This is a genomic window from Streptococcus sp. OMI750 (assembly GCF_047463895.1).
GTDB lineage: Bacteria > Bacillota > Bacilli > Lactobacillales > Streptococcaceae > Streptococcus.
In genome coordinates this window covers 1-42,088 of sequence record NZ_JASHCZ010000008.1, presented here as the reverse complement: position 1 = coordinate 42,088, position 42,088 = coordinate 1, and the positions used below count along the sequence as shown (strand labels likewise).

The window sequence follows — 42,088 nt, the reverse complement described above, 5'->3', positions numbered from 1 at the left end:
TTGAGACACTCTGTGATTTCACAGCACTCAAGGACTCACTCGCTGAAGCAGATTGACTTTGTGAGACACTAGTCTTCAAGGACTCACTCAAGGAATTTGAGACACTCTGTGATTTCACAGCACTCAAAGACACACTTGTTGAAGTAGATTGACTTTGTGATACGCTAGTCTTCAAGGATTCACTCAAGGAGCTTGAAACACTTTTTGAAGCAAGTGTACTCAATGAAAGGCTCATCGAAGTAGACTGCTTAGTGGACTCGCTTCGACTTTGTGAAATGGATTCTTGCTTAGACTGACTAACACTTTGCGAAACTGACTGACTATGATCACTATCTGACAATTTCACAGCTACGACATTGGTCGTACTATCTTTATAAGTAATGGTGACTGTACCATCACTATTAACCGTATAGGCCTTAATACGGTTGGCTACCTCTGGATTGACAGCTGACACAGCTGCAATCACCTTGCTCTTATCTGCATCTGTCAATGCAGTTAGGCTCGTCACCTGAATAGTACCCGTTGGGGCTACACCTGGCGTACGATCAGCTAAGCGTCCTTGGGTCATCCGAATCTCTCCCAAACCATTTGGTCGATTCATATTGGACGCCTTGTCAATAGCCGCGACGTTGCGTTGCCATGTATTCCGGTAGGTATGGTAAAGATCATCCTTCAAATGAATGGTCGTTGTGATGGTTGCAGGGTTGGCACTAGTAGCCGTAATCTCTCCCGTGATAGGTGCAATATTACCTGTTCCATACTGGCTACCACCAAAGAAATTCCCGTTCAAGGCATTGTCGTTCAAATCTGCCCGTGCCACAACTTTCATTTCTTTCAACTTGCCACTGTCATCCGTAGCTGTAAAAGTCACAACTGCATCATCACCAGCGTAAATAGTATAATTCTTCCCACCACCTTCAAGAGGAGTTGATTTCGGTTCTACACCATTAACAGTCAACTTAGCCGTCACTTCAGGACGTGTGGCATCCGTTACAGCTACAGAATTACTGGCATCTGAATAAACCGCATGTTCACCATAGAGGATTCGAGCTTTGGCTGTTACTCCACCTGTTTGTAACTTAACTGTCGGCGTCACAATCGCTTGACCCGAAGCATCTGCCACTGCTGTTCCCACTTCGTCGTCATTATTGTATAGAACGACTGTAGAACCTGGCTCAGCACCGGTCACTGTTACAGGTGTTTGAGTATAGGCTTTCTCTAGTAAGCGAGTCTCAACCGTCGGTGCTGCTAGGCGCTTAACAGGAGCGGTTACATCATTTGTGGTGTTATCTTTATAAGTAATAGTCACCACACCAGATGATGAAACCGAATAAGATTTAAAATCCTTTGAAGTGGCAATATTTGGGTTAGCAGTCTTAAAGGCCTCCCAAACCTTATCTTTTTCGGCTTGAGCGAGATTACTTGTGTCATTAACAAAAGTACTCGTTGTCACAGCCGTAATCGGGTTTCGAATGCCATCATTTTGTGGCAAAACCTGAATACGAAGCGTACGTGTCACTGACTGCCTAGCCGTATTAGTCACTACAAAAGAAACATTATAAATTTTCCCAGGCGTTACGACCTCTGTCTGCCCAACAGTCCCCACAATATTAAAGGCGACTGCACTATTTTTTAGTGCCGACGTCTGAGGCACGTTGATCCCATTCACACGATCACTACCAGAAGCGTAGCCAATACTTTTAATACTATTTCGTGTAGGAATGGTTTCAACAACATTATAAGCATGATTGATGTAATCTGAATTATAGACAGAAATCAAAGCATTATTGGCTGGCCCTAGATTATATTGAGGAGCACGAAGGCTCGTATCCGAGTCGATACGATTCCCATTGCGCGGATCTCGTTGACCAGATGTCGCGCGCAGCACCGCATTGGCCAACCGATTCCGAGCGGTTTTTGCTTGACTTTCTACTGCATCGATTTGGATCGCTGGATTAGATAACCCTGAACGAATAGCTTCTAAAGCCAGATCTCCATACTCAATAGCAGATTCTGTCCCAGGGATTTCCATGGCTTGAGCGCGATAAGTATATAAATCTAATGCCAAGACTTGCAGACGCTTCACCTGCTCTTCAGAGCGAGTGGTCTGAGCATTCCCGGCCATTTCACCCTTTTCACTAACCGTTTCGCTATGAGAGATTTCCTCCGAATGACTACTGCTAGCTACTTCAACCGAAGACTGACTCTCCACATGATGAGCTGAACTGCTTGTAAGATGTGATTCACTGATAGAAATCGACTGAGAGAGGGAGGTGCTGACAGAAGAAGACTGACTTCTGAACTCTGAGAGAGATTCCGATTCACTAATAGACTGACTCGCTGAGACAGAATCCACAGCAGACTTCGTACCCAAAACAAAACTATCCTGATCAACAATGCCGGTTGATGGACTGATCTCAGACTCAAGAGTAGAATTCACCCCATTTTCCTCTGCAAATACTGGATTAGCAACTGTTGTTGCTCCAGCAAGAGCCCCTAGTACAACCATACCTTTTACTAGGTCTGCAGGCATTTGACGTGAAGAATCACCATATCTAACCATGATTTTTTCATCCACACCAGCTCGCATGACACGAAAAAGCCCTAGTCGAGAGACCGATGCTCGTACCCAATTCTTTCCTGATTTGATTAATTTATAGCGGGTAACTCGGTCCGTTTCACGAAATTCACCCTTCGAACGTTTAAAAAACATTTCCGCTCCTTAAATTTTAGATATCAAGTAATTATACATCATTTTTCCCCCAATGTAACTAATTAAGACCATTTTCTAACACTTTATAAAGGACGCAAAAAGAGAACCCGAAGGTTCTCTTTTCAGATCCATATTCATTTTTCATAGGGTGAAAAGAATCGAATCCATTCATGATGGAAGATTATTTTTCTTCTTTTTTACGACGGCCAAGTACAGCTGCTCCAGCAAGCCCTGCGACTGCTCCAAGAAGAGCTGACGATACAGATGCTGTTTCACCAGTATTGGGAAGTGCTGCAGATTGACTGTGTTTTTGTGAACCACTTGCTGATTCAGATTGTGACAACGACTCAGAACCAGAAGTTGATTGGCTCATAGAAGCTGATTGTGAACCACTACCAGATGTTGAGCCGGATTGTGATTGACTGACTGATGTTGAAGTCGATGCAGATGCTGACACTGATTGACTTGCTGATGTTGAAGCCGATTCTGATGCAGAGACTGATTGACTTGCTGACGTTGAAGCCGATTCTGATGCAGAAACTGATTGACTTGATGACGTTGAAGCTGATTCAGACGCTGATACTGATTGACTTACGGACGTTGAAGTGGATTCAGAAGCCGACGCTGATTGACTTGCTGATGTTGAAGCCGACTCAGATGCAGAGACTGATTGACTTGATGACGTTGAAGTGGATTCAGAAGCTGACGCTGATTGACTTGATGACGTTGAAGCCGATTCAGACGCTGACACTGATTGACTGACTGAGGTTGAAGCTGATGCAGACGCTGACGCTGATTGACTGACTGATGTTGAAGTCGACTCAGATGCTGAGACTGATTGACTGACTGACGTCGAAGTGGACTCAGAAGCACTTACTGATTGACTTGCTGACGTTGAAGTTGACTCAGATGCACTTGCTGATTCTGAGGCAGATGTTGATGCTGACTCAGATGCAGATGCAGATTCAGACGCAGATACTGATTGACTTACTGAAACTGAAGTCGATGCAGACGCTGATTGACTTACTGAGGTTGAAGTGGATGCAGACGCTGACTCTGATTGACTTACTGACGTTGAAGTCGATGCTGACGCTGATTGACTTACTGAAACTGAAGCTGATGCAGAGGCTGACACTGATTGGCTTACTGAAACTGAAGTGGACTCAGATGCAGAGACTGATTGACTGACTGAGGTTGAAGCTGATTCAGACGCTGACTCTGATTGACTTACTGATGTTGAAGTCGACTCAGATGCTGAGACTGATTGACTTACTGACGTCGAAGTGGACTCAGAAGCACTTACTGATTGACTTGCTGACGTTGAAGCCGATGCAGACACTGATTGGCTTACTGACGTTGAAGTTGACTCAGATGCTGAAACTGATTGACTTACTGACGTTGAAGCTGATTCAGACGCAGAGGCTGATTCTGAAGTACTTACTGATGTTGAAGTGGACTCAGACGCTGAGGTTGATTGACTTACTGAAACTGAAGTGGATGCAGACGCTGACGCTGATTGACTGACTGACGTTGATGTCGACTCAGAGGCAGATACTGATTGACTTGCTGATGTTGAAGCCGATTCTGATGCTGACACTGATTGACTGACTGATGTTGAAGTCGACTCAGATGCACTTGCTGATTCTGAGGCAGATGTTGATGCTGACTCAGAGGCAGATTCAGACGCAGATACTGATTGACTTACTGAAACTGAAGTCGATGCTGACGCTGATTGACTTACGGATGTTGAAGTCGACTCAGATGCTGAGACTGATTGACTTACTGAGGTTGAAGCTGATTCAGACGCTGACTCTGATTGACTTACTGATGTTGAAGTCGACTCAGATGCTGAGACTGATTGACTTACTGATGTTGAAGTTGATTCAGACGCTGATACTGATTGGCTTACTGAGGTTGAAGCTGACTCAGATGCTGATTCTGATTGACTTACTGACGTTGAAGTGGACTCAGACGCTGAAACTGATTGACTTACTGACGTTGAAGCTGATTCAGACGCAGAGGCTGATTCTGATTGACTTACTGATGTTGAAGTGGACTCAGACGCTGAGGTTGATTGACTTACTGAAACTGAAGTGGATGCAGACGCTGACGCTGATTGACTTACTGACGTTGATGTCGACTCAGAGGCAGATACTGATTGACTTGCTGATGTTGAAGTGGACTCAGATGCAGAAACTGATTGACTTACTGACGTTGATGTCGACTCAGAGGCAGATACTGATTGACTTGCTGATGTTGAAGTGGACTCAGATGCAGAAACTGATTGACTTACTGACGTTGAAGTTGATTCAGACGCTGACACTGATTGACTTGCTGATGTTGAAGCTGATTCAGATGCTGATTCTGATTGACTGACTGACGTTGAAGTTGACTCAGACTCTGAAACTGATTGACTTACTGACGTTGAAGCTGATTCAGACGCAGATACTGATTCAGACGCTGAAACTGATTGGCTTGCTGATGTTGAAGCCGATTCTGATGCAGAGACTGACTCAGATGCACTCACTGACGCAGATGACGATACTGACTCACTCAATGAAGCAGAAGCTTCTTCTGAAGCTGACTCGCTTAATGAAGCGGAGGTCTCTTCTGACTCAGATACACTAATTGATTCGGAAAGTGATGCGGATGCTTCTTCTGAAGCTGACTCACTCAATGAAGCGGAGGTCTCTTCTGATTCAGATGCGCTCATTGATAGTGATTCGGAAAGTGATGCAGACGCTTCTTCTGAGATTGACTCACTTAATGAAGCAGAGGTCTCTTCTGATTCAGATGCACTCATTGATTGTGATTCTGAAAGCGATGCGGAAGCTTCTTCAGAAAGAGAAACGGATTCTGATACCACTTCTGATGTGCTCTCCGAAAGGCTACTTGAGAGGCTCATCGATTGACTGGTCGTATCCACCTCAGACTCAATAACCTTACTTCCATTAAAGAAATTGGTGTAAATGTTATCTGTTTTACCTGCATAAGGAGAGAAGGTGAAGGAAGTATCAGCTCCAGTAACTGGAACCGTCCAAGTCGATGTGAGGCCGTACCCTTGCTTAGCCTGATAACCGTTCATTTGGTATCCATTTGCCCAAGTAAAGCCATCTCCTTGCTTCACAATCGGTGTCGTATTAGACTTCGGATTTGTAATTTGATTCCCTTGCGAATCCGAAATATAGTTTGTTACATTTGAAGGAGTTCCAAAGCCCTTGCCTAAGGTAAACATCTCTTGGGTTGAGGTCCCAGTATTATAGATCGAATAGCCGGAGGATAAAGCTGCTGGTTTCTCAACAGTAGATGTTTCAGGGTTATCGTAAGTGACCGTATAAGTAAAAGTCACTGTTGTCCCATCGTTAAAGGCTTTTAGCTTATAGTAAATCGGAATCTTATAGTTGGTATCTACTCCAGATCCTACATGAAGCTTGGTTTCACCAGTTGCAACGTTCAAAGTCGCCTGGATAGTCGTTTCACCATTGACAGTTGCATTGCCAGTAAAACCTGCAGCATTCAAGGTAACCATCAATTCATCGATCGATTTTCCTAAACGCTCACGTTGCTCCGTATAAGCTTGTGCAGAAACATTGGCATGGATCAAGCTATTGCTAGCTGTCAATTCTGTTTGGACTTTGGCAATCGCTGATTCAATAGCTTCTTTACGCTCTGAAACCGTCACGTTTGACGAATAATTCCCAGCCAACTTGTTTAAGATTTCTGCCTCTGAAACGTTTTGTTCTAAGACAGCTTTTTCATCTCTTATAGCAGGTGACTGCTTGCCTTCTTCCGTAACTTGTGACTCAGTTACAGCTACAGTTGACTCGCTAAGAGCTGCTGACAACTCATTAGAACCCTGTTCGCTCAATGAAAGTGAGATCGAGCTTGACACAGAGATAGAAGCAGACTCTGAAACAGATACAGATGCGCTCTCAGAAATTGATGTGGATGCAACATTCTCTTCAGAAACCGATTCCGATACAGAAGTCGTCCCTAGAACGACACTATCTGCTTCAGCAATAGTTTCATTGTCTAATTCAGATGCTGTTGCCTTTTCAGCACCTGTTTCATCAGCCTGTGCCGCTGTCGATACGACCGCTCCACCAAGAATAGCACCAGCTGCTATGATCCCCTTCAATACGGTCCTGCTTGAAGCCTCTGTCATTTTCAGGCTTTCTTCAGCTACTTCTGCTACCACCAATTCTTCAACTTGACCACGAACCACCTTAAATAGGCCCAGGTTGGAAGTCGCTGCACGAAGCCAATTTTTACCCGATTTAATTAATTTAAAGCGGGTAACACGATCCGTTTCACGAAATGATCCATTTGAACGTTTAAAAAACATCAACACTATACTCCTTTGATCTTTCTAACCAATAATTATACACCTTTTTAATAAAATTGTAACTTAAATGTACAATTCTCTTTATATTTGTTAAATTTCTGACAGATGCTTCCTTTATGCTTACATCTATAAACTTGTAAACAAAACAAAAAAAGAGAACCCGAAGGTTCTCTTTCTTGATCCTTTTTCATTTCCCACATACTTGAAATGACCGAATCAAATTAGGATAGAAGATTATTTTTCTTCTTCTTTGCGACGTCCAAGTGCTGCAACCCCTGCAACCCCTGCAACTGCTCCAAGAAGAGCTGAAGCTACAGATCCTGTTTCACCAGTATTTGGAAGTTGTTCAAGAGCTGGAGCTGGTTGAGCTGGTTGCTCAGGAACTGGGTTCACTGGTGTATTAGGTGTTGGATCTACCGGTGTGTTTGGTGTTGGATCCATTGGTTTATTAGGTGTTGGATCTACCGGTGTATTTGGTGTTGGAGTTGGTGGCACTGGAGTGTTTGGTGTTGGAGTTGGTGGCACTGGAGTGTTTGGTGTTGGAACGTTTGGAGTCTTCACAAGTTTGTAAACATAAGTAACGTTCTTATCACCTTCGATGACTTTACCAGTTGTTGGGTCAGTTGTTGTCAAGTGACCTTCACCGTCAACTTTACCTACTGGGTAGTTACCTTGTGGTACCAATTCATAGACTTTACCATCTGCAGTTGTGATTGTCTTAGGACGATTATCCACAACTGTATCGTAGTCTTTACCTACTGGTTGGTCTTTTTCATCCACTACTGAAGTCTTGATAGTGTTACCATTTTCATCTACATAGTGAACGTATACATTACCCTTAGGTTGTACAGGTTCTTCGACAAGTTTGTAGATGTAAGTAACGTCTTTACGTCCTTCAACCACTTTACCAGTTGTTGGGTCTGTTGATTCAAGGTGACCTTGAGTATCTACTTTACCAACTGTGTAGTTTCCGACTGGTACGATTTCGTAAGTTTTACCTTCGAATTTAATGTACTGTGGACGGTTGTCTTCAACAGTGTTGTAGTCTTTACCTACTGGTTGGTCTAACTCATCTGTTACTGATTGTTTAATAGTGTTACCTTCAGTATCTTTGTAGTGTACGTATACGCTACCCTTAGGTTGAGTTGGTTGTTCTTTAAGTTTGTAGATATAAGTAACGTCTTTACGTCCTTCGATCACTTTACCAGTTGTAGCATCTGATGACTCAAGGTGACCTTGTCCATCAACTTTACCTACAGTGTAGTTACCGGCTGGTACCAATTCATATGTCTTACCATTGTATTGGATTTCTTTTGGACGGTTGTCTACTACTGTATCGTAGTCTTTATCAACTGGTTGATCTTTTTCGTCAGTGACATCATCTTTAATTGTGTTACCTTCAGTGTCTTTATAGTGAACGTAAACGTCACCCTTCACTTCTTTGTAAACGTAAGTGATGATTGAACGTGGTTTATCAACTTTACCTTTAATTGGATCAGATGATTCCAAGTGTCCATCGCCATCAACTTTACCTACTGGGTAGTCACCTTTCGGTACGATCTTGTAAGTCTTACCATCTGGAGTCTTGATAGTGTTAGGTTTTTCACCTTCCTCAGTTGTGTTATATGGTGTGTCATATGGTGAGTTTGGTGTGTCTTGACGAGGTTTTTGAATTTCTTTACCTTTTTCGTCTACGTAAGTGATGATAACGTCACCTTCTTTAGGTTTCGTTGGATCTTCTTTCAGTTTGTAAACGTAAGTGACATTCTTATCACCTTCGATGACTTTACCAGTTGTAGCGTCATCACCTGTCCAGTGACCTTGGTCATCGACTTGACCTACTTTGTAGTTACCTGCTGGTACCAATTCGTATGTCTTACCTTGGAACTCGATTGTTTGTGGACGGTTGTCTACGACTGTATCGTAGTCTTTACCTACTGGTTGATCTTTTTCATCAGTTACAGATTCTTTGATCGTGTTACCATTAACGTCAACATAGTGTACGTAGACATTACCCTTAGGTTGTTTCAATTGGTAGACATATGTTACGTTCTTATCTTTTTCAGCAACTTTACCAGTTGTAGCATCATCACCTGTCCAGTGACCTTGTTCGTCAACTTTACCTACTTTGTAGTTACCTGCTGGTACCAATTCGTATGTCTTACCTTGGAACTCGATTGTGCTTGGACGGTTGTCTACTACTGTGTCGTAGTCTTTATCAATTGGTTGTTCATCTTCATCTTTCACAGATGCTTTAATCGTGTTACCTTCAGTATCTACATAGTGAACGTATACGTTACCTACTTCTTGGTAAACATACGTAATAGTTGACTTAGGTTTATCAACTTTACCTTTAATTGGATCAGATGATTCCAAGTGTCCGTCGCCATCAACTTTACCTACTGGGTAGTCACCTTTTGGTACGATCTTGTAAGTCTTACCGTCTGGAGTCTTGATAGTGTTAGGTTTTTCACCTTCCTCAGTTGTGTTATATGGTGTGTCATATGGTGAGTTTGGTGTGTCTTGACGAGGATCTTTAATCACTTTACCTTTTGTATTTACATAAGTGATGATTACTTCACCTTGTTTAGGTGTTTCACTTTCAGAATTTGATGAAGAGTTAGATGCTGATTGTGATACAGATGTAGAAAGTGATGTTGAAGCCGATGTGCTCAATGATGCTGATTGGCTTGCTGATACTGATTCAGACGCTGATGCTGATTGGCTTGATGATACTGATTCAGATGCTGAAGCTGATTGGCTTGCTGATACTGATACTGATTCTGACGCTGATGCTGATTGGCTTGCTGATACTGATTCTGATGCTGAAGCTGATTGGCTTGCTGATACTGATGCAGATGCTGAAGCTGATTGGCTTGCTGATACTGATTCTGATGCTGATTCTTGAGCCGATGTAGAAGCTGATTCTGATGCTGAAGCTGATTGGCTTGCTGATACTGATTCTGACGCTGAAGCTGATTGGCTTGATGATACTGATTCTGATGCTGAAGCTGATTGGCTTGATGATACTGATTCAGACGCTGAAGCTGATTGGCTTGCTGATACTGATGCAGATGCTGAAGCTGATTGGCTTGCTGATTCAGATGCAGACGCTGATGCTGATTCTTGTGCTGATGTAGAAGCTGACTCAGATGCTGATGCACTTGCAGATTCTTGTGCTGATGTAGAAGCTGATTCAGATGCAGACGCTGATGCAGATTCTTGTGCTGATGTAGAAGCTGACTCAGATGTAGACGCTGATGCTGATTCTTGAGCCGATGTAGAAGCTGATTCAGATGCAGACGCTGATGCAGATTCTTGAGCTGATGTAGAAGCTGACTCAGATGCTGATGCACTTGCAGATTCTTGTGCTGATGTTGATGCTGATTCAGAAAGTGACTCTGAAATAGATTGTGAAGCTGATTCAGTATTCGATTGAGATTGTGACTTAGATGGTGCTTCTGACTCTGATTGTGATACAGATTGTGACTTAGAAACAGCCTCTGACTGTGACACAGATTGTGACTTAGACACAGCCTGTGATTGTGATACAGATTGTGATTTAGATACCACTTCAGACTCTGATTGTGACTTAGACACAGCCTGTGATTGTGATACAGATTGTGACTTAGACACTACTTCAGACTGCGATACTGATTGTGATTTAGACACTACTTCTGAAAGTGATTGCGAGTTTGAAGCAGAGTTTGAGAATGATTGTGATTGAGAAGCTGATTCAGAATCACCCATTTTCTCAAAGTAATAGTTCACATCAGTTGATGGTTTAACTGCTGACGGAATTGAGTAGTTGTTTGAGAATGAAGTAAAACCTTTTAGATTAGTGTAAGTAATGCTACCGTCTGGTTGCGTTACTTTAGAATCGGCAACGATATCAGCATTACGTCCGGCAATCAAGTTCCATTTATTATTTCCTTGACCAGCTGGTGTCAATGATGCGTCTGGCGCACCAGTAAACGGTTTATCAAAAGCTTCAGTCAGTTTTGTTTCATCGTGCGTAAGGTTAACTTTTTCTGTATTAGACGACCAACCAGTAATAACGAGCGATTTGCTTCCAGCAGTTTCAGTGACATCAATATGGTAGTCACCGTTTTTACTGTTTACTTTTGTAACTTTAGACTCATCAGCCTTCCACTCTTCACCAGCTTTATTTACTTTACTTGTGTAAATGAGTGTGTATTTCGATACATCTTCTGTACCAACATCACTTGAAGCAAAGTTGCTTACTTGTGATGGGTCAAGAGCATAGAATTTTGTAACAGTTGAACCTTCCGTATCAACGATTTCAGAGATACGTTTCACATAATAGTGGTTGGCTCCACCTTGTAGTTCGACCAATTTTTGACCAACAACACCCTTACCAAGGATACCAGATGTTTTTTGAGTTGAGTCAGTTGTTGCTGCTACATGTTTGTAACCTGGGATGTCACGGTTGTTTGAAGCTGTAAATTGTTGACCAGCAAGGCCTTTTTGCGTATAGCTTGCCAGATCTGTTTCATTTCCAGTAGGTTTATATAGTTGACCTGGAGTAGAACTTCCTTCGATAAGCTTATAGTGAGTTGTTTGATCAACTGTAGCATAAGGAACCGAAGTTTGAACGTTTGGTTTGTCTTCATTTTCGTTACCTGGGTAGTTGGTATCGCGGATTTGAAGCGTTTCATACTCAAGGTTAGCGTTGACCAATGAGAAGGTAACGTTACCTGGATCAGTTCCGTTAGCACCTGTGTAAGTCAAAGTGTTGGTTACATCAGAGTTGTTGTTTGTGATGTAGCTTGGAAGGGAGATATTGCTTTCTCCAGCTTTGAGGGTACGTGTATAAGCTTCAGTACCATCAGATTTCTTCACAATACGCAAATGTACATCTGGGTTAGCTGAAAGGCTACCAGTGATGGCTGAACGGTCTACTGAAAGAGTAGCGTAGTAATCAAAATAAGTCTTATTGCCAGAAGCATGATCTGTCTTAAGGAATTGCCATACACCAAAGGTATAACGATCTGCGTTTGGATCTAATGCATAACCTGCTTTGTTGAAGGCTGCATCCTCAATCGTTGCACCGTTAGGATCTGCAATAGCTGGCACAGTAGTTTCAGGACCTTTAGTATCTGTAGAAATTGGTGCCAATTGTGCTGAAATTGCTGGAGCACCATTGACTGTTGTATTACCAGTAAAGCCTGCTGCAGTCAAGGTTGCCATCATGTCATCTACTGACTTGCTCAAACGTTCGCGTTGGTCTGCGTATGATTGAGCTGAAGCATTAGCGTTGATCAAGCTGTTGCTTGCTGTCAATTCTGTTTGAACTTTAGCGATAGCAGCATCAAGTGCTGCTTTCTTTTCTGGAGCTGAAACAGTTGCTGAGTAGTCTCCTGCAATCTTGTTCAACAATGCTGCTTCTGAAGTGTTTTGTTCCAAAACAACTTTATCTTCAGCTTTCGCTACTGTTGTAGTGCTTTCTACACTTGCTTCAGAGCCAGCTGCTACAGTTGATTCGCTTGAAGCTGCTGAAAGTTCTGCTGAACCTTGTTCGCTCAATGAAGCTGAGTGAGATACAGATACGCTTGTAGAGGTTGAAGCACTTGCAGATGCAGAAGCGCTAGCTGATTCTGTTGTTGACTCAGTTGTTGATTCTGTTGTTGATTCAGACTGAGATTCTGTTGTTGAAGTTGTACCAAGTACTGTACTTCCTTGTTCTACAAGAGCTTCACTTGAAAGCTCAGATGCAGTCGCAACGTCTGATCCTGTTTCATCTGCTTTTGCAGTATTCGCTACTGTAGCTGCACCAAAAACAGCCCCAGCTGCTACGATCCCTTTGAGCAAGCCACGGCTTGTCATTTCTTTCACTGATACTGCGTCTTCACGCACTTCAGCTACAACAGTCTCTTCGACTTGACCACGAATGACTTTCAAAAGACCAAAGTTAGAAGTCGCAGCACGCAACCAGTTTTTACCTGATTTGATCAATTTGAAACGAGTCACACGATCTGTTTCACGGAATTCACCGTTCGAACGTTTAAAAAACATTTCTGTCTCCTTATTACATTTTTTATTTCCCTAACATTATAGACTAATCTGTCGATTTTTGAAAGTAATTATTCTTAATTATTGCTATTTTTTTATAATTTTTGTTTTAGATAGTGATAAAATCGTTTTCAGTAGGATCAATTTGTCAAGTCGGGGCAATTTTTTGAAAAAATCCTATAATACTTTGACTTTAGAAGTAAAACAAAAAGCCCCTTTTAACGGGGGCTTTTCTGATAACTATCTGATTTTTTCCAACATATTTTCAATGTGCTGGATGGATTTTTCGCGTCCAAGCAAGTAAATGGTATCTGGCAATTCAGGACCATGCATCTCCCCTGAAACAGCGATACGGATTGGCATAAAGAGATTTTTCCCTTTGATACCAGTTTCCTTTTGGACTGCTTTGATTTGTGGGAAGATATTTTCTACCACAAACTCATCGTCTGACATGGCTTCCAGTTTTGCTTTGAAGGCTTCAAGTACAGTCGGAACCGTTTCACCAGCCATGACTTCTCGCTCAGCTTCAGTCAATTCTGGGAAGTCAGAGAAGAAGAGGTCTGTCAATGGAACGATTTCATCCACTGACTTCATTTGTGGTTTGTAGAGCTCCACTAATTTTTCAGCCTTGTCTGTCAAACGACCTGCTTCTTCAAGGAATGGTTTAGCCATTTCAAAGATGGTCGCAAGGTCTGCATTCTTGATGTAGTCATTGCTCATCCAGTCTAGTTTCTTTTGGTCGAAGGCTGCTGGAGACTTGCTAAGGCGGTTTTCATCAAAAAGTTTGATGAGCTCTTCACGAGAGAAGATCTCGTCTTCCCCACCAGGGTTCCAACCAAGAAGAGCGATAAAGTTAAAGACCGCTTCTGGAAGGTAGCCCTTCTTACGGTAATCTTCGATAAATTGAAGGGTGTTAGTGTCCCGTTTAGACAACTTCTTACCAGTTTCAGAATTGATGATAAGTGTCATGTGACCAAACTCAGGTGCTTCCCATCCAAGCGCTTCATAAACCATGAGCTGTTTTGGTGTGTTAGCAATGTGGTCATCTCCACGGATAACGTGAGAAATTTGCATATCGTGGTCATCGATGACAACGGCAAAGTTGTAAGTTGGGTAGCCATCTTTCTTCTGGATGACCCAGTCACCGCCGATATTGCCACCTTCAAATTCGATATCGCCCTTGACCATATCATGCCACTTGTAGATACCAGACTCATTCACTGCCAAACGAACCGTCGGGATAATCCCCGCTGCTTCACGTTCTGCAACGTAAGCTGCTTTTTCTTCTTCGCTCATACCAAGGTATTCATTGATGTAGCGAGGTGTTTCACCTGCTGCTTCTTGGCGTTCACGTTCTGCCGCCAACTCTTCTTCTGTCACATAAGACTTGTAGGCTTTTCCTTCAGCTAAGAGTTGGTCGATGTATGTTTGATAGAGTTCCAAACGTTCAGACTGGCGGTAGTTTTCATGCGTCTCAGGACTTTCATCCCAGTCCATGCCCAACCAACGCAGGTTTTCAAGCTGGGAACGTTCTCCGTCTTCGACGTGACGTTTGCGGTCCGTATCCTCGATACGGATGATAAAGGTCCCACCATGGTGACGCGCGTACAAGTAGTTAAACAATGCAGTACGAGCATTTCCGATGTGTAGTAGTCCGGTTGGACTTGGTGCATAACGCACACGAATATCTTTTGCCATGTTTCTCTCCTCTTGTCTTGTTCGCTATTTCTAGCTCATTTTTCAATCGTTCCTATTATACCACAAAGAAAGCGGGACTGAAATGAATAAGTGACAATTCCAACTTTTCTTCCTATATATAAGAAAAGAGAGTGGGACAGAAATCGGTCATTCGTTAGAATTCGATTTCGTCGTCCCACCTCCGAACAGTTGAGTAGGGCTGTAAAAGCTGATGAAATTAGCGTAGTAGAGCCCACTCAACCACTGCGTCTTGCTCGACAATCCAAAAACAATTAAGAGGCTAGGACTTTTGTCCCAGCCTCCATATGATGATTGTTTCAATCTTAATAAATAAACACACCCTAAATGCTATGTGAAAAAGATAAATTCTCTTGTGAGCATCGCTCCCTGCGACAATTTCCTTTTTTCACTTTACATTTTACGGGCTCTGTATCTTATTTTAGCCGTTCTTCTAATTCAAAGTCGATTGGCAGGGTTTGTAAAAAGTTTTCCAACTCCCGTTCCCAATAAAACCATTCGTGCTTGCCTGGACTGTGGCTATAAGTGACATCCATGCCTAATTTTTTTAATTCTTTGACTTCATAATTATTAGCTTCATAGAGGAAATCCTGCTCCCCACACCAGATCCAGAGCTTGGTCTTTTTATCTGAAAACTTCTTCGCAGCAGTCTCAAGTGAGTAGGGACTCGTAGTCCAATCTTTTAGATCCCCAAAGATTCCCTTCCAAAAGGCCGGTTTCTCCAAGTCATTGTTTTCAAAGTCTCTATCGTGAAAACTAAGTGCTTCAGAGAAACTCGCGGCACGAGAGAAACGATTTGTCTTGAGGGCCAAGAGCATAGAGCCGTAGCCTCCCATGGACAGACCTGCAATAAAAGTTTTCTCTCGTTTTTTGGTCATATTCGGGAAGAAGCGAGAAAGAGTCTCTGGCAACTCTTCCGCGATGGCCGTGTAATAGTTGTAGCCATACTGGGTATCTGTGTAGAAGCCATTATTGGTATTGGGGAGGACCACGATCAGATTGGTATTTCGCAAAATGCGTTCTACATTGGTCCTCTTCAACCAAGAATGATGATTGCCATTCATTCCATGCAAAAGATAAAGGACAGGAATGTCCGTATCCGCTGGATCCTCCACGCGCGACGCGTCAGGATAAAGGACGGACACGCCCCACTCCATCTTCAAGGCTTCTGAATAATACTCAATCTGCATAACTGCCATTTGATTTCCTCTTTCTACTGTTAAAAACACTCGGCAAGCCTACGGCCGCCAAGCGTTCCATTTTCTTCTATTTTATTTCACTTCCATCACGACTGGTAGGATTGCTGGACGGCGTTTGGTTTGTTCAAATAAGAACTTAGACAAGTTGTCACGAACCAGCCCTTTCAACTCACCCCAGTCAAAGCTATCTTGTGTCAAATAGTCTTCAACGCTTTGGTTAACCAAGTCGCAACTTTCACGAAGAATATCCCGACTCTTCTTGACGTAGATAAATCCACGGGTATGCACGCGCGCTTTGGAAATAATCTTCTTGTCCTTGCGATTCACCGTAATAGCGACGATGAAGATTCCATCTTCTGACAAGACTTTACGGTCACGAAGGACGATATTGCCTACATCGCCAATGGCATTCCCATCAATCATGACATCTCCAGATGAGACACTTCCCGCAGGAACGAAGTCACCCTTTTCATATTCCATCACGGATCCACGTTTTGGAATAAAGATATTTTCAGGTAGGATACCGACTTCCATCGCCACCCGCGCATGGGCATCCAACTCACGATACTCACCTTGGATTGGGAAGAGATATTTAGGTCGAAGGAGGTTGATCATCAACTGCAAGTCTCGTGCGTTACCGTGACCAGACACGCGCAAGCTTGACGTGATCAATTTAACAATTCCACCAGCTTGGTAAATCATATTTTCCACACGCGCTACCACCGCTTCTTTTGCAATAGACGGTGTAGTGACGATGTAGACCAAGTCCCCATCTTTAATTTCCACATAACGGTGACGGCCGATAGACATCTTACGTAAACCATTGATCGGTTCACCCATCCGGCCTGTTTCTAAAATAATCAATTCATGATCCTCAAACCGGCTCATTTCTTTCGGTTTGATCAAGAGTTTTTCATTGGCAAGAGACAATTTATTCAAGCGAATGGCTGTGCGGACGATGTTTTCAACATCGAACCCTGTCAAGACCACCCGGCGACCAGTCTCAGCTGCAGCATCAAAGACCTGCTGGATCCGAGAAAGGTTGCTGGCTACCGCCGCCACGATCACACGACCATCCCAGTCTGCAATCGTATCTAAGATGGCATCGCCCACTTCTTGCTCACTGGCAACTTGAATCTTGCTATCCGCATTGGCTGAATCACTCAAGAGGGCAAGCACACCTTCGCGTCCAATCTCAGCTAGGCGAGCAAAGTCTGTCGCGTACGACTCGCTGGCAGTTTGGTCAAATTTAAAGTCTCCTGTGTAGACGATATTGCCCTCAGGAGTGCCAATCACAATCCCGATACTTTCAGGGATGGAGTGGGTTGTTTGAAAGAAAGAGATGACGGCATCACCAAAATCAATCTCAGAATTCTGATCGATGATATGGAAGTCGTTGAATTTCTTGACACTGTCATTACTTTTTACAAAGAGTTTAGCCAACTCAATGGTCAACTCTGTCCCGAATACAGGGACTTTCGCTTCAGCTAGAAGATAAGGCAAGGCTCCAATAGCATCCGCATGACCGTGGGTCAAGAAAACACCCGCAATGCGCTCCTTATTTTCAAAAAGATAGTCCATATTTGGGATGACGACATCCACCCCAAGTTGCTCATTTTCTGGATACTTCAATCCCGCATCCAAGACAAAAATCGATTCGTTCACTTCAGCGACGTAGAGATTTTTCCCATTTTCTCGAACACCGCCAAGAGTGACTAATTTAATACTACTCACTGTTGTCTCCTTTAGTGTAATTTTTTTAATACTTACGGTCCTTGGTTCCCCAAGTCGAATTACAGCTTTGCAAATACTTGCATATCCACTCTATTATACAATTTTTTTCTATTTTTTTCAAAAAGCTTTCCCACAGCAAAAAAGCCTCCCCATCTAAAGTGGATGAGAAGGATTCTAGGCGCCCATTTTTAGGGGGAAAAGACCCCTAAAAATGGTAATCTCCCCGTTTATTTTCAATAATCCGCATAGCCGCCTTGATCACATGGAACTTAGCCAACAATTCCTCTAGGCGCTTGCTATTTCGAACGCTCAATTGACCGTTCTTGACTGCTTGGGACAGACGATAAAAGTCATCCAAGTCCTCTCCAATATTTTCAAACAGTTCTTTGGCTTCCTTGAGCCGGTAGCGGTTGACCAAGTGGTGCAAGTCCTTTTTGAAAGAAGTGACATTGTTTTCATGAATGTCCGTATAGACTTCCTCTTCTTCCTTTGGTTCTTGGTAATTAACCGCCTTGAAACAAGTGATGAACTCACGACTTTTGATGTTGCAGACAAAGATGACTCCATCACTAGCTACATAGGCTTCCGTGTTAGCTGGTTGAACCACATCACCATCATAAGGAGAGAGGGAAGGGAGGTGTTGGTTGATCCAGCGGTTCAGGTGCTGATCATCTATGCCAAAACGCTCAAAAGCCCTTTGCCGAAAATGGTCACGACAACTGTACTCTTGCCCATACGACAATCCCATACTCTCACCCCCTCCTTTGTATCTTTATAAAAATGGCCTCCAGTCTTACGGGACTAGAGGCCTGGTCTGCTTCGCTGACTTGGTGCAATTAACCTATTGGCTAACAAAACAATGTTTATGATGTTGATTTCATTTAATAGTATTTTTGTAAAATACCAGAGGTTTTCTTTGCTTTCCCAAATCTAAATTTATGAGCTTTCGACTGGACGCATTGAAGTTTGAAAACCTTTATAAAAAGCTTCTACCTACTATTTCCACGTTTTCTTATGTCTTCGGACAAGCTAAGCAGGCTTGCCCGACCGTCCAACCGATCCGACACACACGACATAACTGCTCTTTTACGTTAAGAGCATGAACAGCTATCAGCAAAACAGGCCTAAAACGAAGTAACCTAAAAACTATTTCGATAAGGCATTGGAATCAATCCCTTCTTCATCTTTCTATCTATATTATACTCAACCCCCTTAGCGATTGCAAGCGATTCCATCTGAAACTAGTTTCTATTTTTATGCAGTTTTCTTCTGACCTCTTTCTAAGCTTTTTTGTTGTATAAGGCAGTCATTGAAAGGACGACGTATATTTATAAACAGTAGCTTGTGTTTTAGAAAGAGAAAAAGCTAGAGAACAAGCTCTCTAGCTTAGCATGTAGACAAGGCACAGTAGCTGATTGAACTCTTCTCTCGCTTGATCAGTTCGGAAGAATCCTAATCAGACTTGTGGAGGGAAGCGCCATAAACGATATCGCTTTTGTCCTACTCCCTATTTTCACTTTGCATTTTACGGGCTTTGTATCTTATTCTTTCTCAAACAATTCATAGTAGTCTGCGATGGTCATTTGGGCTTTTTCTTCTTGATTGAGATCTTGGACGATATGTCCATCTTTCATAACAATCAAGCGATTGCCATATTTCAAAGCATCTTCCATATGGTGAGTAATCATAAGGGCAGTGAGAGCATCTTGTTTCACAAACTCATCGGTCAAGGTCATCAGAGCCTGACTCGTTTTTGGATCCAAGGCTGCGGTGTGTTCGTCTAAAAGCAAGAGTTCTGGACGTTTCAGTGTCGCCATCAACAGACTCAAAGCCTGGCGTTGTCCCCCTGAAAGAAATTCAACCGCTGTGTCGATATGATTTTCTAAGCCATTGCCAATCTTAGAAAGAACTGCTTGAAACTCTTCTTTATAGCTTGCCAAGTGGCGCGGAATCAAGCTACGTTTTTCTCCACGAAACTTCGCTACCAAGAGGTTCTCTGCTACTGTCATCCGGGGTGCAGTTCCCATTTTAGGATCTTGAAAAACCCGCGATAGGTATTTGGCTCTCTTTTCTGGAGAGTATGTGGTCACATCTTCCCCAAGAATATAGATCTTTCCACTGCTAACTGGAAGGGTTCCTGCAATCGTATTAAAGAGGGTTGATTTTCCAGCTCCATTGCCCCCCAAAATCGTGATAAAATCATGTTCTCGAATTTCCAAGGAGACATCATCCAGAATGACTTTTTCTTCATTCATCCCATTGCTCACAGACTTGGTTACATTTTTTAATTCTACAATCGCTGTCATTTACTGAGTTTCGCTCCTTTCATGATTTTTTCTTTAAAGGTCGGAATCATCAAACAAATAGCTAGGATCAAGGCACTGAAGATTCGAATATAGCTGGTATTGATGCCAAGGGCAATCACGGCCCAAATCAAAAATTGGTAGGCGATTGAACCTATTGCAATACTGAGCAAGCGCTCTGTCAAGGTGACATTTGAAAAGAGAACCTCTCCAATAATGAGGCTGGCAAGCCCAATAACAATGACACCGATTCCACGCGAAGCATCCGCATAGCCTTCTTGCTGGGCCATCAGTGCACCAGAAAGAGCAATAATACCGTTTGAAATGACCAAGCCCATCAGTTCCATCCGGTCGGTATTGATCCCAAAACTTCTAGCCATATCTGGATTGTCTCCTGTTGCGATATAAGCCTGACCCAAACGCGTATCCAAGAAGAAAATTAAACCAAGCACCACAAGAGTTACAAAAATCAAGCCAATGAGGATCTCATTGAACCCACTGGCAAAAGGAAGAAATTCCTGAATTTTTTTATAGCCCAAAAGTCCCAGATTAGCCCGCTGCATCACAAAAAGAATAACCGAGTTACAAGATGTCATCACAAGGATCCCTGACAAGAGTGTGGGGATTTTCCCTTTTGTATAAAGAAGCCCCGTCGCAAGGCCCGCCAAGCATCCTGCTCCAATAGCAGCCAGGGTCGCTATAAGCGGATTGACCCCTTTGGTGATCAAGGTCACCGCCACCGCTCCTCCAAGCGGGAAGGAACCTTCTGTCGTCATATCTGGAAAATCTAGAATTCGGAAGGTCATAAAGATTCCCAATCCTAAAATAGCCCAAATCAAACCTTGTGAAACAATTGAATTAATCATAGTCTCTCCCTTCGATAGTAGTAGTTTAATTGTAACATAAATATGGAAGAGAACCTATAGGAAATTCACAATATTTCTTGGATCACCAGCTTTTTAAAAATAAAACGGAACCCTCCTGATTATATGGAGCAGGAGGGTTCTATAAACTTTTATAAATATGCAAAAAGAAACCTGTGTTTGTTTCACAAGTCTGGTCTTAATAGGGTAACCGACGACAATAAGGGTGTGAAGTTCTTCCACTCCAAACCCTACTGTAATTCCAATTCAAAGTGGCTTCATTCCCCTTGTTGCCGGCAGTTTGAAAGATCAAACTACTTTACTAGTATACTGTTTTCTCTACTTCAAGTCAATGGAATTTTACTGAAACTAGCAACCGAATGAAATGAATATATAGAATTTTACTGAAACTTTTTCATCACATTTATGCATGTTTTTCTAAGTTCCCAATACCAAACAAAGAGGCCTTGCTCTTTCGAGCAAAGCCTCTTCCTGTTGAATCTAAAATTGTCACCTCATCAACTAGTTTGTCGATGTCACCTCAATTTTAGTCTTCGCTTTTTTTGCGTTTTGCAAGTCCCGCAAGTCCAACCATACCAAGTGCAGCACCTAACAATGCAGCAGAAGCTGATTGATCTTCACCAGTTTCAGGAAGTGCTGGAGCTGGTGGAGTTGTTGGTGTTGGCGGTGTTGGTGGTGTATTTGGCGGTGTTGTTGGTGGTGTTGGTGGTGTATTAGGTGGTGTTGTTGGCGGTGTTGGTGGTGTATTAGGTGGTGTTGTTGGTGGTGTATTTGGCGGTGTTGTTGGTGGTGTTGGCGGAATAACAGTGTTGTTAAACTCTGTATCTTCTGGCAACTGAGTAACAGCCGTCAATACTTTACCGTCTTTATTAATCATAATACCCACAGTAGCAACCATCTTATCGTATTCAACGCTAGAATCTGTGCCACGGATTTCTTCTACATGGTAGAGATGAGTTCCTTCTTCACCACGCTTGAATTCAAGTGCTGAGAATTGGATCTTACCAGCCGCATCATTAGTTACGGTTTCGATCACATTTCCTTTTTCGTCCTTAAGAACGAAGCTGAATTCACCAGCCTTCAACTCACGACCTTCCAATTTCTTAGTGAATTGGAATTGAACCTTAACTGGAATGTTGACTACACGTTTTTCCGTTGGTTTTTCTGGTTTTTCTACAGACTTCTTAGTTGGATCGTATTGGTGTACGATTTGTGAAGCTGTATTTTCAATGTCCACACCCTCTTGAGCAGATTGTTTAATTTCTGCAGGGATTTCAAACTTGTAGTAACGTCCGAAGGCCAACTTAGTTGTGTCGATCACTTGTGTATTTTCTGCGTCTCCAAGTGACTTAGTCAAGTCTGCTTTAGAAGTTGCAGTAATCACACCGTTTTCAACCTTGATATCAAACTTAGCTGTTACATCTTCTCCTGTTACAGAGTCGTATGCCTTAATATCAGCTCCGTTGACATTCAAGTTTGCACTGTCATATTTATCTGTAACACCAACAGATTGAATATTGTGTGCTTCAGTGAATTTAGTTGTATCCAACCATACTTGGTAGTATACTTTATCACCCTTCTTGAGTGTCTTCGTATTGATATTTTGAGCTTCGTTGTTATCAGTCTTATCAACGTAAGGATTTGCGTTTGTATCCGCAACCTTATCCTTCAACTCACTATCATCGTCGAGAAGTTTAGTTCCTGTAAGATCGAATTTAGATTCGTTCAGGATGTATTTCTCTGGGTTGAATTCTGGAGTTTCTGGTGGGCGAACTGTATTGTTGAATTCTTTATCTGCTGGATCCGTTACCTTAGTAAGGAGAGCTTTCGCTGTTCCATCATGAGATACCTCAACTGTTACAACTGCTTTCATCGTGTCATAAGTAACTGTTGCATCAGTTCCTTTAACTTCTTCTACAGTATAGTTGTAAGTACCTTCTTGACCCTTCTTGAATTCAAGAGCTGAGAACTTAACGTTACCAGATGCATCGTTCTTCACAGTTTCAAGAGTCTTACCATCTTTATCCTTAAGAACAAAGCTGAATTCGTTAGCTTTAAGCTCACGGCCTTCCATACGTTTAGTGAAGTTGAATTCAACTGAAACAGGGATGTTCACAACACGTTTTTCAGTTGGTTTGTTTGGTTTCTTCACTGACTTGCTTGTTGGATCGTATTGGTGTACGATTTGAGCTGCAGTGTTTTCAATATCCGCACCACCTTTAACAGTTTCTTTCACTGTTGCTGGGATGTCGAACTTGTAGTAACGTCCAAAGGCAAACTTAGTTGTGTCGATGACTGGGGTATTTTCTGCGTCTCCAAGTGACTTAGTCAAGTCCGCTTTAGAAGTTGCAGAGATCACACCATTTTCAACCTTGATATCAAACTTAGCTGTTACATCTTCGCCTGTTACAGAGTCGTAAGCTTTGATGTTTGCAACATTAATGTCAAGTTTGTCTTCTTCGTAGTCATCAGTAACACCAACAGATTGGATGTTGTGCGCTTCAGTGAATTTCGTTGTATCCAACCATACTTGGTAAACAACCTTATCGCCACGGTTCACTGTCTTGGTGTTGATGTTCGCTGCTTCATTATTATCAGCTTTATCAGCGTAAGGATTTGTATTTGTTTCTGCAATCTTGTCTGCCAATTCTTTATCATCATCAAGAAGTGATTTACCAGTAAGGTCGAATTTCTCAGCGTTCAAGATGTATTTCTCTGGGTTGAACTCTGGAGTTTCTGGAGGAGTCACCTTGTTGTTAAATTCTTTATCCGCAATGTCGCCTACAGTCGCGATCAGAACTTTAGCCGTTCCGTCGTGTTTCACTGTAACTGTTACATTCGCTTTCATTGTGTCGTATGTAACGGTTGCGTCGCTTCCTTTAACTTCTTCTACTGTGTAGTTGTGAACGCCTTCTTGACCTTTCTTGAATTCAAGTTTAGAGAACTTAACGTTACCTGAGGCATCGTTCTTAACTGTTTCAAGAGTTGTACCTTCTGAATCTTTAAGCACGAAGCTGAATTCATTGGCTTTAAGATCACGACCTTCCATACGTTTAGTAAAGTTGAATTCTACTTCAACTGGCACGCTGTTTACACGTTTTTCAGTTGGTTTGCTTGGTTTTTCAACCTTCTTAGTCGTTGGGTTGTAGTAGTTGACTACTTGAGCCGCAGTATTTTCGATATCTACTCCGCCAGGAACATCAGCTTTCACTGTTGTTGGGATGTCGAACTTGTAGTAACGTCCGAAGGCGAATTTAGTTGTGTCAATGATTTGTGTGTTTTCCGCGTCGCCAAGTGACTTCGTGAAGCCATCTTTAAGGGTTGCAGTAATCACACCATTGTTCACAGCGATATCGAATTTAGCTGTTACATCATCACCTGTTACTGAATCGTAAGCTTTGATCTTAGTAGAATCAAGTTCCAACTTCGTTTCATCGTAGTCATCTGAGATTCCTACTGATTGGATGTTATCCTTGTTAGCTGCGTCGAATTTAGTTGTATCCAACCATACTTGGTAAACCAACTTGTCACCACGTTTAACAGTCTTGGTATTGATGTTTTGTTTTTCGTTGTTTGATGCATCGTCCGCATATGGGTTCGCATTGGTATCTGCGACCTTGTCTGCCAACTCTTTATCGTCATCAACGAGCTTGTCGCCTGTGATATCGAATTTCTCTTCAGAAACAACGTATTTCTCTGGTTGGAACTTAGGTTCTTCTGGAGGAGTTACACGGTTGTTAAATTCTTTATCAGCGATTTCGCCTACAGTAGCGATCAGAACTTTAGCCGTTCCATCGTGTTTCACTGTAACTGTTACATTCGCTTTCATTGTGTCGTATGTAACGGTTGCGTCGCTTCCTTTAACTTCTTCTACTGTGTAGTTGTGAACGCCTTCTTGGCCTTTCTTGAACTCAAGTTTAGAGAACTTAACATTACCAGAAGCATCATTGCTTACAGTTTCAAGAGTTGTACCTTCTGAATCTTTAAGTACGAAGCTGAATTCGTTAGCTTTCAACTCACGGCCTTCCAAGCGTTTAGTGAAGTTGAATTCCACTTCAACTGGAACGTTGTTTACACGTTTTTCAGTTGGTTTGCTTGGTTTTTCAACTTTCTTAGTCGTTGGGTTGTAGTAGTTGACTACTTGAGCCGCAGTATTTTCAATATCCACACCACCAGGTACATCAGCTTTCACTGTTGTTGGGATGTCGAACTTGTAGTAACGTCCGAAGGCGAATTTAGTTGTGTCAATGATTTGTGTGTTTTCCGCATCGCCAAGTGACTTAGTGAAGCCATCTTTAAGGGTTGCAGTAATCACACCATTGTTCACAGCGATATCGAATTTAGCTGTTACATCATCACCTGTTACTGAATCGTAAGCTTTGATCTTAGTAGAATCAAGTTCCAACTTCGTTTCATCGTAGTCATCTGAGATTCCTACTGATTGGATGTTGTCCTTGTTAGCTGCGTCAAATTTAGTTGTATCCAACCATACTTGGTAAACCAATTTATCGCCACGTTTCACAGTCTTGGTATTGATGTTTTGTTTTTCGTTGTTTGATGCATCGTCCGCATATGGGTTCGCATTGGTATCTGCGACCTTGTCTGCCAACTCTTTATCGTCATCAACGAGCTTGTCGCCTGTGATATCGAATTTCTCTTCAGAAACAACGTATTTCTCTGGTTGGAACTTAGGTTCTTCTGGAGGAGTTACACGGTTGTTAAATTCTTTATCAGCGATTTCGCCTACAGTAGCGATCAGAACTTTAGCCGTTCCATCGTGTTTCACTGTAACTGTTACATTCGCTTTCATGGTGTCGTATGTAACGGTTGCGTCGCTTCCTTTAACTTCTTCTACAGTGTAGTTGTGTACGCCTTCTTGGCCTTTCTTGAACTCAAGTTTAGAGAACTTAACGTTACCTGATGCATCGTTCTTCACAGTTTCAAGAGTTGTACCTTCTGAATCTTTAAGTACGAAGCTGAATTCGTTGGCTTTCAACTCACGGCCTTCCAAACGTTTAGTGAAGTTGAATTCCACTTCAACTGGAACGTTGTTTACACGTTTTTCAGTTGGTTTGTTTGGTTTTTCAACCTTCTTAGTCGTTGGGTTGTAGTAGTTGACTACTTGAGCCGCAGTATTTTCGATATCTACTCCGCCAGGAACATCAGCTTTCACTGTTGTTGGGATGTCGAACTTGTAGTAACGTCCGAAGGCGAATTTAGTTGTGTCGATCACTTGAGTGTTTTCTGCGTCGCCAAGTGACTTAGTGAAGCCATCTTTAAGAGTTGCAGTAATCACACCGTTGTTCACAGCGATATCGAATTTAGCTGTTACATCATCACCTGTTACTGAATCGTAAGCTTTGATCTTAGTAGAATCAAGATCCAACTTAGTTTCATCGTAGTCATCTGAGATTCCTACTGATTGAATGTTGTCCTTGTTAGCTGCGTCGAATTTAGTTGTATCCAACCATACTTGGTAAACCAACTTGTCGCCACGTTTAACAGTCTTAGTATTCAAGTTTTGAGCTTCGTTGTTTGATGCATTGTCCGCATATGGGTTCGCATTTGTATCTGCGACCTTGTCTGCCAACTCTTTATCATCATCAACGAGCTTGTCGCCTGTGATATCGAATTTCTCTTCAGAAACAACGTATTTCTCTGGTTGGAACTTAGGTTCTTCTGGTGGAGTTACACGGTTGTTAAATTCTTTATCCGCAATGTCGCCTACAGTCGCGATCAGAACTTTAGCAGTACCATCGTGTTTCACTGTGACTGTTACATTCGCTTTCATTGTGTCGTATGTAACGGTTGCGTCGCTTCCTTTAACTTCTTCTACAGTGTAGTTGTGTACGCCTTCTTGGCCTTTCTTGAACTCAAGTTTAGAGAACTTAACGTTACCTGATGCATCGTTCTTCACAGTTTCAAGAGTTGTACCTTCTGAATCTTTAAGAACGAAGCTGAATTCGCTCGCTTTCAACTCACGGCCTTCCAAACGTTTAGTGAAGTTGAATTCCACTTCAACTGGAACGTTGTTTACACGTTTTTCAGTTGGTTTGCTTGGTTTTTCAACTTTCTTAGTTGTTGGGTTGTAGTAGTTGACTACTTGAGCCGCAGTATTTTCGATGTCTACTCCGCCAGGAACATCAGCTTTCACTGTTGTTGGGATGTCGAACTTGTAGTAACGTCCGAAGGCGAATTTAGTTGTGTCGATCACTTGAGTGTTTTCTGCGTCGCCAAGTGACTTAGTGAAGCCATCTTTAAGAGTTGCAGTAATCACACCGTTGTTCACAGCGATATCGAATTTAGCTGTTACATCATCACCTGTTACTGAATCGTAAGCTTTGATCTTAGTAGAATCAAGATCCAACTTAGTTTCATCGTAGTCATCTGAGATTCCTACTGATTGAATGTTGTCCTTGTTAGCTGCGTCGAATTTAGTTGTATCCAACCATACTTGGTAAACCAACTTGTCGCCACGTTTAACAGTCTTAGTATTCAAGTTTTGAGCTTCGTTATTAGATGCATCGTCCGCATATGGGTTCGCATTTGTATCTGCGTACTTGTCTGCCAACTCTTTATCATCATCAACGAGCTTGTCACCTGTGATATCGAATTTCTCTTCAGAAACAACGTATTTCTCTGGTTGGAACTTAGGTTCTTCTGGAGGACGAACAGTATTGTTGAACTCTTTATCAGCAGGATCTGTCACGTTTGTGATCAAGGCTTTCGCTGTACCATCATGACGAACTTCAACTGTAACGACAGCTTTCATTGTATCGTATGTAACGGTTGCGTCTGAGCCTTTAACTTCTTCTACTGTGTACTTGTAGGTACCTTCTTGACCCTTCTGGTATTTAAGGGCAGTGACAGTTTTACCAGCTTTATTGGTGTACTCTACTGGAGCAAACTTGATCTTACCAGCTTTGTCGTTGGTTGTAGTTGCGATCACAACATTGTCGCTGTCTTTCAACTCGAATGTAAATTCGCCAGCTTTAAGGTCGCGACCTTCCAATTTCTTAGTGAAGTTGAATTCAACTGAGATTGGAACACTGTTGACACGTTTTTCAGTTGGTTTGTTTGGTTTTTCAACAGTCTTACTTACTGGATTGTAGTAGTTAACAACTTGAGCTGCTTTGTTTTCAATATCGGCACCAGCTACAACATCGTCTTTCACTGTTGCTGGGATATCAAATTTATAGTAGCGTCCAAATTCGAACTTAGTAGTATCAATGATTTGAGTGTTTTCAGCGTCGCCAAGTGACTTAGTGAAGCCTGCTTTCAGGTTAGCTGTCAGAACACCATTGTTATCAGAGATATCAAATTTAGTTGTTACATCTGCACCAGTAACTGAATCGTAAACCTTGATATCTGAAGCATTAACAGTCAATTTATCCTTGTCGTAGTTATCTGTGATTCCTACTGTTTGGATGTTGTCTTTGTTGTTTGCGTCAAATTTAGTTGTATCCAACCATACTTGGTAGTAAAGTTTTTGACCACGTTCAACTGTCTTAGTATTCAAGTTTTCATCTTCGTTGTTGGCAGTTGTATCGACATATGGATTGGTGTTTGTTTCACCATATTTATCTGTCAATTCAGAATCGTCATCAACGAGCTTCGTACCTGTGATATCGAATTTCGCTTTAGAAACAACGTATTTCTCTGGTTGGAACTTAGGTTCTGTTGGTGGAGTGACACGGTTGTTGAATTCTTTATCGGCAGGTTCTGTCACGTTTGTGATCAATGCTTTCGCAGTACCATCATGACTTACTTTAACAGTTACAACTGCAGCCATTGTATCGTAAGTGACAGTTGAGTCTGTACCCTTAACCTCTGTTACAGTGTAAGTGTACGTACCTTCTTGACCCTTCTGGTATTTAAGGGCAGTGACAGTTTTACCAGCTTTGTTTGTGTAGTCAACTGGAGTGAACTTGAAGTTACCGTCTGCGTCGTTGGTTGCCGTTGCGATCACAACATTGTCGCTGTCTTTCAACTCGAATGTGAATTCGTTAGCTTTAAGCGCACGGCCTTCCAATTTCTTAGTGAAGTTGAATTCTACTGAGATTGGAACATTGTTTACACGTTTTTCAGTTGGTTTTTCAGGTTTTTCAACTTTCTTAGTCGTTGGGTTGTAGTAGTTTACAACTTGAGCCGCAGTATTTTCGATATCTGCACCAGCTACCACATCGTCTTTCACTGTTGTTGGAATATCGAACTTGTAGTAACGTCCAAATGCGAATTTAGTTGTGTCGATGACTTGTGTGTTTTCTGCATCGCCAAGTGACTTCGTGAAGCCAGCTTTCAAGTTAGCAGTGATCACACCGTTGTTCACAGTAATATCGAATTTATCTGTTACTTCTGCGCCTGTTACAGAGTCATAGGCTTTGATGTCAGCTTTATTAAGATTTAATTTAGCTTCATCATAGTTATCTGAGATACCAACTGTTTGGATGTTGTCCTTGTTAGCTGTATCAAATTTAGTTGTATCCAACCATACTTGGTAAACCAATTTAGAACCACGTTCAACAGTCTTGGTATTCAAGTTTTCTGCTTCGTTGTTTGATGCATCGTCCGCATATGGGTTCGCATTTGTATCTGCGTACTTGTCTGCCAACTCTTTATCATCGTCAACGAGCTTGTCACCTGTGATATCGTATTTCTCTTTAGAAACAACGTATTTCTCTGGTTGGAACTTAGGTTCTTCTGGAGGTGTTACACGGTTGTTGAATTCTTTATCAGCAGCATCTGTTACGTTGGCAACGATTGCTTTAGCTGTACCATCGTGTGAAACAACCACTTTAACAGTAGCAACCATTGTGTCGTATGTGACAGTTGCATCTGTACCAGGAGTTTCTTCAACTGTGTAGTTGTAAGTCTTACCAAGATCATCGCGACCAAATTTAAGAGTCTTGAAGACGATCTTACCAGCAGCGTCGTTCTTCACGCGTTCAACTTCAACGCCGTCTTTCTTCAATACGAATTCGAATTCCTTGGCTTGAAGTTCACGACCTTCCAAACGTTTCGTGAAGTTCATTTCCACTGGAACTGGAACACTGTTGACACGTTTTTGTGTTGGTTTTTCAGGTTTTTCAACTGTCTTGCTTACTGGGTTGTAAACGTGAACTGTTTGGTTGGCTGTATTTTCAATATCAGCACCAGCTTTAACAGATTCTTTCACAGTTGCTGGAATATCAAATTTATAGTAACGTCCAAATTCGAACTTAGTTGTATCGATAACAGGAGCGTTTACTTTGTCTTTGATAAATGCTTCCTTAGAAGTTGCAGTGATGGTGCCGTTTTCAACTTTGATATCGAATTTATTGGTTACTTCTGCACCAGTTACTGAATCGTAAGCTTTGATATCCGCTGCATTAACGTCCAATTTTTCTGCATCGTATGTATCAGATACACCGACGTATTGGATGTTGTTAGCTTCTGTGAATTTAGTAGTATCAAGCCATACTTGGTATACCAATTTAGAACCGCGTTCAACAGTCTTAGTATTCAAGTTTTCTGGTTCGTTGTTGGTAACACCATCAACATATGGATTGGCGTTTGTTGCTGTGTACTCGTTACCAGGAACATCATCGTCATCATCAGTCAATTTATGACCAGTGATATCATATTTTTCTTTGCTTACAACGAATTTTTCTGGTTGGAATTCTGGAGTTTCTGGAGGAGTAACTTTGTTGTTGAATTCTTTATCTGCAGTACCATCAGTAGCGTTACCACTGGCATCTTTACCACCAGTTGATGTCACGTTTGTAACAGTTGTCAATGAATGACCGTTCTTCGCAACTTCAACAGTCACTGTAGCCTTCATTTGGTCGTAAGTCATTCCAAATTCTTTATCTGCCGGAATCACTTCTTCTACAGTATATGTGTGGGTACCAACTTTTGTATTGTCGAATGACAATTCTGAGAAGGTAACATTACCGTCAGCATCATTCTGCACAGTTTCAACTTCTCTACCAGTTGAATCTTTCAATACGAAGCTGAATTCGCCTGCAGCCAATTTACGACCAGCCAATTTCTTAGTGAAGTCAAACTTGGTCACAACTGGTGAAACCACATAGTTGTTGAATTCTGTATCTTCAGGCATTGTAACAGCTGCGCTCAAGATACCTGTAGCTGCATTTTTGGTTACATTAACAGTTACGACTGCATTCATTGAATCGTAGTCGATGTTTGTATCTGTGCCAGCTACTTCACGTACAGTGTAAGTGTGTTCACCTACAGCGTTGTATTCAATCGCATCAAATGTGATAGATCCATCTGCTGCATTTTTCTTGGTTTGGATCACATTGCCATTTTCAAGCAATTCAAATGTGAAGGCATCCTTCGTAAGCTCTTTCCCTTCAAGACGTTTAGTGAACTTGAATTGAGCTTGCGTAGCAGCAGGTGTGAAGGTATTGTTGAACTCTGTATCTGCAGGAAGTGATTTGGTTGCTTTAAGAACATGACCTTCCTTCGTAACAGTAATGGTAACTTCCGCTTTCATTGTGTCGTAAGTCATACCAGTTTCTTTATTTTCTGGGATAACTTCTTCTACAGTGTATTTATGTGTACCAACTTGTGTGTTGTCAAAGGTCAAATCATCAAAGGCTACAACACCTTGTTTAGTATTGGTCTTTGTTTGAAGAGTCTTACCATTTGCATCTTTCAATACAAATGTAAATTCGCCTTCTTTCAACTCACGACCTGCAAGGGCTTTGCTGAAGTCGAAACGAGTCTTAACTGGAGCTACTGCAAAGTTGTTAAACTCTGTATCTTCAGGCATAGTCACCTTAGCAGTCAAGACACCAGATGCAGCATCTTTCGTAACGTTAACTGTTACGACTGCATTCATATTATCGTAGTCGATGTTTGTATCTGTTCCAGCTACTTCACGTACAGTATAAGTATGAGGACCTTCTTTATCGTAAGAAATCGCGTCGAATTGGATGGTTCCATCAGCCGCATTTTTCTTCGTTTGGATGACATTGCCTTTTTCAAGCAATTCAAATGTGAAGGCATCCTTAGTAAGCTCTTTCCCTTCCAATTTCTTAGTGAACTTGAATTGAGCCTGTGTAGCAACAGGGGTGAATGTATTGTTGAACTCTGTATCTGAAGGAAGTGTGTTAGTTGCTTTAAGAACATGACCTTCCTTAGTAACAGTGATTGTTACTTCAGCTTTCATTGTATCGTAAGTCATACCAGTTTCTTTATTTTCTGGGATAACTTCTTCTACAGTGTATTTGTGTGTACCAACTTGGGTGTTATCAAATGTCAAATCATCAAAGGCTACAACACCTTGTTTAGTATTGGTCTTGGTTTGAAGAGCCTTACCATTTGAATCTTTCAATACGAAGCTAAATTCACCGGCTTTCAACTCACGACCTGCAAGAGCCTTCGTAAAGTCAAACTTGGTCTTAACTGGAGCGACAACGTAGTTGTTGAAGATTTTATCATCCGCACTTGCGGCAAATCCACCAGTACCACTGTATTTAACGGAAGCTTGCAAATCACCTTTAGAGTTCTCAGTGACAGTAACCTTCATCGTAACGGTCATTGCATCGTAATCAACGTTTGTATCTGAACCTGCTCTTTCAGTGATGGTGTAGAGGTAAGTACCAACTTTATTGAAAGTTAAGTTACTAAATGTCGCTTTACCGTTTTTGTTTGTAACAGTTTCTTCATATGAAGGAAGTGATTTGTTTTCATTGACTTCTTTAATCTTGAAGCTGAATTCACCATCAACAAGCACACGTCCTTCCAATTGTTTTTCAACTTCTGGAGTGACTGTTACTGGTTCTTGCTTCACGTAGTAGTAAACAGGTTGTTTATACGGTGTCAAAGAGTTAAGCAAGTCAACGTTTGTACCGATACCATTTACTCCACGAACCAATTGTTCATTAGGAGAAAGGTGACCAATGTTATCTCCCAAGAATGGAACAAAGACAGTCTTGTACGGTGTATATCCTGCAGCTTTTTGGAAGTCAAATGGAACTTCCTTACCATTTGCATAATTTACACCTTTACTATCTGTGAAAGGAATGGTGTTAAGAGGTGATTTCTTAACATTTAATTCTTGTTTGTTATAATCACCAGGTTTAATAGGCTTCGTTTCTGCTAGCAACATGTAGCCATCAGTGCTCAATGTACCATCAGAACGTTTGTTTTGTTGTTTTGGATCTAGAAGATAAACACGAACGACTACAGTTCCATCTTCACCTACGATTTCTTTAATCCGTTTAATCCCTGCACGCTCAGCGTCCATGAATCTCGTACCAACAGTGTAAGGACGGCTTACATAACCTGATTGATCATTTGCGTCAGCAGTTTGGTAAAGTTTGTATCCATCAAATTGGCGCTCTCCAGATGCTGTGAAGTTTTGACCTTCCATAGCTTTAAGAGTGTATGAAGCTAAGTCTACTTCATTACCATTTGCTTTATAATCTTGAACAGTTACATCAGTTTTATTCGCATTAAATGTTGGATTGTTTTTATCAACTACTTTATAGTAAGTTGTTTTATTAACTGATACTGGAATCTTGGCATTAGTATCTGTAATCGTACGACCGTTATAAGCTGGTTCTACAACATTGATAATATCTGTTGAGGTACGAGCAGCATAAACATCATCGTATAATTTTTTCTCATCCGGAGTAAGGTTATGTCCTGGAGCTACTAAAGCTTGGATACTTGCCCCAACTTCATACCCTAATTGGATGAATGGTTGGTCCGTTTTACCAGGGCCAGCTCCTGTACCTGGATCGTAATCAACTTGCCAAGTTAATTCTCCTCTAGATGCAGTAGCAGTAGTAGTGAATTTTTGAATACCACTAGAGGCAGTAATCTTTCTGGTTTCTACTACATTGCCAGTGTTTTTATCAATTAATTCAACTGTCGTATCTGTTGAGGCATCAAATCTCTTATAGGCACGTGTGTAGTAGTTTGTATTATAACGTTCATTGAAACGAGTAAGATCTACAATACTATAGGTGTAGACATCGCCTTCTTTAGCAGCGTAACCAGATGGTACTGTTTGTGAACGAACACTTGCACCGTTAGGATCCGTCATCTCAGGTGTAGCAACTTCACCGTCTTTTAGGAAAGTTGCTACAGCAACCGGCTCACTATTGTGGTCTGCAGTAGCACGACGGTTACGGCGACGGTTACTTACTGCTAAAGCCCCTGCATTTGTACGCTCTGTAGCAGCGTTTGCTACGGCCGCAGCAGCATCTGTACTTGTTGCTTTATCTGTTTGAGCAGCTGGTTCGGTACCAGTGATTGAAGCTGCTGGATTTACAGTAGCTGAAAAAGTAGTTGTTCCTGCTGGTGTAGCTGCTTCTTCTCTTGCAGCTGCTCTTTCTGAGCTTTCACCCGCTGCAGCACGAGTTGAAGTTGTTGGCGCTGTTGTAGAAGTTGCAGTAGTTGGTGCTGTTGTAGAGGCTGGTTTAGAGCTTAACTCTGCCTTATTTGTAACTGGTAGAGCGATTTCTGGCAATGAACCAACGTTTAGTGGTTTTGAAGCTTCTTCAGATTTTTTAGTTTCAGCTGTAGCTACCTGTTTTTCTGTAGCAGCTGGTGTTGCAGCCACTTCAGCTTTTTCGGTTGCTGGAGCTGGTGTTTCTGAAGTTGCAGCAACAGTCCCAGAAAGGTCAATTTTTGGAACTGATCCCCCTTCCCCGTATGCCTTAGAAGCAGCTGGTGCTTCTGCTTGACTTGACTCTGTTGTAGCAGGTTGTGCTGCTTCTGAAGCCGCAGTTCCTGCAGATTCAGATGCTACTGTTGCTTCATCCGCTGACGCAGATTGAGCCCCTGCAGCAAATAGTGCTGTTCCTAAAAGAACTGAACAAACCCCAACGCTATACTTTCGCAATGAAAAGCGCTGGCGCTTATTAAATACATCCTTCATTTATAGGATCTCCTTTTTCATATTTCATGATTCCATGATACAAATAAAATTGTAACATGATCGACACAGAGAATCAATGTGTCGAAATAAATATGTCATAATTCTGTAAAATTGTCATATTTTACACCGATTTTTTAATCGTTTTGTCACATTTTTTCCTAGCCGGTTCAATTTTTTTACACCAATTAAAAAAGCCCGAGAAAACAAAGTTCTGTTGTTTTCTTGGACTCTTCTATTTTATTTCACTTCGGAGATCAATCCGGTATCCACATCATACACAGCTCCTGAGATAATGACATCCTCTGGAATCAAAGGGGAAGCCTTGAGAAGCTTCATATCCTCGCGGACACTTTCTTCAATATCTTGAAAGGGGAGGAAATCGCGATCTCCCACATCTACTCCCAGCTCTTTCTTGAGATGCTGCCGGAAACCTTCGTTTTCAAAGGTTTGTGCCCCACAGTCTGTATGGTGCAAGACGACAATTTCACGGGTTCCCATTTGCTGCTGGGAGATAACCAAGGAGCGAATCATATCATCAGTCACGCGCCCTCCAGCATTCCGCAAAATATGGGCATCTCCAAGGGCCAGACCTAGTGCAGGCGCCACGTGAAGGCGGGAATCCATACAGGTCACGATGGCGACTTGTGTTTTTGGCTTAATCGGCAGACGGAGGTCTCCATGCAACGCCACATAAGCTTGGTTGGCTGTTAAAAAATTATCAAAATAAGACATGGCCTCTCCTTTATTCCTTTGAAATTCAAACCATCTATTATTTTACCATATCCACTCTTTTCTGTCAGGTGCTATCTGCATGTATTTGTCACATCGGAAAAGGCTCTAAACTTTTCCATTTAGAACCTTTTCTTCTATTGAAATACTTTTTTTAGGACTTCACTTAGTGTCGTCACACCGATCACCTGAATCCCCGATGGCGTCGTGATCCCAGTCAGAGAATTTTTTGGAACATAAATCTTGGTAAAACCGAGCTTAGCCGCTTCATTGATCCGTTGCTCGATCCGATTGACTCGGCGGACTTCTCCTGTCAAGCCCAGCTCCCCTACAAAACACTCCTGCGGGTTGGTTGGCTTGTCCTTATAGCTCGAGGCAATGGCTACTGCAACGGCTAGGTCGATAGCTGGCTCATCCAATTTGACACCACCAGCAGACTTGAGATAGGCATCCTGATTTTGAAGGAGCAAACCCGCTCGTTTTTCTAAAACCGCCATAATGAGGCTAGCCCGGTTAAAATCAAGTCCTGTTGTCGTCCGCTTAGCATTCCCAAACATGGTCGGTGTCACCAAGGCCTGCACTTCAGCAAGAATTGGCCGCGTCCCCTCCATGGTGACCACGATAGAAGAACCCGTCGCCCCATCTAAGCGTTCCTCTAGAAAGACCTGACTCGGATTAAGAACTTCGACCAACCCACCTGATTGCATCTCGAAGATTCCAATCTCATTGGTGGAGCCAAAGCGGTTCTTGACCGCTCTCAGAATCCGGAAGGTATGGTGGCGTTCCCCCTCAAAGTAGAGCACCGTATCCACCATGTGCTCCAACATACGCGGGCCCGCCAAGGTTCCTTCCTTGGTCACATGGCCGACGATGAAGATAGCAATGTTATTGGTCTTAGCCAGCTGCATGAGCTCAGCCGTCACCTCGCGCACCTGAGAAACCGATCCTTGGACCCCTGAAATCTCCGGAGACATAATGGTCTGGATCGAGTCGATGATAAGAAAGTCAGGTTGGATCCGCTCAACCTCTGCTCGTACGCTTTGCATATTGGTCTCAGCATAGAGATAAAACTCGCTATCGATATCTCCCAATCGCTCTGCTCGTAACTTAATCTGCTGGGCCGACTCCTCGCCACTAACGTAGAGGACCGTTCCCACTTGAGATAACTGAGTTGATACTTGTAAGAGTAGGGTTGATTTCCCAATCCCTGGATCCCCCCCGATAAGGACCAGACTTCCTGGGACCACTCCGCCCCCAAGGACGCGGTTGAATTCCTCCATCTCCGTCTTGGTCCGATGGACATTGATGGAAGTCACCTCAGCTAGTTTCATGGGTTTGGTCTTTTCACCTGTCAAGGACACCCGGGCATTCTTAACTTCTGCAACTTCGACTTCCTCCACAAAAGAAGACCAAGAACCACAGTTAGGACAGCGCCCTAAATACTTAGGTGAATTGTAGGCACAATTTTGACACACAAACGTCGTTTTTTTCTTTGCGATGATAAACCTCTTTCTAAATCTCTATCTCACACTCAATCACTTGGCAAAAATCAATGGTTTCATTCGGTACAAATTGACGCATGAGCATGCGATGGGCTACAACTACCACAGTTTGATGTTCCCGATACTTAGCCATGCATTCTAGAAAACGAGACTTCATCTCTATAGCTGTCTCATATTGAACAGGAGAATTTGGGAGCAACTCCCCCTTGTTTTCTAAAAACAGACATCTAGCTGTTTCAAAGTTCTCTATACCTGTTTCATAAACCTGCCATTCATGCAATAATGCCTCTACCCTCAAAGGTAGGCCCGTAGCACAAGCTAGATAAGAAGCTGTTTCTAAAGCTCGCGTCACTGCTGAAGCTACTAGCAGATCAGCTGATTGGAACAAGGGGTTTTGGCAAAGGTCCTTAGCCTGTTTCCTTCCCTTCTCAGATAAGGGAGCCAAATCTATCCCGAATCCAGTATAGGAATGCTCCTCTAACTCACGGTAATCTGGCTCCCCATGACGGATAAAAATAATTTTCATATTAAGATCCCCATAAAACTATTAATTCTCCTTGGTAGCTGACAAAACGGAAGCCTTAACACAACCTTTGCCATCTACCCCTATAAACTCTATGCTTTTAGCACCGTTTTCCTCTAAAAAATCTTTTAAATCTGGATTAGTAAAGCAAGAAGCCCGACGCTTCTCAAAGATACGAGAAGATACAAGCAGCAAGCCGGTCGCAAATTTCTTCTTCCTGTCTTTTCTCCCCCGTCAAGGACACACGCGCATTCTTGACCTCTGCAACCTCAACTTCCTCCACAAAAGAAGACCAAGCTCCACAGTTTGGACAGCGTCCTAGGTATTTGGGTGAATTGTAGGCACAATTTTGACAAATAAATGTCGTTTTTTTCTTTGCGATGATAAACCTCTTTCTATATCTCTATCTCACATTCAATCACTTGGCAAAAATCAATCTTCTCATTTGGCACAAACTGGCGCATGAGCATTCCGTGAGTTACAATGATAATAGTTTTATAATTTTTATATTTTTCCAAAGCTCTTAAAAAACGATGACGCATCTCTAGATCAGTTTCATAGCGATAAGGAGAATCTTCAGATAAACCTCCTTGATGTTTTAGATAATATTCATGAGCTACCAATACACTAGTTAAATCAGAGTTAGTGCCATCTAAGTCTGGACGCCACTCATGAAAAAACGGCTCCACAAATAAGTCCAATCCTGTTTCAACTGCTATATAATGTGCTGTTTCTAAAGCCCTCGTCACAGACGATGAAATAATAATCTCTGCCTTTCCAAAACATGCGGTTTTAGCAACTTCTTTTGCCAGACTGCGACCTTTTCCTGTCAATGGTGCTAAATCACGACCAAAACCACTATAGAGTTGCGGATTTTCGAGTTTATCAAGCATACTATAATCTGGCTCCCCATGACGGACAAAGATAATCTTCATCTTAGTGCCCTGTGCTTCCAAATCCACCAGTACGAACTCCGTCTGCTTCATCTCCATCTGCGATTAAAAATGGTGCAAAGACAGCCTGAACCACACGTTCCCCAACTTCAAGAACAACTTCTTGATCGGTGATGTTTTTCATCTGAGCAAAGATATGGCCTTCATTTCCTGGGTTGCCATAATAGTCTCCATCAATGACACCAACTGAGTTAATCAAGACCAGGCCTTTTTTGCGAGGGTTAGAGGAACGGTCATAGAGATAGAGCACCTCACCCGCTTGCATATAGGCCTTGACCCCAGTTGGAACGAGGACGATTTCCCCGGGAGCAATCACTGTACGTTCTGCCACTTTTAAGTCATAGCCGGCCGCATGAGCCGTCTCCCGTTTTGGCAGCAAGTCCTGATTGGTATAGCTTGATACAAGTTCAAATCCACGAATTTTTGTCATCATAATTCCTCTTTCATTCTAAAATGTTTCTATCTCTTCTATTATACCATCACTTTGCCCTAGCGTCTCCTCAATTCTACTATTCGTATTCTTTCAATAAAAACTTACTTTTCCGTCCTTCTTTTTTTGTAAATCGGTTGGTATTTTCGTGGTTATTTTCTGAAAGAGAACAAAAGTTGATGAAATCTCTTAAAAGTTCGTAATTCCTGCCTCATTTCATCAATTTTAGCTTGAAGCTACTCATTATTTTTGCTATAATTCCCTTTGTAGGGAATAATTTTAAAAGTAAAATATTTTACCCTATAAAATAATTTTATGGAGGTCGTGTCTCAGCACTCAATTCTTATTACCAACAGATAGGATTTGGACGTTCCTATCTTTAAGAGTACTCAGGCATTGATAACTAGGCACTAATTTTTTATGAAAAGGGAAGATAAGATGAAGAATAGAAATATTAAAATTTTCTCATTTGTCCTTTGTTTAGTCGCCATGCTTTTCGCTTTAGGTCTAAATCGCACTTCAGCAGAAACTCCTGGAGTGACCGTTAGCGGAAAATTGGTCGATACGATCAAAAATATCAAAGTTACCAATAATGAAGGTGGCAACCTTGATTGGGAATTACAACAATGGGCAACATTCCGAATTAACGCTGATTACGATTTGTCTGGAAAGAATGTTAAAGCAGGAGATTCAACTGTAGTTACAGTTCCAGATGCTTTAATGATTACTTCAGCTTCCTTTAAAATTCGTGATATCAATACAAATGAAATCATAGCGAATGCTGATGTAAACCCAGACAATAAATCCATTACAATTACCTATACAGATTATGTTGAAAAACACTCAGATACAAGTGGAAATTTCTTCTTCTATGCTCGTATAGATTTCAAAAAACACCCACAAAAAGGTGAAATTCCGATAGAAATCACCATTAACAAAGAAACAAAAGTTGGTGGTAAAGTATCATTTACTGGTATTGGCGATGGTAATCCTTATCTTTTAACAAAGACTAGTTGGGTTAATGAAGGTGATAAAAGAGAGGTCCAATACACTATTTCAGTCAATCGTACAAAACAAAACATCAAAGGTGTAACGATTGAGGACCACTTGCAATTTACAAATGCTTCTTACGTAAAAGATAGCATTAAGATTATTAAAGGTAAATTCTCATATGATACTGGTGAATGGGTATTCTCTGATAGAGTTGATGTAACAGACCAGCATAAGATTACAATTAGCGAAGATGGTCAATCATTTGTTATTGATTTAGGTGACATTACAGATCAAGATCAGTATCGTATTAATTATAAAGTTCGTTTAAATTATGATCCTGCCGACGGAGAAGTCTTGAAAAATGAAGCAACTCTTAAAGGTCTAGGTATTGAAAGCAAAAATGTAACTAATGCTGCTGCTGTTCAAATTGCTGGTGGTGCTGGTGTTGGTTATGTTTACTCAATCAATATCCATAAAGTAGATGATGCGAATCAACCACTTAAAGGTGCTAAGTTTAGAGTTGTTCGTCAAGCGAATAATCAAGTTATCGGTGAGTTTGAATCAGACGAAAATGGTAATATTGCTGTTGGAAAACTCTTAAAAGATAAATATATCTTAACTGAAATCGAAGCCCCTTCAGGTCATATCATTAAAGAAGCTGATACTGTAGTTAATGTTGAAGATTTTGGTGCTGATCATTCAGTAACGAAAACAATTATTAATCCGAAAGATAAGCCAAAAGAAACAAAAGCTACCATCGAACTTGATAAAACTCTTACCGGTCGTGATCTAAAAGACGGTGAGTTTAGCTTTGAATTGTACGAGGGTGCTAACAAGCTTCAAACTGTTACAAACAAAAACGGAAAAGTAACATTTGCACCAATTGAGTACACCGAAGAAGGTGAACACACTTACACTGTTAAGGAAGTAGCTGGAAATACCCCAGGTATTACCTATGACAAGACTGATAAACAAGTAACTGTTAAGGTGAAAAAAGATGGCGACAACCTGAAAGCAGATGTGGCTTATCCAGATAATAAAACCTTCTCAAATACTTATACGGCTCCTCAACCAGCAAAAGCTAAAATTTCAGCTAGCAAGATTTTAGAAGGTGCTGAATTGAAGAATGGTGAATTCAATTTCCAATTGTTGGATGAAACCGGAAAAGTTCTTCAAACAAAACAAAATGCTGCAGATGGTACAGTAACCTTTGATGACATTTCATATTCATCAGAGGACGCAGGAAAAACCTTCCACTACACGATTAAAGAAGTCATTCCTGAAAGCAAAGCAAAAGGAATGACCTACGATGAAGGAAGTATTGATGCGACTGTAACTGTCACAAAAGATGATGCAAGCAATACACTCAAAGCTTCTGTGGCATATGGTGATAAGACATCCTTCACTAACAAATTGGTAACCACTTCAATTCCACCAACTCCTCCAACTGTTGACAAACCTGAATTGAAACTTTACAACATTCTATTGCACAAAGCTAACGCAGATGGAAATGCTCTTGCAGGCGCCGTCTTTGGACTCTTTGAAGCAGATGGTACAACTCCAGTTGCCAACCCATACGGCGAAGGTCAAGCGACTGCAACTTCAGATGCCAATGGTCTCGTGACCTTTACAGGATTTGCAGCTAAAGATTATGTAGTGAAAGAATTGACCCCACCAGATGGCTACCAACCATCAACTGATGTCATTAAAGTATCAGCTAGCGAATTGAAAGCAGCTGACAACCTTGTAGTAGACAAGGGAACCGTTGTGAATAAACCATTTACCTCAATCCCACCAACACCACCGACTGTTGACAAACCTGAATTGAAACTTTATAGCATTCAATTACATAAAGTCAACAATGAAGGAAAACCACTTGTTGGAGCTATCTTTGGACTCTTTGAGGCAGATGGTACAACTCCAGTTGCCAACCCATATGGAGAAGGTCAAGCGACAGCGACCTCAGATGCCAATGGCCTCGTTACCTTTACAGGACTTGTAGCCAAGGATTATGTGGTGAAAGAAATCACTGCTCCAGAAGGCTACCAACTTTCTGAAGAAGTGATTACTGTTTCAGCTAGTCAATTGATTGCCTCAACTGACCAGGTGCTTGATCAAGGAAAAGTAGTCAATA

General features: G+C 41.8%; 16 protein-coding genes and 2 pseudogenes. 1 reads left to right on the top strand and 17 read right to left on the bottom strand.

All coding sequences use genetic code 11. The annotated features are described in order from the left end of the window. From QM830_RS10615 to QM830_RS10535, 17 genes and pseudogenes are all read right to left on the bottom strand, one after another. A partial coding sequence (locus tag QM830_RS10615) for a KxYKxGKxW signal peptide domain-containing protein (protein WP_414326962.1) occupies window positions 1–2,713 on the bottom strand: 2,713 nt, incomplete at its 3' end. Window positions 2,714–2,894: 181 nt separating this feature from the next. Continuing rightward, window positions 2,895–7,058 (bottom strand): accessory Sec-dependent serine-rich glycoprotein adhesin, encoded by a 4,164-nt coding sequence (locus QM830_RS10610; protein ID WP_414326960.1) that lies wholly within the window; start codon window positions 7,056–7,058, stop codon window positions 2,895–2,897. A 234-nt stretch (window positions 7,059–7,292) separates the two neighbouring features. Continuing rightward, window positions 7,293–13,094: an accessory Sec-dependent serine-rich glycoprotein adhesin gene (locus QM830_RS10605; RefSeq protein WP_414326958.1), complete on the bottom strand. Its 5,802-nt coding sequence runs from the start codon at window positions 13,092–13,094 to the stop codon at window positions 7,293–7,295. A 237-nt stretch (window positions 13,095–13,331) separates the two neighbouring features. Next, the gene (gene gltX, locus QM830_RS10600; protein ID WP_155172668.1) at window positions 13,332–14,789 is read right to left on the bottom strand and encodes a glutamate--tRNA ligase; all 1,458 of its coding nucleotides are present in this window, start codon (window positions 14,787–14,789) and stop codon (window positions 13,332–13,334) included. A gap of 434 nt (window positions 14,790–15,223) precedes the next feature. Further along, the gene (locus tag QM830_RS10595) at window positions 15,224–16,006 is read right to left on the bottom strand and encodes an alpha/beta hydrolase (RefSeq protein ID WP_414326957.1); all 783 of its coding nucleotides are present in this window, start codon (window positions 16,004–16,006) and stop codon (window positions 15,224–15,226) included. 72 nt (window positions 16,007–16,078) lie between these two features. Beyond that, window positions 16,079–17,740, bottom strand: a complete 1,662-nt coding sequence (locus tag QM830_RS10590; protein ID WP_009731785.1) for a ribonuclease J — start codon at window positions 17,738–17,740, stop codon at window positions 16,079–16,081. Window positions 17,741–17,945: 205 nt separating this feature from the next. Beyond that, the gene (locus QM830_RS10585) at window positions 17,946–18,488 is read right to left on the bottom strand and encodes a hypothetical protein (RefSeq protein ID WP_414326956.1); all 543 of its coding nucleotides are present in this window, start codon (window positions 18,486–18,488) and stop codon (window positions 17,946–17,948) included. 793 nt (window positions 18,489–19,281) lie between these two features. After that, complete coding sequence (locus QM830_RS10580; RefSeq protein ID WP_009731787.1) at window positions 19,282–20,046, bottom strand: ABC transporter ATP-binding protein; 765 nt, start codon at window positions 20,044–20,046, stop codon at window positions 19,282–19,284. Continuing rightward, window positions 20,043–20,909, bottom strand: coding sequence for an ABC transporter permease (locus QM830_RS10575; protein WP_070594317.1), 867 nt, complete (start codon window positions 20,907–20,909; stop codon window positions 20,043–20,045). The genes QM830_RS10580 and QM830_RS10575 overlap by 4 nt, the downstream gene beginning before the upstream one ends. Before the next feature lie 544 nt (window positions 20,910–21,453). Beyond that, on the bottom strand, window positions 21,454–34,824 hold the full coding sequence (locus tag QM830_RS10570) for an SspB-related isopeptide-forming adhesin (RefSeq protein ID WP_414326953.1): 13,371 nt from the start codon (window positions 34,822–34,824) through the stop codon (window positions 21,454–21,456). Window positions 34,825–35,061: 237 nt separating this feature from the next. Continuing rightward, window positions 35,062–35,556, bottom strand: a complete 495-nt coding sequence (locus tag QM830_RS10565; RefSeq protein WP_009731794.1) for a beta-class carbonic anhydrase — start codon at window positions 35,554–35,556, stop codon at window positions 35,062–35,064. 134 nt (window positions 35,557–35,690) lie between these two features. Beyond that, entirely contained in the window at window positions 35,691–37,055 is a 1,365-nt protein-coding gene (gene radA / locus QM830_RS10560) for a DNA repair protein RadA (protein ID WP_414326964.1), read from the bottom strand. A 10-nt stretch (window positions 37,056–37,065) separates the two neighbouring features. Then, on the bottom strand, window positions 37,066–37,581 hold the full coding sequence (locus QM830_RS10555; protein WP_414326951.1) for a histidine phosphatase family protein: 516 nt from the start codon (window positions 37,579–37,581) through the stop codon (window positions 37,066–37,068). 24 nt (window positions 37,582–37,605) lie between these two features. Beyond that, window positions 37,606–37,806, bottom strand: a pseudogene (locus tag QM830_RS10550) (isochorismatase family protein); the annotation flags it as partial. After that, window positions 37,802–37,963, bottom strand: a pseudogene (locus tag QM830_RS10545) (DNA repair protein RadA); the annotation flags it as partial. The pseudogenes QM830_RS10545 and QM830_RS10550, both read right to left, overlap by 5 nt. Window positions 37,964–37,973: 10 nt before the next feature. Continuing rightward, the gene (locus QM830_RS10540; RefSeq protein ID WP_223141548.1) at window positions 37,974–38,513 is read right to left on the bottom strand and encodes a histidine phosphatase family protein; all 540 of its coding nucleotides are present in this window, start codon (window positions 38,511–38,513) and stop codon (window positions 37,974–37,976) included. A gap of 1 nt (window position 38,514) precedes the next feature. After that, window positions 38,515–38,961 (bottom strand): dUTP diphosphatase, encoded by a 447-nt coding sequence (locus QM830_RS10535; RefSeq protein ID WP_009731797.1) that lies wholly within the window; start codon window positions 38,959–38,961, stop codon window positions 38,515–38,517. Window positions 38,962–39,399: 438 nt separating this feature from the next. Between QM830_RS10535 and QM830_RS10530 the strand changes: the two genes are divergently transcribed. Next, the coding region (locus tag QM830_RS10530; RefSeq protein ID WP_414326949.1) for a SpaA isopeptide-forming pilin-related protein at window positions 39,400–42,088 on the top strand (2,689 nt) is incomplete at its 3' end.

What these genes read in the sequence shown, in the direction of transcription:
- QM830_RS10555 (WP_414326951.1), bottom strand. Translation starts at nt 37,581, where the DNA reads ATGAAAATTATTTTTATCCGTCATGGGGAGCCAGATTACCGTGAGTTA.
- QM830_RS10595 (WP_414326957.1), bottom strand. Translation starts at nt 16,006, where the DNA reads ATGGCAGTTATGCAGATTGAGTATTATTCAGAAGCCTTGAAGATGGAG.
- QM830_RS10610 (WP_414326960.1), bottom strand. Translation starts at nt 7,058, where the DNA reads ATGTTTTTTAAACGTTCAAATGGATCATTTCGTGAAACGGATCGTGTT.
- QM830_RS10605 (WP_414326958.1), bottom strand. Translation starts at nt 13,094, where the DNA reads ATGTTTTTTAAACGTTCGAACGGTGAATTCCGTGAAACAGATCGTGTG.
- QM830_RS10540 (WP_223141548.1), bottom strand. Translation starts at nt 38,513, where the DNA reads ATGAAGATTATCTTTGTCCGTCATGGGGAGCCAGATTATAGTATGCTT.
- gltX (WP_155172668.1), bottom strand. Translation starts at nt 14,789, where the DNA reads ATGGCAAAAGATATTCGTGTGCGTTATGCACCAAGTCCAACCGGACTA.
- QM830_RS10570 (WP_414326953.1), bottom strand. Translation starts at nt 34,824, where the DNA reads ATGAAGGATGTATTTAATAAGCGCCAGCGCTTTTCATTGCGAAAGTAT.
- QM830_RS10565 (WP_009731794.1), bottom strand. Translation starts at nt 35,556, where the DNA reads ATGTCTTATTTTGATAATTTTTTAACAGCCAACCAAGCTTATGTGGCG.
- QM830_RS10575 (WP_070594317.1), bottom strand. Translation starts at nt 20,909, where the DNA reads ATGATTAATTCAATTGTTTCACAAGGTTTGATTTGGGCTATTTTAGGA.
- QM830_RS10585 (WP_414326956.1), bottom strand. Translation starts at nt 18,488, where the DNA reads ATGGGATTGTCGTATGGGCAAGAGTACAGTTGTCGTGACCATTTTCGG.
- QM830_RS10535 (WP_009731797.1), bottom strand. Translation starts at nt 38,961, where the DNA reads ATGACAAAAATTCGTGGATTTGAACTTGTATCAAGCTATACCAATCAG.
- QM830_RS10580 (WP_009731787.1), bottom strand. Translation starts at nt 20,046, where the DNA reads ATGACAGCGATTGTAGAATTAAAAAATGTAACCAAGTCTGTGAGCAAT.